Origin of the sequence: Sessilibacter corallicola, from assembly GCF_021290925.1 — a bacterium.
In the GTDB taxonomy this organism is placed as follows: domain Bacteria; phylum Pseudomonadota; class Gammaproteobacteria; order Pseudomonadales; family Cellvibrionaceae; genus Sessilibacter; species Sessilibacter corallicola.
Genome location: NZ_JAJSLX010000005.1, coordinates 1 through 57671, shown reverse-complemented (window position 1 = coordinate 57671; position 57671 = coordinate 1). Strand labels below are relative to the sequence as shown.

Annotated in this window: 39 protein-coding genes (1 of these 39 running past the window's edge); 12 read left to right on the top strand and 27 right to left on the bottom strand. The window is 43.1% G+C overall.

Translation table 11 applies throughout. From position 1 onward, the window contains the following. On the top strand, positions 1-242 hold the 3' end of the coding sequence (locus LU361_RS18845) for a hypothetical protein (protein WP_233090714.1). 553 nt of this gene lie to the left of the window's left edge; only the last 242 of its 795 coding nucleotides appear in the window; the start codon falls outside the window, past its left edge; its stop codon occupies positions 240-242. Between the two features lie 277 nt (positions 243-519). On the opposite strand, the gene LU361_RS18840 is transcribed toward LU361_RS18845, so the two are convergent. The 6 genes from LU361_RS18840 to LU361_RS18815 form a co-directional block, all read right to left on the bottom strand. After that, positions 520-897 carry a glutathione S-transferase N-terminal domain-containing protein gene (locus LU361_RS18840; protein ID WP_233090713.1) on the bottom strand — a complete coding sequence of 126 codons (378 nt, stop codon included), beginning with the start codon at positions 895-897 and terminating at the stop codon, positions 520-522. 336 nt (positions 898-1233) lie between these two features. Beyond that, the gene (gene fadA / locus LU361_RS18835) at positions 1234-2412 is read right to left on the bottom strand and encodes an acetyl-CoA C-acyltransferase FadA (protein ID WP_233090712.1); all 1179 of its coding nucleotides are present in this window, start codon (positions 2410-2412) and stop codon (positions 1234-1236) included. Positions 2413-2426: 14 nt separating this feature from the next. Further along, positions 2427-4574, bottom strand: coding sequence for a fatty acid oxidation complex subunit alpha FadB (gene fadB, locus LU361_RS18830; protein ID WP_233090711.1), 2148 nt, complete (start codon positions 4572-4574; stop codon positions 2427-2429). A gap of 131 nt (positions 4575-4705) precedes the next feature. Next, the gene (locus tag LU361_RS18825; RefSeq protein WP_233090710.1) at positions 4706-5635 is read right to left on the bottom strand and encodes an electron transfer flavoprotein subunit alpha/FixB family protein; all 930 of its coding nucleotides are present in this window, start codon (positions 5633-5635) and stop codon (positions 4706-4708) included. 12 nt (positions 5636-5647) lie between these two features. Next, complete coding sequence (locus tag LU361_RS18820) at positions 5648-6397, bottom strand: electron transfer flavoprotein subunit beta/FixA family protein (protein ID WP_233090709.1); 750 nt, start codon at positions 6395-6397, stop codon at positions 5648-5650. A 252-nt stretch (positions 6398-6649) separates the two neighbouring features. Next, complete coding sequence (locus LU361_RS18815; RefSeq protein ID WP_233090708.1) at positions 6650-7720, bottom strand: tRNA-uridine aminocarboxypropyltransferase; 1071 nt, start codon at positions 7718-7720, stop codon at positions 6650-6652. A 521-nt stretch (positions 7721-8241) separates the two neighbouring features. On the opposite strand from LU361_RS18815, the gene LU361_RS18810 reads away from it, so the two are divergent. Beyond that, positions 8242-8478 carry a hypothetical protein gene (locus LU361_RS18810; RefSeq protein ID WP_233090707.1) on the top strand — a complete coding sequence of 79 codons (237 nt, stop codon included), beginning with the start codon at positions 8242-8244 and terminating at the stop codon, positions 8476-8478. A gap of 212 nt (positions 8479-8690) precedes the next feature. Here LU361_RS18810 and LU361_RS18805 read toward each other — a convergent pair whose 3' ends face one another. The 10 genes from LU361_RS18805 to LU361_RS18760 form a co-directional block, all read right to left on the bottom strand. Then, a complete protein-coding gene (locus LU361_RS18805) occupies positions 8691-9440 on the bottom strand; it encodes an enoyl-CoA hydratase/isomerase family protein (RefSeq protein ID WP_233090706.1) in 750 nt (249 codons plus the stop codon). Beyond that, the gene (locus LU361_RS18800; RefSeq protein WP_233090705.1) at positions 9437-10006 is read right to left on the bottom strand and encodes a DUF2889 domain-containing protein; all 570 of its coding nucleotides are present in this window, start codon (positions 10004-10006) and stop codon (positions 9437-9439) included. Before LU361_RS18800 ends, LU361_RS18805 begins: the two co-directional genes overlap by 4 nt. 116 nt (positions 10007-10122) lie before the next feature. After that, positions 10123-11790 carry an AMP-binding protein gene (locus tag LU361_RS18795; RefSeq protein ID WP_233090704.1) on the bottom strand — a complete coding sequence of 556 codons (1668 nt, stop codon included), beginning with the start codon at positions 11788-11790 and terminating at the stop codon, positions 10123-10125. Between the two features lie 143 nt (positions 11791-11933). Next, positions 11934-12251 (bottom strand): SCP2 sterol-binding domain-containing protein, encoded by a 318-nt coding sequence (locus tag LU361_RS18790; protein ID WP_233090703.1) that lies wholly within the window; start codon positions 12249-12251, stop codon positions 11934-11936. A 33-nt stretch (positions 12252-12284) separates the two neighbouring features. Then, positions 12285-14069 (bottom strand): acyl-CoA dehydrogenase C-terminal domain-containing protein, encoded by a 1785-nt coding sequence (locus tag LU361_RS18785; RefSeq protein WP_233090702.1) that lies wholly within the window; start codon positions 14067-14069, stop codon positions 12285-12287. A gap of 407 nt (positions 14070-14476) precedes the next feature. Next, on the bottom strand, positions 14477-16651 hold the full coding sequence (locus tag LU361_RS18780; protein ID WP_233090701.1) for a S8 family peptidase: 2175 nt from the start codon (positions 16649-16651) through the stop codon (positions 14477-14479). 482 nt (positions 16652-17133) lie between these two features. After that, positions 17134-19320, bottom strand: a complete 2187-nt coding sequence (locus LU361_RS18775; protein ID WP_233090700.1) for a S8/S53 family peptidase — start codon at positions 19318-19320, stop codon at positions 17134-17136. Between the two features lie 383 nt (positions 19321-19703). Further along, the gene (locus LU361_RS18770) at positions 19704-20255 is read right to left on the bottom strand and encodes a S8/S53 family peptidase (protein WP_233090699.1); all 552 of its coding nucleotides are present in this window, start codon (positions 20253-20255) and stop codon (positions 19704-19706) included. After that, positions 20231-21835 (bottom strand): S8/S53 family peptidase, encoded by a 1605-nt coding sequence (locus LU361_RS18765; RefSeq protein WP_233090698.1) that lies wholly within the window; start codon positions 21833-21835, stop codon positions 20231-20233. Before LU361_RS18765 ends, LU361_RS18770 begins: the two co-directional genes overlap by 25 nt. A gap of 490 nt (positions 21836-22325) precedes the next feature. Next, positions 22326-23342 (bottom strand): heme-binding protein, encoded by a 1017-nt coding sequence (locus LU361_RS18760; protein ID WP_233090697.1) that lies wholly within the window; start codon positions 23340-23342, stop codon positions 22326-22328. 544 nt (positions 23343-23886) lie between these two features. Here LU361_RS18760 and LU361_RS18755 point away from each other — a divergent pair. Next, positions 23887-24963 (top strand): acyltransferase family protein, encoded by a 1077-nt coding sequence (locus LU361_RS18755; RefSeq protein WP_233090696.1) that lies wholly within the window; start codon positions 23887-23889, stop codon positions 24961-24963. A 61-nt stretch (positions 24964-25024) separates the two neighbouring features. Here LU361_RS18755 and LU361_RS18750 read toward each other — a convergent pair whose 3' ends face one another. Both LU361_RS18750 and LU361_RS18745 read right to left on the bottom strand, forming a co-directional pair. Beyond that, entirely contained in the window at positions 25025-25507 is a 483-nt protein-coding gene (locus LU361_RS18750) for an Hsp20 family protein (protein ID WP_233090695.1), read from the bottom strand. A 528-nt stretch (positions 25508-26035) separates the two neighbouring features. Continuing rightward, positions 26036-26521 (bottom strand): MOSC domain-containing protein, encoded by a 486-nt coding sequence (locus LU361_RS18745; RefSeq protein WP_233090694.1) that lies wholly within the window; start codon positions 26519-26521, stop codon positions 26036-26038. A 955-nt stretch (positions 26522-27476) separates the two neighbouring features. On the opposite strand from LU361_RS18745, the gene LU361_RS18740 reads away from it, so the two are divergent. Genes LU361_RS18740 through LU361_RS18715 form a run of 6 tightly spaced genes read left to right on the top strand, consistent with a single transcriptional unit; the run spans position 27477 to position 32476 of the window. After that, positions 27477-28142 (top strand): iron-containing redox enzyme family protein, encoded by a 666-nt coding sequence (locus LU361_RS18740; RefSeq protein ID WP_233090693.1) that lies wholly within the window; start codon positions 27477-27479, stop codon positions 28140-28142. A gap of 15 nt (positions 28143-28157) precedes the next feature. Further along, a complete protein-coding gene (locus LU361_RS18735) occupies positions 28158-28835 on the top strand; it encodes an N-acyl amino acid synthase FeeM domain-containing protein (protein WP_233090692.1) in 678 nt (225 codons plus the stop codon). Between the two features lie 31 nt (positions 28836-28866). Next, on the top strand, positions 28867-29550 hold the full coding sequence (locus LU361_RS18730) for a hypothetical protein (RefSeq protein WP_233090691.1): 684 nt from the start codon (positions 28867-28869) through the stop codon (positions 29548-29550). Further along, complete coding sequence (locus LU361_RS18725; RefSeq protein ID WP_286206530.1) at positions 29544-30611, top strand: DUF2817 domain-containing protein; 1068 nt, start codon at positions 29544-29546, stop codon at positions 30609-30611. Before LU361_RS18730 ends, LU361_RS18725 begins: the two co-directional genes overlap by 7 nt. A 7-nt stretch (positions 30612-30618) precedes the next feature. Continuing rightward, a complete protein-coding gene (locus tag LU361_RS18720; protein ID WP_233090689.1) occupies positions 30619-31575 on the top strand; it encodes a serine/threonine dehydratase in 957 nt (318 codons plus the stop codon). After that, positions 31565-32476 carry a DMT family transporter gene (locus LU361_RS18715; protein ID WP_233090688.1) on the top strand — a complete coding sequence of 304 codons (912 nt, stop codon included), beginning with the start codon at positions 31565-31567 and terminating at the stop codon, positions 32474-32476. Before LU361_RS18720 ends, LU361_RS18715 begins: the two co-directional genes overlap by 11 nt. Positions 32477-32562: 86 nt before the next feature. Here the strand turns inward: LU361_RS18715 and LU361_RS18710 are convergent, their stop codons facing one another. Then, complete coding sequence (locus tag LU361_RS18710; RefSeq protein WP_233090687.1) at positions 32563-33369, bottom strand: SIMPL domain-containing protein; 807 nt, start codon at positions 33367-33369, stop codon at positions 32563-32565. 212 nt (positions 33370-33581) lie between these two features. On the opposite strand from LU361_RS18710, the gene imuA reads away from it, so the two are divergent. The 3 genes from imuA to LU361_RS18695 are packed head-to-tail and all read left to right on the top strand — an operon-like array spanning position 33582 to position 39315. Continuing rightward, positions 33582-34382, top strand: coding sequence for a translesion DNA synthesis-associated protein ImuA (gene imuA / locus LU361_RS18705; RefSeq protein ID WP_233090686.1), 801 nt, complete (start codon positions 33582-33584; stop codon positions 34380-34382). Then, entirely contained in the window at positions 34382-36196 is a 1815-nt protein-coding gene (locus LU361_RS18700) for a Y-family DNA polymerase (protein ID WP_233090685.1), read from the top strand. The genes imuA and LU361_RS18700 overlap by 1 nt, the downstream gene beginning before the upstream one ends. Continuing rightward, positions 36196-39315, top strand: a complete 3120-nt coding sequence (locus LU361_RS18695; protein ID WP_350338029.1) for an error-prone DNA polymerase — start codon at positions 36196-36198, stop codon at positions 39313-39315. Before LU361_RS18700 ends, LU361_RS18695 begins: the two co-directional genes overlap by 1 nt. 291 nt (positions 39316-39606) lie before the next feature. Here the strand turns inward: LU361_RS18695 and LU361_RS18690 are convergent, their stop codons facing one another. From LU361_RS18690 to LU361_RS18655, 8 genes are all read right to left on the bottom strand, one after another. Further along, positions 39607-40071 carry a hypothetical protein gene (locus LU361_RS18690; RefSeq protein WP_233090683.1) on the bottom strand — a complete coding sequence of 155 codons (465 nt, stop codon included), beginning with the start codon at positions 40069-40071 and terminating at the stop codon, positions 39607-39609. A 17-nt stretch (positions 40072-40088) separates the two neighbouring features. Then, positions 40089-42089: a PKD domain-containing protein gene (locus LU361_RS18685; RefSeq protein ID WP_233090682.1), complete on the bottom strand. Its 2001-nt coding sequence runs from the start codon at positions 42087-42089 to the stop codon at positions 40089-40091. Between the two features lie 989 nt (positions 42090-43078). Continuing rightward, the gene (locus LU361_RS18680) at positions 43079-45121 is read right to left on the bottom strand and encodes a TonB-dependent receptor (protein WP_233090681.1); all 2043 of its coding nucleotides are present in this window, start codon (positions 45119-45121) and stop codon (positions 43079-43081) included. A 160-nt stretch (positions 45122-45281) separates the two neighbouring features. Beyond that, positions 45282-47285, bottom strand: a complete 2004-nt coding sequence (locus tag LU361_RS18675) for a PKD domain-containing protein (protein ID WP_233090680.1) — start codon at positions 47283-47285, stop codon at positions 45282-45284. Positions 47286-47602: 317 nt separating this feature from the next. After that, positions 47603-48637, bottom strand: coding sequence for a hypothetical protein (locus tag LU361_RS18670; protein ID WP_233090679.1), 1035 nt, complete (start codon positions 48635-48637; stop codon positions 47603-47605). An 873-nt stretch (positions 48638-49510) separates the two neighbouring features. Next, entirely contained in the window at positions 49511-50968 is a 1458-nt protein-coding gene (locus LU361_RS18665) for a DUF3360 family protein (protein WP_233090678.1), read from the bottom strand. Positions 50969-51670: 702 nt separating this feature from the next. After that, on the bottom strand, positions 51671-54160 hold the full coding sequence (locus tag LU361_RS18660) for a cadherin repeat domain-containing protein (RefSeq protein WP_233090677.1): 2490 nt from the start codon (positions 54158-54160) through the stop codon (positions 51671-51673). Positions 54161-54399: 239 nt separating this feature from the next. Continuing rightward, complete coding sequence (locus tag LU361_RS18655) at positions 54400-56892, bottom strand: cadherin repeat domain-containing protein (protein WP_233090676.1); 2493 nt, start codon at positions 56890-56892, stop codon at positions 54400-54402. Positions 56893-57671: the final 779 nt, after the last annotated feature.

Genomic DNA, 57671 nt, shown 5'->3' with positions numbered 1-57671 from the left:
TACTTAATCATGTAGACATAGTAACTCAAGAAAGAAACATATCAATTAGCATCATTGAGGATAAAAAATTATCTAACAAACCCATGTCAACGAGAAAAAAATTTATGGACAAAAGGATAGAAAACTTAGCTACCGATTTAAAAAGGTGTAAACCTAAATTTAATAAATTACATGAAACCGAAGAAATAAAATTTGATGATATTAATACAATATCTGGAGAATGGGTCTACCTATTAGAATAGCTCTTGGCAAAAAAATTAAATAACTGACCCCAAAAAGCAACTAAATACATTTCTAGAAAATCGTCAAATTACAGTAGAATTTAAGGCTCTATAAGTCCTTTTTCTCTAGAGCAGTCTATTTCGAAAGATCATTTAAATAGCTCTCTACTTTTCAAAGTCATGTTATTTACAATGACAACACAAATGAAAGAATATGAAAAATAATGGAATTAAACCCTTGCCTACTCGCTAAAAACAACGAACTCAAACAAGGGCTTTAAATATTTTTTGGGAGGGATTATTTAATATCAGCAAACTGGCTATTTAAATATTGGATAATACTTTTTGATTCGTACATCCATTCTTCTTTGCCGTCGTCGTGCTGAATGTGCAAACAAGGTACTTTTACTTTGCCGCCGCCATTGAGCAGGGATTCTCGATGTGGCGATCCTTGAGAAGCGCTGCGAGTTTCTATGGGTAGGTTGAGCTTGTACATCGCTCGGCGTGTTTTTACGCAGAATGGGCATCCCAAAAAGTGGTAGAGTTTCATGCTCTTGGTGGAATCGGCCACTTTGGCTTGACCTTGGGCTGAACGCTTAACTCGGCTCCAACGTGTGAGTAGATCAGCAGCAACCACCACTGCGCCTGTCACATTACGTAGTATTTTTACGATCATCTTGTGCTCTCTGACTAAATCGGTAAACGGGGCTATTTTAACGTCACTTTGCGCCAAAAGGCAGGGCCTATTTCGCTTTGAATGTATGATTTTCATACGGTCATTATGATTAATTGGCTCACAGGTACGGTTATATCAATCAACGAGAACGGCTATAACTATGCGTGAACGCTGTCAGGGGTATTGAATAGAAGAGATAAAAAAAAGCCCCAGCGGAAAAGGGGCAAAAATGCAAAGTAGATAGCTAGGTTGGACTAAATGTGTAATACAAGCAGGTTGGTAACCCCAGTTAAAATAGAGGTGATTTAACTGGGGTCTTTTGATTTACTACAAAAATTAATTAACGCGCTCAATAACGGTGGCAATACCTTGGCCCATGCCGATACACATGGTGGCAAGACCGAGTGTTGCGTCTTTCTGTTCGAGTACATTTAACAAGGTGGTGGTAATCCGAGTACCAGAGCAACCTAATGGGTGACCTAACGCGATGGCGCCACCTTTTAAGTTGACCTTATCGTCCATCTTATCCAACAGTTTCAGACCTTTTAGAACCGACAAACCCTGCGCAGCGAAGGCTTCGTTAAGCTCAACGTAGTCGATATCGTCTACGGTTAAGCCGGCACGTTTTAGTGCTTTTTGACTGGCTGGAACAGGCCCGTAACCCATAATGGATGGATCACAGCCGGCGACTGCCATGCTGACCACTTTCGCACGTGGCTTTAAACCCAGCTCTTCGGCTTTCGCCGCAGAGGTGATTAACATAGCGGAAGCGCCATCGGAAAACGCCGACGATGTTCCTGCTGTTACGGTACCAACTTTAGGTACGAATACCGGTTTTAAATTACCAAGAATGTCTTTGGTGGTTTCTGGACGGACAACTTCATCGTGTTCGAGCAATGATTTAAAGCCGTTTTCATCGTGGCCTTCTACAGGAATAATTTCGTTATCCCACAGGCCATCCAGGTGCGCTTGATGCGCTAAACGGTGTGAGCGGGCACCGAATTCATCTTGCATGTCACGAGAAATACCGTTCATCTTACCGAGCATTTCGGCGGTGACACCCATCATCATTGCTGCTTTAGCAACGTGCTTTGACATTTCTGGATTAATATCAACACCGTGCATGATGGAGATGTGGCCCATGTGCTCAACACCACCGGCGACAAACAAATCGCCGTTGCCGGTCATAATGGCTTGGCTACACGCGTGCAAGGCTGCCATTGACGAACCGCACAAGCGGTTGATGGTTTGCGCAGCAACGGTGTGAGGCAGACCCGCCAATAAGGCGGCGTTACGACCGATGTTAAAACCTTGCTCTAAAGTTTGGTTAACACAGCCCCACATCACATCTTCAACAGCCGCTGCTGGGACTTGTGGGTTGCGCTCTAACAGCGCTTTGATGGTCGCTGCCGACAGTGCTTCTGCACGCACGTTTCGGAAAGAACCGTTTTTAGATTTCCCCATCGGGGTGCGAACGCCGTCTACGATTACGACGTCATTTGGATTTAATGTCATTGTTCATCCGCTCCTTAACCGAAGTATTTTCGGCTAGACGCCGCCATGTTTTTCATTTCTTCTGTCGGCTGATACAGAGGTCCAAGCGCTTCGTATTTTTCAGCCATTGCACAGAAATTATCGAGCCCGATTTGATCGAGGTAATGACACGCTCCGCCTCTGAACGGTGGGAAACCAATGCCGTAAATCAACGCCATATCCGCTTCTGCTGGGCTTGCAACAATGTTCTCTTCCAAGCAGCGCGCAATCTCAATGCACAACGGCGTCATCATGCGTTCGATAATTTCTTCATCGGTAAATTCGCGTGTTGAGGTAGCAAGACCTTCCAACAACGCTGGAACTTCTTCGTCGACAATTTTCTTCGGCTTACCTTTACGATCAAGCTCGTAGCGGTAGAAACCTTTGCCGTTTTTCTGTCCTAGGCGACCTAAGTTAAACATGCGCTCTAGTACGGTTTCTTCATCGTGACCCATACGATCTGGGAAGCCTTCGGCCATCACAGAATCGGCGTGGTGTGCGGTGTCCATTCCTACAACGTCAAGAAGATACGCCGGACCCATTGGCCAACCGAATGCTTCCATCACTTTATCCACTTGTAGGAAATTAGCGCCGTCTGAAATTAATTTACTGAAGCCTGCAAAGTACGGGAATAAAACGCGGTTCACTAAGAATCCAGGACAATCGTTAACAACGATTGGTGTTTTGCCCATAGCCTTGGCGTAAGCAACGGTGCGCGCAACGGCTTCTTCCGATGTTTTTTCGCCACGGATAACTTCAACTAGCGGCATTTGATGCACAGGGTTGAAGAAGTGCATACCACAGAAGTTTTCAGGCTTTTTAAGCGCCGTTGCTAAATCGGTAATAGAAATAGTTGAAGTATTAGACGCTAAAATTGCGCCTTCTTTTAGTTCGCCTTCAACTTCCGCTAACACCGCTTTTTTGATCTTCGGATTTTCTACGACGGCTTCAACGGCAACGTCTACGTTACCAAAATCGCCGTAATTTAACGTCGGTGTAATTGAATTTAATACACCGGCCATTTTGCGAGAATCCATGCGACCGCGAGAGACTTTTTTATCAAGCAGCTTGGTTGCTTCGCTTAAACCTAATGCCAACGCATCTTGGTTAATGTCTTTCATAATAATCGGCGTGCCTTTACTCGCCGATTGATAAGCAATACCACCACCCATAATACCTGCGCCTAAAACAGCAGCTTGGTTTACAGGCTCAGCTTTGCTTTCGTAACCTTTGCCGACTTTTTTCACGGCCTGGTCTTTCATAAACAAACCAACAAGTGCCGCACAAACGTCGGTTTTAGCAAGCTTGGCAAAACCTTTGGCTTCTACTTCGATGGCTTTTTCGCGCGTTAGGTTGGCGTGCTTTTGAATGGTTTTTAACGCCGCTATTGGTGCAGGATAATGCGGACCCGCTTTTGAACCAATGACACCTTTCGCCGATTCAAACGCCATCATTTGTTCGATTTGATTGAGTTTAATCGGGCTTTGTTTTTCAACACGGCGCGCTTTGTAATCGAATTTTCCAGCATTGGCTTTTTGGATAATATCAATTGCAGCGGCTTTTACCTGGCTGGTTTCAACGACAGCATCAACGGCGCCTTCTTTTAACGCATCGTCAGGACGTTTTTCACTGCCGCCACAAATCCACTCGTTAGCGTTATCAACACCAATGAGTCGCGGTAAGCGAACAGTGCCGCCCCAACCCGGATAAATGCCGAGCTTAACTTCAGGCAATCCAACTTTGGCTTTATCGCCCATGATTCGGAAATCACACGCAAGAGATAATTCGAAACCACCGCCAAAACACAAACCATTAATGGCAACTGCGGTTGGGCAAGGCAAATCTTCTATGGCATTAAAGATCGCGTGCATTTCGTGAAGATTTTTGATGATATCTTCTTCAGAGACGGTAAACATTTGGGTAAATTCGGTGATATCAGCACCAACGATAAACACGTCTTTAACACTGGAAAAAATAACGCCTTTAATATCGGCGGTATCATTCAGAACTTTCACCGCTTCGCTTAATTCTGCCAGCGTTGCTTGGTCCAGCTTATTGACTGAATCATTTTTGTGGTCGATTACCACGTCATAGATCCCGTCATCGAGCGGATGCACTTGGATCGTTTTGCCTTTAAAAAGCATTTACTCTGCCCCTTTTTATTTTTTGGCTTCGAATTTAAACGAAGCCAGTTAGGATTGGTTTGACCACCGTTAGAAAATCCGGCTAATTCGGTGTTGCAGAATTAGCCTACGGATGTGTTCATCCAAGTGTTTTAAAGTTTGCCTTCAAGCTCTGGTACAGCCTCGAATAAATCGGCGACTAAACCGTAATCAGCTACTTGGAAGATAGGTGCTTCTTCGTCTTTGTTGATAGCAACAATAATTTTTGACTCTTTCATGCCAGCCAAATGCTGAATGGCACCGGATAAGCCCACGGCAATGTACAAATCTGGCGCAACCATTTTTCCGGTTTGGCCAACTTGCATATCGTTAGGAACAAAACCCGCATCGACTGCCGCACGAGACGCACCCACTGCCGCGCCAAGCTTGTCAGCGAGCTTGTAAAGAATGTCGAAGTTTTCGCCGTTGCCGAGACCACGGCCGCCGGAAATCACCACCGATGCAGAGGTCAACTCAGGACGCTCACTGACCGTAAGTTCTTCTTTCACGAAACTCGAAACACCGGCATCACATGCCTCAGATAAAGCAACAACCTCGGCGCTTCCGCCTTCAGCGGCGACGGCGTCGAAAGCGGTACCGCGAACCGTCATAACTTTTACGGCATCGTCGGATTTAACCGTCGCAATCGCGTTACCCGCGTAAATAGGACGCTTAAAGGTATCCGGCGCTTCTACTGCGATAACTTCTGAAATCTGATTCACATCCAAACGAGCGGCTACACGCGGCATAAAGTTTTTGCCGGTAGTGGTGGCAGACGCGAGAATGTGGCTAAAATCACTGGCGATAGCAACCACTAAATCGCCGATGTTTTCTGCCAATTGGTGTTCATAGGCATCGTTGTCGGCCAAAAGAACTTTCGCAACACCCGCTGCTTGAGCTGCACTCTGGGCAACGGCTTCACAATCTTTACCAGCAACCAACACATGAACATCACCGCCAATGGCTGTCGCCGCAGCTAAGGTTGATAAGGTGGCGGGTTTGAGTTCTTTATTGTCGTGCTCTGCAATTACTAAAATTGTCATGTTGATGCCCCCTTAAATCACTTTAGCTTCGTTGCGAAGTTTGTCGATCAACTCATCGACAGAACCAACCTTAATGCCCGCTTGGCGCTCTGACGGCAATTCCACTTTCACCAGTGATAATTTGCTGCCCACACTCACGCCCAGTTCATCTGGAGTTTGCACCGCCAATGGCTTGCGCTTGGCTTTCATGATGTCGGGAAGTTTGGCGTAACGAGGTTCGTTCAATCGAAGATCGGTCGTCACTACCGCAGGTAGGTTTAAGGAGACAGTTTGAAGGCCACCGTCAATTTCGCGGGTAACCGCAACGGTATCGCCATCAACTTTTACTTCTGAGGCAAACGTGCCTTGGCCACAACCGACAAGTGCCGCAAGCATTTGTCCGGTTTGGTTATTGTCTGAATCAATCGCTTGCTTACCAAGAATGATTAGACCGGGTTGTTCTTGTTCAACGACTTTCGCCAGCAGCTTTGCCACCGACAGTGAATCTGGGCCGTCTTCGGTATCGATTCGAATGCCGCGATCAGCGCCGAGCGCAAGAGCAGCTCGAACTTGTTCTTCACAGGCTTTTGAACCTATGGAAACCACGACAACTTCACTCGCTGTTCCTGCTTCCTTGAGGCGAACTGCCTCTTCAACAGCGATTTCACAAAATGGGTTCATGGCCATTTTAACGTTGGCCAAATCTACATCACTGTTATCCGCTTTAACGCGCACTTTCACGTTGTAATCAATGACGCGCTTAATTGCCACCAAAACTTTCATGACTGTTTCATCTCTTTGTTATTGTTGGTACAGCGCCCTTTCATTAAGGACGTGATGGTACTCTATTTATACTAGTGCGCAGGCAAAATTCAACAATGACAAAAACCAGCTCAGTGACTGACAAAATCCACCAATAGGCGTATACCCCTTGAAATACGGGCGTTTCGTAACGCTTTATAACCGACAAATTTCATCATTGAGGAATTTTTCAGCATCTTGATCAAACGTTATTTCGCACCCCAAAGCGCGTTATTAGCTATCAACATAATTAAGGTGGTTTTTATAATTCCTCTGATAGACATCTTCTCCCATCAGCTGAATGTGTTTATCCATAAACGGCTTTAATGCCCCGGCCAAAACACGATCATTCGCCGCGGCGGCAAACGCCTCCACACTCGATAGGTTTTCGTCAGAACTCACTTTTCGCAGCAGATAATCAGACAGGTGTTGCGGCGACAAGCTGACTTTGGGCAGCGCTTGCAGCCACGGATTGAGGTGCAGCATTCGCTTGGCTTTGCGCCAAGTAGCATCGATTAAAATCAGTGTTTGATCTGAATTACCCTCGCCTTGTTCGTTTAGGATGTCATCAGAGGGGAACAACAACGCGAGATTTGGCATACGCAGCGGCGTAAATTGTTCGCCTTCGAGAACCAGGACATTGGGATAGCGTTGCTTGATCAACGACACTGTCGACAGGGTACGCTTGCGCTCTTTTGGGTGACGTAAAATTACGATGGCAGGTGTTTTAAGGGATGACTCAATGGCGGAACAGTTGCACACTCGAGATGGCAACCCACAACCCCAACAAAACCGACTGTTCACAAGCGGGTGATGATAAATAGCGGTGCGCTTAACTTTTGCGTCTGATTTATCGCCCGACAAATGCAGGCGAACACCGATAATTTTTTCTGAATCGTCGGTATGCAATTCTATGATTCGACGAGACAAACCGTTGGCTTTTTTCGTTGCATCAACCACCGACACCTGAAAACGATGCTTGGCCACTTCAATAGGCACATCATCGATAACCAATACGTGCCCGGTATCGCCGGATTTTGGCAATTGATTTTTTCGCCACGCTAACAAGTTTCCGGGCAATAATTTATCGATTCGGTCACTGCCGATTTCTTGTAACAGGGCAAAGTAATGCACGGCTTTTGGCCGGTCCAAACCGTAGGGCTTTTTGAGTTGTAATTCATCAAATAACAGAGCAATCAAGCCTGAACAATCACAATGAATCTGATCGTGATCCACCACCGAATCACGATGAAAAGACTTGTTAGGAATACGCAGCCAGCTATCTAAAATGGTTTGGAAGTTCAATGGTTAAACTCATCGTAAAAGTGTGAGTTTAGCATTTTTGAGTGTTAGCGTTATAAATAAAATATGGAATCCTACTAACATCTGAAATACAGAAATCTTGAAATCAATCGAACCTACCAGAGTTTATTTTCAAAGCTTTAACATCCAATAGGAAATATCAACTCAAACAAATCCTCACGAACTTACAGATTGTTTATTCGCATTATAAATGCGCCTTAAAATTATTTTACAAACGTCCTCATTATCAATTTCACAATTCGCATCTCAATTAACATCACTCAAAAACAAGCAAAAAACCATGTCAAAAAATTGTTTTTTTGACATAAAAATCGACAACACCAATAAATAAAATAAATTAATACGCTTATTTTTGATCACAAAAGCTTTTACGAAATCAATCACAATTCCACTTATTATTTCTGTAACATTTTCAAACAGCAGTCGACAGAGGAACATCCTTAACAATGTTTCTCTGATCAGAAATAACCACAACCAAAATTAATATTTTCAGGAGAATCACGATGAATAAATTCACAGGCGCATGGACCGACGGTCACGGTACCAACATCGATATTACTGGCGAATGGAATGTACTTGAAGTAAGAATCAGTAATGGGCGAGGTCCATTCCAAGGATATTCAGTGGACTTATCAAACCCAACAATATCGGTAAACTTTTCTGATGACGGAGCTTACACTGGCGTGCTCGGTGGTAACACGATTTATTGGTCCAATGGAACAACTTGGTCTAAGCGATAGCTCTATTCCTTAATTTTATATTTGGCAGCTTTTAACCTTATGCACTTAAAGCTGCCAATTAAAAACTACCAACCGATATACCCAATAGCTTTTAATTTACTGAGAAAAAACCTTCAAAGAAATTTCAATTATCAGAACACACCATCGGAACAATCAAACATCCTAAAAAATTCTTGCAATGCAGAAAAAATCATTTTCGATCGAAAATGAAATCAGGCTTTCTGCAAAAAACTCATAAAGGCTTGACGAGCTTCGTCTGAAGAAAGGCGTTCGTAAAACATCATCCCTTCTTCATCCATAATTCCATGAAGTTCTTCTAGGTAATTTTTCTTGATTAATGCTTTTGAGGTTACGGTCGCTTCAGCCGGTAAAGCTGCGATTGCTTCGGCGCGTTTTCGCGTTTCGGAAACCAACCATTCGTTTTCTACAACCGCATTAACAAGGCCGACATTTAATGCCTTGTCAGCGTTGAAGCGTTTACCTTCTATAAGTAATTCAAAAGCCTGTCGATGGCCCATCATTTGCGGCATCAGCAATGACGATCCGCCTTCTGGTACTAACCCTAATTTTACGAAGGGGGTATAACAGCTCAAATCTCTACCGGCGATAACGCAATCGCAATGCAACATCATTGTGGTGCCAATCCCGACTGCATCACCGTGAACCGCTGCGACCACGGGCTTTTTAAAGTTGGCGATTGTGTGAAGAAACCCGACAATGCATTTTAACGCTTCGGGATTACTAACGGCAGCAACAAAGTCGTTAATATCGTTACCGGCACAGAATGCATCGCCTTCGCCACGCAAAACAACAACATTAATGTTATCGTTTTTATCGGCATCGACTAGTTGTTGCGATAATTCTGTGTACATCGCCAACGTTAGTGCATTTTTTTTGTTTGGGCGATTTAATACTAATTCGAGCACGGCTCCGTGTTCAATGACTTGTATTTGCTCAATCACTTCCCTTGCTCCTTAGCAATGATGTTGTTTTCTCGGTAATACTGGGGTAAGTATTTTTCGACGACTTCACTATTTTGCGCCCAGGTGTGGCAGGTGTTTAACATAATTCCTGCGCCACCTTCTAAGACATCGCCTTCGCGACTGGGCCAAATAGCTTGTATCGCCGTTGTAGCAACAACCGGTAATAACTCGTTAATGTGTGTGCAACCAGAGACACCGCCCACTAATTTTCTGGATTGTTGGTGCCAGCCGGGACCAATACGGGTTCCTTCCAATTTTTTAAACGCGTTGGTAATTCGGTTACACATTTTAAAGGGCGACGCATCAATACTGGCTTCGACGTGTTTTATTAGAAAATTAATGTCGATAGTGACGCGAATGCTGATATCGTGAAAAGCCTCTCCTGCAGGAATGTAGCCGCCACGCTCTTCGTTGTCGACGTTGTGCGCCTTAACATCGATCATTCGTGCTTCGATGTCCCACAAGTTGTCTTCTCGTAAAAAAGCGTCGCAATTAATGGTGCGCTTGTGGTGGCTGTGACGTTTAACAGGTTTTGATAGCGGCATTATACACTCCCAATCATTGACTGGAATTACGGTTAATTCATCCCTAAATTAACCTATACAGACATTTTTTATTTTAATTTTTATAAAAACTTGCTTGATCTTACTAACAGGTTTTTCTAAGCCGCGTTGGTATTTTCTTGGTTATCGCGAAGCTTACGACGCAATACTTTACCAACGTTGGATTTTGGCAGCTCAGGCACAAATTCAACCAATTTCGGCACTTTGTAGCGCGTTAACTTATCGGAGCACCATTGCTGAATATCTTCACTGGTAAGATTCTCATTTTTGGTAACAACGAATGCTTTTACCATCTCGCCATTCTTTTTACTGGTTAAGCCAATGACCGCACTCTCAATGACTTCTGGATGGGTAGAAATGACGTCTTCAACTTCGTTGGGGAAAACATTAAAGCCAGAAACAACAATCATATCTTTCGCGCGATCGACAATACGCAAATAACCATCCGGATCTTGTTTAACAATATCGCCAGTAAGGAAATAACCGTCTTCGGTGAATGATTTTTTTGTTTCCGCTTCACGTTGCCAGTAGCCACGCATAACTTGCGGACCTTTAACACACAACTCCCCCGATAAACCTTCACCCACATCTTTGCCTTCGGAATCGATAATTCGAATATCGGTGTGCGTGAGCTTCGCACCAATGGTTCCCAGACGAGTTTTATTGGGGAAATTAAAGCTTATCGCCGGAGAGGTTTCCGTTAAGCCGTATCCCTCAACAATTTCGCAACCGGTAACTTGCTTCCAGACGGTTGCTGTTGACGGGAATAATGCCATGCCGCCTGATGCCGTGAACCGTAAGTTGCTAAAATCCAATTCCTTGAATTTTTCATCGTTACACAAGGCAACAAACAAGGTGTTCAGGCCGACAAAGGTTGTCATTTTCCAGCGGCTCATTTCTTTTACGAACCCTGGAATGTCTCTTGGGTTTGGAATCAATACACTGTGGCCGCCCAACATTGATACCAACTGAGAAACCGTAAATGCGTAAATATGATAAAGCGGTAAAGGAGAAATCACCGTTTCCGCCCAATTGATATTGGGAAGATCCAATCGCTCTTTACACTGCAAAATATTAGCGACTATATTTGCATGAGTAAGCACAGCACCTTTAGAGACGCCGGTTGTGCCGCCAGTGTATTGCAAAACCGCAACATCGCCAGGAACTACCTCGACTTTATTGGCCGCTTTGCCAGCGTATTTGCCAAGTGCAGAACGCAGCGAAACAGAACCGGGCAGATTGTATCCGGGCTCCATTTTTTTAACGTATTTAACGACCGAATTAATAACGGTTCGTTTAACGATATTGTGCAAGTCGCCAACCTGAGTCACCACCACCGATTTAATGTCGGTTTTCTTTATAATCTCTTCGGCTTTATGCGCCATGCTTTTATGAATAATTAATGCTTTTGCACCAGAGTCTTTAAACTGGTGAAGCATTTCGCTTGGCGTATACAGAGGGTTGGTATTTACCGCCACCATACCCGCTCGCAATATTCCGTAAAGAACAACCGGGTACTGAACGATATTCGGCAGTTGTACCGCTACACGATCACCGGGTGATAAACCGGTTTCGTTTTGTAGATAAGCGGCGAAAGCAGCTGATAATTTATCAAGTTCTGTGAAGTCGATGGTTCGACCTAGGCTGGTATAGGCTGGCCTAGAGGGGAATCTGTCGACACAGTATTTAAGAACATCGGGAAGGGTTTTTAACCCGTCTTTATTGATATCCGTTGGAATTACGTCGGCGTTTGGTAAATGAACCACAGCGTGGAACTCCCCGTATAGTTATTTTTATCGAGAATATTTTGAATTAATTCTTTATTGTATTGGTGCCATCCCATTAAAGAAATTAGGAGAATTCTTTGATGGGATGGTAGGTATTTCTGTGCCCAGAACGGTTTAAGTCATTATGGAACTGGGAAAAGTACCGCTAATTTGGTTGCCAGCATGACATCACCTTCGGCTTTAATTCGGCCAGTCATAAATGCTTGCATGCCGTCGGTTTCACCAGACATAACTTCTTCCAGTGTTTGCGCGTCCATAATTAAGGTGACTGTCGGCTCTTCCGCTTTACCTTCTACAACAGAACATTCGCTATCTTTAACGGTCACTGACCATTGTCCAGCTTCACTGATATCGTATTGAAAAACGGCGTCGGTTCCTGCCGCTGCACTTGCGTCGAAGCGTTCACTCATTTGACTAAATAAAGCACTTAAATCTGCCACTGATTATTCCTCGTTTTTATGTTGTATCAGTAATTAAAAGACAAAATGGTCTTCTTCTAACGACATCAAACTGTCGGAACCGGATTTCATAGTTTCAACTAAGGATCGGGTTCGAGGCAGAATTCTATTAAAATAAAAATCAGCCGTCTTTAATTTTGCTTGATAAAAATCATCACTTGCGCCTGAATCTATTTTCTCTTGCGCTGTTTTTGCCATTAATGCCCACATATAACCCAGTACGACATAACCGGAATACATCAAGTAGTCGACACTGGCCGCCCCCACTTCGTCGCGATTTTGCATGGCTTTCATGCCAATCTGCATAGTAATTTCGCCCCATTCTTTATTGAGCTCTACCAGCGGTTTGACGTATTTAGCCAAAGCTTCGTTATCGATTTCTGCTTGGCAGAATTTGTGAAGAATTTTGGTAAATCCTTTAAGGGCTTCACCTTGAGTCATTAAGACTTTACGACCTAATAAATCAATGGCTTGAATTTGTGTGGTGCCTTCGTACAACATAGAAATTCGGCTGTCGCGAACGTTTTGCTCCATGCCCCACTCGGCAATAAAACCGTGACCGCCGTAGATCTGTAAACCGTGGTTGGCTGATTCGAAACCCACTTCGGTTAAAAACGCTTTGGCAATTGGTGTTAAAAATGCCAGTAATGCATCGGCCTTTTCTTTTTCTTCGCCTTCGTGCGCTTTCGCTTTATCCACTAATTGAGCACAGTAATAAATTAATGCACGACCACCTTCAGCAAACGCTTTTTGGGTGAGCAACATTTTGCGCACTTCAGGATGAACAATGATCGGATCGGCAGGCTTGTCGGGATGCGCAGGACCATTTAAGGCGCGCATTTGCAAACGATCTTTGGCGTAAGTCAGTGAATTTTGGAAACCCCACTCAGCGTGAGCAAGACCTTGCAACGCCGTTCCTAAACGAGCGGTGTTCATAAAGGTAAACATACAATTCAAACCTTTATTTGGCGGTCCAATTAGGTAACCAGTCGCTTCGTCGAAGTTCATGACACAGGTTGAGTTACCGTGAATTCCCATTTTGTGTTCGAGGGATCCACAGCTAACACCGTTTGATTCGGTCAGTGATTCTGGCAAATGCTTAGGAACAATAAATAGGGAAATACCTTTGGTTCCAGCAGGCGCATCGGGAAGGCGGGCAAGCACAATATGGACAATGTTTTCTGCCATGTCGTGTTCACCGGCAGAAATAAAGATTTTAGTACCTGACACCTTATAAGAACCGTCAGCTTGCGGCTCAGCTTTGGTTCTCAACATCCCCAAATCTGTACCACAGTGAGGCTCGGTCAAACACATGGTGCCGGTCCAATTACCACTGATTAATTGGGTTAAATAGGTTTGCTTTTGCTCTTCGGTGCCATGGGCGTCTAGTGTGTTCATGGCACCGTGGCTTAAACCTGGGTACATGCTCCACGACCAGTTGGCGGTACCCACCAATTCATTGAGCACCAACCCTAAGGATTCTGGTAAACCTTGGCCGCCGTATTGTTCTTCATGAGCAAGTGATGGCCAGCCGCTTTCAACGTATTGCTGATACGCTTCTTTAAAGCCTTCTGGTGTTGTGACTTGGCCGTCGTTCCACTGGCAACCTTGCTGATCACCTATTTGGTTCAAAGGTGACAACACGCGCTCGGCAAACTTGGCTCCTTCTTCGATGATTGCAGACACCATATCAGGCGTCGCTTCTTCGCAATCAGGCAAATCTTGATAGTGTTTTTCGGCGTTCAATACGTCGTTTAAAACGAAGTCGATATCGCGCAAAGGAGCTTTATATTCTGGCATGACAACCTTCCTCTCTCTCTTTTTGTTATAGCTATCAGCAGTTGAAGGGAGACCTGATAGCGAGACTGACTCGAATAATGCCAGCCACGGTTAAATCGAATGCCTAAAGCTTGGTCGAAAGACCTGTTTTCGCCAATGACAAAAGTCACCAGATTTAATGACAATAGTTTTCAGCGCCCGGTTTATAGGGCTTTGCGACTAACAACCTGGTTTTTTATTTGACTCTATTTACTAACAAAATCAACCAGTGCTGTTACATTTTTAATCAATGGCGCCGTTTTGATTCCGTTTTGATTTAACCGATTAGATCCAGGTAATTTGGCGGCTGCCAAAGTGAAACTGGAGGCATAAAAAAACCGGCGAGATAACTCGCCGGTTTTCGGTGTAGAACGACTACGACTTATAACTTAGTAGAACTTCTTAAAGTAAGGGAAGTAGTAGAAACGTTGCTTTTTCTTGATTGCTTCCACTGCCGCAGGCGCATTCACATAACCAAAGCCTGAGTCAAAGTCGAATCCGTAAGGACCTATTTCATCGAAGGTTTGAATTGTTGATCCATCAGCAAGTGATGCACGAACAGTCATATCGGTCGCTGTGGTACGCATTACGTGGTAGATAGATTGCGGATCTGGACGGCTACACGCACCTAACAAGTGACCACTTGCAATACGATCTTCAACTAAGTTTTCAGGAGTCCAACGAGTTCGACCCAATAAACGGCCGCCGAAGATACCAGGCTGACACATAACATAAATAGTATTGCCGCTGCTTACGGTACGCAGGATTGGAGACGTTGTTGCTTCTAACATTTGCACAGCAATGGTTGAAGCATTTGGTGCCGCCGCTGAGGTACCGAAGAAGTTCGGGAACTCACCTTCTTCACCAGTTACGAATTCGCCATCACTGTCATCGTCATCACGGCTAGTATCTGAGAAGAAGAACGAGGTGTTAGTGCCATCTGGTGCGGTTAGGCCTGGCTTGAAGCGAACTTCAGGCGCGGGCAGTCGGTTACCGGCAACATCAAAGAAGATCGGTGTACCACCAGCTGATGAGAAGTCATTCAAACACGCTGGACGACACTCTTCTTCGCCCGCTTCAGCGCGTAACGTATTGGAGTTAGCATCACCAATAAACGGCTCGGTTAGGAAGAATGCAGAAGCCGCAACGCCTTCAGCACCGGCTGCGTTGTTGTGACCGAAGCCAGAAGGCGCATCAATTGCGTATTCTGAATCGGTAATGTTGCCGCCGAAGATAACGTATTTAACAAATCCAGGAGCGTCGCCAGTTTCGGTTAGGAAACCCAACTGAACGGTAGCACCACCAGTGAAATCAACCAATGAAACCAATTCGATAGCGTCGCCGCCGTCACCGCCTTCAGCACCAGCGAAGGTGAATTGACATAAAGGAGGGAAGAAGCCGTTTTCATCTTGGAAGACAAAACAATCAGGAACGCGAACGCCGTTTTCGTCAAACATAACAACGTCTAGATCGTTCGGAGAACCAAGACCACCGGTTGAGAAGCTTGGGCTGTCCCATTGGAAAGTCAGGTTAACCTGGGTAGAACCATCGAGAGTAACGGTTTTCAGTAGATCAACGCCTTCACCTGGATCAAAGTCGTGCCAGGTACCTTCGGTAGTATCGATGGTCGCTTCTACGGCACGGTAATCAGTCTCGAACGCATCGCGTGCACGGTTACCGTTGGATGAATAATAAGGCACACCCAAACGCGCTACTTCATCAGCGGCTTGTGCAATGATTCCGTCTTGGAACATTGGCTCGGTAAAGTAGATAACGTCATCAACGATAACATCAGCACCGGCAAGTGCTAGCTCGACAATACCCTCAGCGAAACTTGCTTGGCCGTTAAACGCCGTGTGGAAAATAATGTTTACACCCGGCACAGCATCAACAATAAGTTGCGCCATGCCTCGACCTTCGTCGATACAACCGTCTGGATCACCGATAGCTTCTAGGTTAATGAATGTAGCTGGAATATCGCCGTTAGCGACGTCTTCGGCAGGCGTGGTGTATGGACCACCGGCGAGTGAACCTGGGTCACATTCGAAACTGTCTGATAGTACACCAACGGTAAAACCAGTACCGTCAAGACCAAGAGCTTCACGGTTGATGTCGGTTCCCATGGCGCGGTCACCCTGCTGGGTAACAATACCAACGTTAGATTCCATAAACGCAGGATTCGCAAATGCCATTGCGTCGCTTAATGCCATGTCGGTTAATTTGTTGGCGGGAACACGTGCTGAAACCACACGGCCATAACTGGCAATATTTTTAGCGCCAATCGACTCAAGCATGGCAACGAGTTCTGCGGTACCTTCCGATGCTACGGCATCAATAAGAACGTAACCTTTACTGTCTACTTCGGCCAATTTGATGGTGTTATTTGCTGTACCCATAGTACCAACAGAAGCACCACTGGCAGTTTGCGCGTTAACAGAAACTTGCGTTAGTGCACTGCCGAGTTTTTTCATCTGGCTAGGCACTGCGGATACATCAGCCATTGCACCTTGAGCTGTAAGCATCAACGCAGCAACACTGGCTGTTGCGGTCAATAGTTTTTTCATGAACCTAAATCCCCTTAAGCATCAATTTATTTGATCGTGGAATGAATAGACATTCTACCCCAAGACGATTTAGTTCCTAGATTTCACAAACGTATAAAAACGTTTTTTTATTTTCTTTTGGGAGTTTTCTCAAAAATTCCGTTTTTATTTTTAAAATAAGTTTATAGACGTCTTTGTTTATCGAGCCATTTAAAATAGATTAATGAACTGTTTATTTCGGTATTTTTTATCTGGATTTATTGATTAAATTTATTTCTAAAATAGTTCAAATTAACTGATAGCAAGATAACCGCAAGCCTGCGGCAAAAAAATATCGAAAAATTCAGATGTTATTCTGTTATTAAAACCCGCTAAAAGCTGACCATCCAGCATAAACTCTCATGAACTTTCATGTATTTGATTAGATGCCTCTAAACGCAAAAAACCGACGAAAGATTCGCCGGTTTTTATCAATCTAAAATTCGCTTTCTAGTAATTCAACGTTAATCGAATTTTCTAAAATAGGGAAAATAGTAATAATGCTGTTTTTTCTTAATGGCTTTTACCGCCGCTGGACCATCGACAAATCCAAAGCCCGAATCAAAATCAAATCCTAGTGGACCGATTTCTTCAAACGTGCTGGATGTTACACCGCTACCAAAAGAAGCGATGTTCATGTCTTTTGCGGTTACACGCATTGCGTGATAAATCGCTTGAGTCTCTGGACGATTACACGCGCCGTATAAGAAACCGCGAGCCAAACGAGCGTCGACTCTGTCTTCGCGAACACGAACGGTACGACCAAATTTACGACCGCCGAAGTAATTTGGACGACACATAGTGTAGGTTGTTTCGCCACGCTGGTTGGTTCCTAAAACTGGCGAAGCCGTTGCTTGTATCATTTGCAATGCCACAGACGCCGCGTTCGGAGCCGCCGCAGAGGTACCGAAGAAATTCGGGAATTCCTCTTCTTCATTGGTTGCGAAAACACCGTCGCTGTCGTCGTCATCGAAGAAAGTATCGAAAAAGAAGAACGACGTGTTGCCACCATCCGATGCTGTTACACCCGGCTTTAAACGAACTTCAGGTGCCGGTAAGCGATTGCCTTCTAAGTCAAACAGAATGGGCGTACCGCCGGCCGATGAAAAGCTGTTTAAACAAGCAGGGACACATTCTTCTTCACCAGCTTCTGCGCGCGCCGATTCAGTATTCGCATCACCGATAAATGCTTCGTTAAAGAAAAATGCCGAAGCACCAACACCTTCAGAACCGGCAGCGTTGTTGTGGCCATAAGCGGTTGAAGCATTAATAGGGTATTCGGAGTCAGAAACACCGCCTTCGTAAATCACATACTTTACGAACCCAGGCGCTTCACCGGTTTCGGTTAAGAAACCCAATTGCACGGTAGAGCCGCCCACGGAATCCACTAACGACACAACTTCAATCGCATCGCCACCATTACCACCGTCAACAAAACCGCCGCCATCATCCAATAAGAATTGACACAATGGTGGAAATTCGCCGTTATTTTCTGCTTGGAATTCCAAACAATTTGGCACACGAACTCCGTTTTCATCAAACATGATCACGTCAACGTCGTTGGTTGCACCAGCGCCACCGGCAGAAAAATTAGGGCTGTCCCACTGAAAACTTAAACTGGTTTGGTTAGCACCGTTTAATGTGATGGTTTTTAATAAGTCGACGCCTTCGCCTTCATCGAAATCGTGCCAAATACCTTCGACAGAATCGATGGTCGCTTCTACTGCACGATAGTTGCTCTCAAACGAATCGCGTCCATAGTTGCTGCTGGAAGAATAATAAGGAATACCGAGACGAGAAACTTCATCGGCGGCCTGTGCGATGATGCCGTCTTGGAACATAGGTTCGGCAAAATAAATAACATCATCGACAATAACGTCAGCACCGGCACGTGCTAACTCAACGATGCCTTCGGCAAAACTCGCTTGGCCATTAAAGGCAGAGTGGAAAAGAATATTTACGCCGGGAACATTATCGACAATCAACTGAGCCATAGCTCGACCTTCGTCGGTACATCCGGTCGGATCGGCAATGGGTTCTAAATTTTCATAGGTGGCAGGAATATCGCCATTGGCAACATCCTCTTCCGGCGTTGCGTAACGATCACCGGCAAGTGTGCCCGGATCACAATCAAAACTGTCGGATAAAACACCGACGGTAAAACCACTGCCGTCCAAACCCAATACGGTATTATTGATATCAGCACCAATCGCACGCGTACCTTGTTGCGTGACAACACCGGCATTGGTTGCCATCGTTACCGGTCTTGCGAAAGCCATTGTTTCGCTCAACGCCATATCCGTTAATTTTGCCGCAGGCACGCTGGCTGAAACCATACGCCCGTAGCTGGAAATATTTTTTGCACCGAGAGACTCAAGCATTGCAACTAATTTATCAGCACCATCGGCTGCGACGGCATCAATCAAGACATAACCGTCGCTCGATACATTCGCCAATTTAATAGGATTAGCATCTGATCCCATCATGCCAATTTCAGCACCGCTTTTTTCCGATGCGTTTTTCGATACTTGCATTAACGCGCTGCCGATTTTTTTAACCTGCAACGCTTGTGTTAATTCATCCGCAACAGCACCGTTTGTGGCCAACACTAACGCAGCAGCGCTAACTGTCATTGCCAATAATTTTCTCATGAATCCAATTCCTCGATCATAAAGTGAACCAATATTTTAAGTATTCACTGTTAAGTTCCAACCGAGAAAAATACGAAAATAATTTTTTTAATCGTTTTTGCGGCAACCATCAAAGAATTTCTATTTTTTATTTATAGACAATAATAAAAATTGTTTAATTAAGATAAATTGTACGTTTTTATAAAAATAAAAATTAATACTTTAGTTACCACAAAACACATAAAAGCATTAAAACGAAATTCACTCCAAATTTTTATTTATTAAAACCGCCTTCACTCAAACATTATCAGCATAGGTTATTTCAAACGGTAATTTTACTGTCATATTAATCAAAACAAAAAAGCCGATGAATCTCTTCACCGGCTTTTTATCATTTTTACTATTTATTGATCTAATCGATTTCGCAACACTCTTACTGCAGCACGAGCATTGACGAAGCCAAATCCAGAATCAAAATCGAATCCAGAAGGTCCTACTTCATCAAAGATCTGAACTGTTGCCCCGTTACTCACTGATGCTCGAACAGTCATATCGCGAGCGGTATCACGCATAACGTCATAAATCATTTCCGGGCTCGGTCTATCACAGCTACCCAAAGTAAATCCGCGATTTAATCTGCGCACAATTCGGCCCTGCCCTCTTCTGATATTCACACTTCTACCGTCGGGACGACACATGCGAAAACGCAATCGATTTTCTCGATCTCGGAATCGAATTGGATTAGAAACCGACTGTAACATTTGCACTGCGACTGCGGCTGCGTTCGGTGCGGCGGCTGAGGTACCAAAGAAATTGGGGAACTCTCCTCGTTCACGTCGTCGGAACGCACCGTCTCCGTCATCGTCATCGCGGGCTAAGTCAAATGAGAAGAAACTGGTATTAACGCCGTCGGCAGCGGTAACCCCAGGTTTCAAACGCACCTCGGCGGATGGCAAACGGTTACCGTTGACATCAAATAAAATTGGCGTGCCACCAGCGAAGAAAAATCGTTTAAACACGCTGGAACACATTCTTGTTCACCGGCGTTTGCACGCACCTGTTGAACCCTTGAATTACCTATGAACGAACGATTAAAGAAAAATGCCGACGCGGCAACACTTTCGCCTCCGGCTGCATTGCTGTGACCATAACTGGTGGATGCATTCAGTGGATATTCTGACGCCGCAATATTTCCCGCCACGACAACGTATTTAACAAACTCTGGCGCATCCCCTGTTTCTGTTAAAAATGCTAACTGAACGGTAGCGCCACCGGTAGTATCTAATATCGACAGCACTTCAATGGCATCACCGCCATTGCCACCATCCGTTTGTCTAACAACACAGATTTCTGGACCAGAGCCTCCCGGTCCAGCGCTTGGACAATTTGGTATTACTTCGGATGCATCGGCGTTAAACACCATAATATCCACATCGTTTTGGGCCCCCAGACCACCGGCAGATAAGTTAGGGCTGTCCCACTGGAAAGAGAATGTGGTCTGCTCAATTCCACCGCCAACATCAACGCCGTCGACAATAAGTCCCTGAACAAGATCGACACCGGTACCTGGATCAAAGTCGGCCAGCGTGCCGATACCTGTGTTTACTGGGTGGTATTCAGTTTCATAGGAAGCTCGCCCCATATTTCCGGCCGCCGAATAGTAAGGCACACCGATACTTGCAACTTGATCTACCGCTTGCGCAATAATACCGTCTTGAAACATAGGCTCAGCAAAATACAACACATCATCGACAATGACATCAGCGCCTTGTCGAGCCAACTCAACAATACCGTTGGCGAAATCAGACTGACCATTAAAAGCGGTATGGAATATAAAATTAACACCAGGTACGGCGTCATAAATAATTTGGGCCATTGCCCGTCCTTCATCCGTACAAATCGCTCGATCATCGAGATCGTCACGGATAATAGTGCCACTGGGAAGGTCGTTATTTTCAACGTCTTGTGCGGGCGTTGTATAACGATCGCGATTCGACGTTCGCCCTGGATCGCAAGCGTAGCTGTCGGATAAGATGCCTACGGTAAACCCTTCTCCGTCTAAGCCGCGCTGACGCCGATTAAATTGGGTTCGAATAGAGCGATCGCCTCTTTGTCTAACCAAACCCGCATTCGTAGTCATCAACGCAGGTTTGGCAAACGCCATTGTGTCACTCAGTGCCATATCCGTTAATTTATTTGCGGGCACTTGGGCAGACACCGTTTTACCATAGCTGGAAATCTGCTTCGCTCCTACTGACTCCAGCATGGCAATCAATTCTTTTGCTTCTCCCGAAGCGACAGCATCAACGAGAACATAACCATCATTGGTTACTTCGGCGAGCTTAATAGAATGATTCATCATCCCAACGTCTTTGGTCATAGCGCCTGTTGTTTTTCGAGCATTTTCCGAAACGTGCATTAAGGCGCCGCCTAATTTTTTCATATGCTCTTGAGTAACTGATGCATCTGCCATGACGCCATGAGTAGGCAACATTAACGCGGCAACACTGACCGTTGCAGCCAATATTTTTTTCATTAACTGTATTCCTTAGGGTTTGGTAAAAATATTTTTTGGATAAATACTGACTAAACCAGAACTAAAGACGGATCATTAACGCATAAAAATTATTATTGATTTATTGGGGAATGACTTACCTGATAAAAACACTTGGTAAAAACAAGCCATTTTTTGATATTTGTTAAATTCAAGAATTTATGAGAGTTCGTAAACTCGCAAATCCAAAAAACCATATATAGGATTCTGCGATCGATACAAATTAACCACGCTCTGAATTTAACGCATCAATTAAAAAGAAATCACCAAAACTACAGCAACAAAATAATATTAACTATTGTAATTAATATTATTTAATAAACGAAATTTTCATAGCTTTTGTTTTTCTTATTTTTTATCTTTAAATCCGCACATCAATATAAACGCTTATCAAAATATAAAATTATTTTAACCCCACAAAAACGAGAAAAGCGCCATTGGCGCTTTTCGTTGGTGGCATTTACAGAAAACACTAAAAGACTTTTTCCAGCGTATTAATACTGACATGTGGCCAGCGAATCAAACCTGGAGTGCCGTCGAAACGTGGGAAAAAATCCAGGAAAATAGTCTGCGTATATTGCAAACGTAATTTGGGATTACCGCGTCTGTCTTTTTCTTTTAACTCTTGAATCCAGAAAATCGATTCCATAGCGCTGGCATCTGCCTGTCGCTCAATAAATGGAATATTATTGATGCCACCAGGTTGCACTTCGGTATCGACGTGCAATTCCGTTGTACGTTCAATTTCCACACCTTGGTTGGCCAACGCTAATAAATCGTTGGGCGACACCGGATTAAAACCTGGGAACCCCGGCACATCTACCGTTCCAACAAAAGGATTGTCGGCAAAATGTTTATAAGGCGACAAATAAGGATGGTTAATGTCTTGTACAGCACCGATTGGCAAGCCGTTAACTTCGGGAATATTCGGGCCACCAGCTACAGGATCAGAACCAACACCCATCGCTAATACCGAGTTACCGTGAGGAATGTTGGCAAGGCGCGCGACGTTGAGTCGGCTAGTCACTTCATTTTCCATATGCAACCAAAGCCCAGGTTCGTGGTGAATCGCTAAACCTGGGTCACCTGCTAAGCCGTCGCTGGGCGGATTATCTATGGCAGAAACTTGTTGAATGGTTTGCTGATAATCAAGCGCGACAAGGGTTTGGTCGGATTCAGCCGCTCCCGTATTTGTGAAACTGATACCACGATTAGGCACGGCGTCATCGACAAATGAAAAATCCAATTCTTCATCGTATTGATTCAGCAACAATCGGTAATTAATGGCACGCCCACCCGGCCCTGGTGTGGTTGGAAAAGGCAATGCAATCATATTCCACCCTTGACCCACGCCTTTCCATCTGCCCGGTAACAGTTGCAGTGGACCGAGATCCAGCTCTTTGGCTCGCTCTAGATCTTCAATTTTTTCTTTGATGTCTTTAATAAATTTTCTGAATTTCTTTTTTCGGTTAGGTTGATTTGAACTCATGATTTTCTCCTTATTTTTAGGGCCGGTTATTGACCATCACATCCATGCTTGTGAAAACGACAAGTTGCTTTTAAATTTTTAATTTAAATCAAATGACTTTTTATCGACATATAATTGTCACACGACATTAATAAAAACACTGAGACATTGCCAAACGGAAACACTGTTAAATACCTCTTAGGCAATATTTTATCGGTGATTTTTAATTTAATAATGATGAGCCTGGATTGATACATCCTGTGGTGATCAAGAGAAATGCTATAACAGAGTCAAGAATTCACATAATACTGTTTATCTATAGTTTTTAAGTTTTTTTATGAGCATAAAAAGAATATCAATAAACATTTATTTCTTTAAATATCTGTCACCGCGTTAAATCGTCATTTATCTGAATAAAAGGTGCACAGCCACACTTTTGAACTATTCTCTTTCTTATTCTCATTCACCAATAACTTTGAACAATTCTGATTACCAATGTTAATATCAAACACCCATGGCTATGCCAGGGATATAGGGACGCATAACTGACACAGATGAGAACGCTATGGAATCTAAGCCGTTAGACAGCACCACCTCGCTGCAAATTAAGTACTGCCGCATACTGTGTATCTTCTTTATGTGTATGGTTCATGTACCGCCGGGTCTGGACCTTATCGACAATCCGCCGCTGTACCTTGATGCCATTGAAACCGTGATTGGCGATGTGTTTGGTAGAGCCAGTGTCGCGGCGCTGAGTTTTATCAGTGGTTTTTTGATTGTCTATAACTTTATCGCCAACGATTGGCTAACAACCATTCGCAAGCGTTTTGTCGCACTGGTAGTACCTATGGCCTTTTGGAATCTTGCGATCATTGTGGTCGGCTTGATGATTCTTAAGGTTACCGGTGCTAGCACATCGGTGGTGGAAAAACTGGAAGGACTTAAACTGTATGAGATTGTGCTGTTTCGAATCTTTACAATCGATTATGGTGGCGCTACCGAGAGCTTGAATTTCTTGCGCGACATATTTATGTGCGTTGTGCTTTCGCCTGTGATTATCTGGCTAGCGAAACGTCTGTCTTGGTTGTTAATTCCAGCTTTATTGATCGTTGATTCTTTTATCAGTTTTCAACCGTTGGTAATGCGAGGAATGATTCTCGTGTTTTTCAGTTTTGGCGTTGTTTATAGCTTAAAATTCGATTCGCTGTCTCAAGTCAACAAACTGAAAATCCCAGCTTTAATCGGTTCACTGATTGTGATTGCTTTAGAGTTCGCCTTCAAATACACCGAGCTATCCTCGTCTCAGTTGTATTTCTATGAAATATTCAAACGCGTGAGCATTGGCACCTTGGCAATCTTATGCGCTTACTTTTTAGCAAATACGGTTAAATCAGGTTTTATTCACTCCGTTGATCGCAGCACCTACTTTTTATTTTTAGCTCACAATGTGTTCTTTTTAGTGTGCTGGGGAGCATGGCAATTGCTGTTTTCCCAATCCATAGAATTTCCTTATGTGTTCTTCTATTTATCACTGACTGTAGCTTGGTTTGTGATCGGGTTTTATCTTCGCACTATTCTCAATTTCTTCCCAAGGCCGATTCAGCAATTAGTGACTGGCAAGGCTTATCGGAATCGCTCATAAAATTCCAATAAAAAACCCGGCAATAACGCCGGGTTTTTTCTATGCATTTAAACCATTAAATTTATGCAACTTGGTTAACACCTTGATTGGCACTTTCTTGCTGATTCACATTCAACGCAGGCTTTCCTGTATTGATGGCAATGGTTTTAGGCTTTAACGCCTCTGGAATTTCTCGCACCAAACTGATACTGAGCAAGCCGTTATCCAGTCCCGCATCAACAACCTCTATGTATTCCGCAAGATTAAATTTACGTTCAAAAGAACGGTTGGCGATACCGCGATGTAAATATTGACGTTCCTGCGCCGATACTTTTTTACCGCGTACGGTTAATACTCCTTTTTCAACGTTAATGTCTAGCTCGTTTTGGCTAAAGCCAGCCACGGATAAAGTAATGGCGTATTTGTTTTCACCCAACACCTCAATATTGTAAGGTGGATAGCTGGCATTGGCAGATTCTGTTCTTAATGAACTATTAAGCAATGATGACAAATGATCGAAACCAATGCTGTTGCGATAAAGTGGGGTTAAGTCGATAGATTTCATAACATATTCTCCTTGAGAAGCAATACGATTTAAAAATGGAAAACTCTCTTTGAGACATTTTCCGCTTGAGGAAATTTAGATTAAGATTTTTCTTACACTTATTAATATTGGGCGAGCAAATTTAATTTCAAGATTATTTTTTAAATTATTTTAAAATTTCTTTTTTTAGAAATCTTTGTAGATAAAGATCAAAAATTAAGAACGCAGAAATCCAGCCCTCAAAAAACCAAGAGGGAAACAGTTAAAATCAGATAAATAAAAATCCTGAAAAACAACAAACCATTTAATGAAAAGCATTAAACACAGTTGCTGTTAAATAGACACACCAATCCATACCGAAATAACCAAAACGCATTAATCAATCGGTATTTTTATCAATGTTTAAAAATAAAAAACCGCAGCCATGGTGGCTACGGTTTTAGAGATGGGGTCGTAGCTTTTCTATTTCAAGCGCTACTCTAAAATTTTTTCGTTAACTCTAGTTTCTGCTAGGAACTACAAATAGAAACTATAACTAGAAACCAAGACTTAACCAACAACCTTAACTTCAACACTGTCGCCAATTTTGATGCTGCCATCGGTTAGCACGGTGCAGCACACGCCGCCACGCCAATCGGGCTTCAGAGCCTCTTGCAAGCCGTCGCACTGCTCGTCCATTCGAAAGCACGGATCGGTTTCTTTGTTGATCTTTAATACCAAATCACCAATATGGATTTCTTTGCCCACATCGGCTTCGCTGAAATCAAAGCCCTCGATCAACAAGTTGGCGCGTCTTACCGTCCAGGGCAAAGGCTCATCACTGACCTCAGCGCAGGCGAGATGCCAGTCGTGCTGACTCAATACCGATACCTGACGAGAACTCGGCTTGCCTCGGGAATCGTTTTCAACGCCCGATTCGGTGGTCACAAGAGCAGTACCTAAGGTTTCCATCGGTGCACGGCGTTGTTCACGGCGAGCAATTCCTAACAAGGTTCCCGCCTTGACGGATTCACCGGTATTTTGCTGATCTGACATGTTGGCCTCCACTGACACTGCTAAATAGTTCAGAATGTTGAAGAGTAATTATGCCACCTTTATTACAAAACAATCTATTCATTATGCAATAAAATACACTCCAGATTAGCATCGAGCGGCAACGGTGGTAGAGAGCATTCCCTCCTCAACGGTTTGGGCTCGAATTGCTCAATCACGTTATTTAATCAATTTACTTAATCAATATTAATAGAATCTAACAGCAAGATAATTTTAATAAATACATTGATCGCATTGCATGTAATTCCTACAAAAATGATTAAATATTAATTGTATCACTAACGACAATGGATTTTATTTAATATTAATTTTATAAAAGTTACCGACAAAATTTATTCATTAAATTCATAACTTGATTATCCATTTGACAAAAACACTGTTTTTAAGAAAACACCACAACAATAAACCGGGCATTAATTTTCAGTTTAAAAACACAAACCTTTACCAACAAATGATCTGTTATGGGGCTTTATTCACTGACTAAAATTAAGCGCGCCCCACAATTAAACCCAACCAACACCAAATTGGTGCACCAATAAATACAACCAAGCCACCCACAATATAAAAAGTAAAGTTCACTTACCAAAAACCAAATTAACTTACCTGTTAATTTTGGTAGTTAAATAAAATAATTTTCTACCTATTATTTATTGAAATTTTTATCACCTCAACAATTACTCAGAGCAACACCAACCAAATTAAAATCTAGAATCAAATATTAAGAAAATGAAATTTTATAAAAATCAATTTTAACCAGTGACTACTTTAACCAGTGGCCGTAATCGGCTGTTAAGAATCGTATTTACGACACTCACATGTCTGTTAACGACAACTCTAATTGATAAAAATATCATTTCAAAAAATATCAGAGTTCGCACTGAGTTATTTTGACGTTATTTTTTTTGCTTTTTTAAATGTACTCTTGAAAGGAACAATAATGGAGAATGATACAAAACTGTACACCATCGACGATGTTAAAATAGCGGTCGACAAAAGTATTGATGAATTCACAAAAAATAAAGTTTTCTCAGCATTAGAAGCAGGAACCTGGGGCGTAAAAGATTACCAATCGTTATTGTTAACTCTATTCTATCAAGTTTATCAAGGAACCATGTCTTTTGCTGCGGCAGCATCTAATTGCCCTTCACGATTTGTATTGTTAAGAGAATATTTAGTGCATCACGCCGCCGAAGAGATGGACCATTACCATTGGATAATAGACGATTTAAAATCGACAGGATATGAAGGCCCAGAGCCCAAAGACTTACTCCCATCGACCGAGGCATTAGCGTACGTTTCTTTTAACGTAAACAACGCCTTGCATAATCCTCACGCCAGAATAGCAAGCTCTCTTATTCTTGAAGGTCTTGGGCAAAAATACGGCGGTTGGTTTGGCAATATGGTTATCGAAAAAACCGAACTGACAAAAGATAATTTATCGTTCTTTTTATCTCATGGCGAGACCGACAAAGAGCATATTGTCGAACTGTGGGAGGTAGTCTCTAAATGTGAAATGACCAGCGATGAATGGAAATGGATGGCGCACTCAGCCAAAGTTGCCGGTACCTTTTATAAAGGAATGTGGGATAGCTCCGTAAGTTAAAAAGAGGTTCGTCTTATGACAGCTTCACTTAAAGAAAAAGTCGATGAACAAGAATATGAAGCAACTCATTTTTCAGTTCAGCTTATTGATCGCAATGATTACGATCGCCTAAATCGGGTCGGCCAGTTATGGCAGCAAGTCTACGATCATGAACGGGGATTAATTGAATGCCAGGGTAATAAAGACGATTTAATCGATGAATTTCATGCTTCATCTGATTATATTTGTGCTTCTGATGTTAATTATCCCAATGAAATTGTAGCGACTGTACGGGTTGTAAAAGACTCCTGCAATGGCTTACCCATAGAAAAGTTTTTTCCGTTAACAGCTATAAAAAGTGACGCCAATCTGATCGAGCCTCACCGCTTAATTGTATTACCAGAATACAGAAAAATCCGATACCCCGGCGCACCTTATGGCTTGTTTGGCTTGCTGTTTAAGTTTGTTGTACAGCATTACATGATATTCGACGGAAAATCTTTGATTATCGATGCGTTCACAGACACGAAAGAGAGTCCGGTGAGCGCTTTCAGAGGAATGGGCGCTTCTGAATTTGGTATTCCGTTTATGGATACAGAACTGCAAAGCGCCACCAAAAGTATTGCTATGTATTGTTCTATTCGAGATGTATTAAAAGCGTCTTTAAATCATCGCGGAAACAAATTCGCACAATACCTACTTAATAAACAATAACTTAGAAATCCGATTAAAATTTGAGGTTGTTATGGAATTATACGAAAAAATTGTTGAAGAAAATGGGCAAGAATTATTGGATATGATTCTTACCGTGTATGTAAACTTTTATTTCTCTGAGTTAGAAATCATTGATTTATGCGCAAAATGGATACCGAAAAGAACCAACTTAACTGAAAAGTTTTATCTTGTTCATCACGCAAGCGACGAAGTTTCTCATTCAAAAATGTTTAAAGATGGTGTTAAGCATTTAGGAATGAAATGGGATGACTCCCTCATCGAAAAATATCGACTCAAAGACATCGATAACCGTTTTGATAAATTATTAACGTCCGACGACGAACTCGAAGTATTAATTGGTTTGAATGTCTACGCTGAAGGCGTTTTAGCAATGGAAGAACTCGCTGAAATGGCCGAAACCAAGCCGGAGTACTTCCCGTCTTTTGCCAGAATTGCCTCGGAAGAAAAGGCCCACTTAGCATTCGGGAAAAAAGTACTGCAACGTATGATCGACGAAGATGAAACCGTAAGAGAAAAAGCGCAAGTTCACGTTGACTGGTACAAAGAACACATCAAACCGTATTTGTGGACCGAAATTTCCGATGTTATTGATGACGGCATTAAACATGGTGTGTTGTACCCCGATTTTCGTGAACGCGCTGTGCAACGTTTTGAAGATGAAATGTCGTCATTGGGGCTAGCAGTCAATTGGTAAATCAACAAACTCTTCGCATTACACCACCACAGTCTTATGAGTCCGCCCGAGCGGACTTTATAAAAATGTGTGACTCACCCCAATACCACCATACATTTTATGAGCACCCACTTGTTGGAATGAGTGGTGAAACACTTGGCATTGATGTCGCTATAACATCGAATAAAAATGCGCAAAATTTGGTAATTATTATATCGGGCACACATGGGGTAGAAGGTTATTTAGGCTCAATGGTTCAAACTCAGTTACTTGAGCGTTACCGTCAATGTGATTTGAGTAACACCAACATTATGTGCGTTCACGCATTAAATCCTTATGGATTTTCCTTTGGTATGAGAGTCAATGAAGACAATGTTGATGTTAATCGCAACTTCACAGATTTTAATGGTGATCTACCCATAAACCGAAACTACCAACGCGTGCATGATATTTTGTATCACGCAGATGACGAACATATTGATATCGACCGTAATCTCAAGCATTTTTTCACCTCACCTCAATTGGCTGAAAATATTCATGCGCTAACTCTAGGTCAACACACTTGTGATGATGGATTATTTTTTGGCGGAAAAGCATCGTCTTGGAGTAGGTCGGTATTAGAAAAAATCATTACGTCACATACCGCCTCGGTTGATAAAACCGTCGTTGTTGATATTCATACGGGCTTGGGAAAATACGGCTATGGTCAACCTATGTCTTTCTCACCGGCAAACTCCATTGATTTACTGCGGACCAAAACAATATTTGGGCCTTCTTTAGGCGCACCAAAAGAATCCCAACAGATTTCTTCCGATATTGATGGCAATCTCTACGATGGTATAGCACGTTGCTACCAAGGCACAGAACTCACCTCTATTGCCTTGGAATTTGGAACCTACACAGAAAGCGTAATATTAAAGGAACTCTTAACAGAGAGCGTGCTGAGGAATAAATCAGGCTCTCCTACGGATTATTCGCCGCTACGCGATTGTTTTTTTATTCAACGCGATGATTGGTTGGAAATGGCACTTTTTAGAAGTCAACAGGTGATCTCTCAAGCGATTACTTATTTAGAAGGTTAAACACTTGATGAATCTGATCGATAGCAATTCCGTTCACAACGACATTACGGCCTGTTTTAATTCCATCAGTCCATTGATAAGAAAAACACCTCTGTTCAAATTACCCCGTAACGAATTTAATTTAGATTGCGAGCTTTATTTGAAACTGGAGAACTTTCAACACACGGGTTCTTATAAACCCAGAGGTATTTTCAACAAATTTCTGACCGAACAATTACCAACAGGTACAAAAATCGTTGCCGCCTCTGGAGGCAATCATGGTATTGCTGTGTCTTATGCGGCCCGAGCACTTGACTTGACCGCTGAAATTTTTGTTCCTGAAGTTACGTCTAACAAGAAGATAACACTGCTGGAGCAATACGGCGCTAATGTTAATATTATCGGAAAGGTCTATGGCGACGCCTTAGAGGCAAGTTATCAGTATTCACAAGAAAATAACTTACTCAATTTGCATGCATTTGATGACCCTATGTTAATTTTGGGGCAAGGCACTATTGGCTTAGAAATTGATGCAGATTTACAATCAGAACCCGACGCAGTATTAGCGGCATCAGGCGGTGGCAGCTTATTATCGGGGTTAGCTGCCTGGTACCAAAACAGCAACACACGGGTTTACGGTGCAGAGCCATTTACTGCCAATGCGGTTTCTGAGGCGTTAAAATTCGGCGAGCCGGTCGATGTATCGGTTTCGGGTGTTGCCGCCGACGCTCTTGGCGCACGACAAATGGGCAAGTGCAATTTCCCAATCATTCAAAAATACGTTGAAAATGTTTTCTTAGTGTCCGACGATGATATTATTAGTACACAAAAACTGTTGTGGGAAAAATTAAGGTTGGTGGTAGAACCGGCTGCTGCGGTAGCACTTACCGCCATTTTGACGAAGAAATACCAATATCGTAAAGACGAAAAAATAGTGATTGTCATTTGTGGTGCAAATACGGATTTAAATTTTTATGAGCAGTAAGCATTTGTCTTTATTATTGATCTTGGCTGCTTTTTGGGGCGGGTCATTTTCTTTTATCCGAATTGCCGCACCTGAATTTGGTCCTATCCCATTGATGACGGTTAGGGTTGTGATTGCATTGGCCGTGCTGTGTATTATATTGCAGTGGCGAGAGGGGTTTTCAGAATTATTTTCGGATTATAAAACATTATCGTTGGTGCTTTTTTCCGGCGTTATTAATCAAGCGATTCCATTTACCTTATTTGCTTACGCAGGATTAGAATTGTCTGCCAGCATAGTTTCTGTGGTAAATTCCGCCACCCCCATTTGGACAGCGATTATCGCCTGGATTTGGTTTAAATCGGCGCTGTCTTGGATGCAACAATTGGGTTTGCTGATCAGCTTTTTCGGAGTTGTAATTATTGGTTCAGAAGGCTTTCTTTCAGGTGAAAGCACCGGCAGCCATATTCTCTCCATTGCTGCTGTATTGGTAGCAACATTATTTTATGGCATCTCGGCAAATTTTATTAAAAAGACCATTTCAAACGTTAGTGCTTTGGGCATTGCCACGGGCAGTATGATTGGTGCCAGTATTTGTTTGATACCTTTATCATTTTATTATTGGCCCAGTGATTCTATTTCCAGCAACGCTTGGTACTCCGCTGTTGTACTGGGAATATTTTGTACGGCACTCGCATACATTATCTTTTTCTCTCTGCTGAAATCGGTTGGTCCGACTAATACGGTGTCGGTGACTTACTTAGTACCGATATTTGGGATCTTCTGGGGCGTTGTCTTCTTAGGTGAGACACTGTCTATTTTTGCAATTGCAGGGTCGATTGCGGTGCTTTTTGGCGTACTGCTGGTGACAAATATTATTTCTCTTAAGAAATTCACCAAAGTAGAAAGTATAAGTGAGTGAGAAAAAGGGAATATTAAAATCAAAACCTGTTCACACGAAAGGTGAACAGGTAACAATCGCCTTTGGGAATTTTCAACTAATCAGAATTATTTAGGCACAACCTTAAATTCAACCGTGATATTGGCGGTGTATTTTACTTCATCAAAAGTCCTTCCTGATGTGAACGAAGATTTCGAACGAGCGCTATCAACGAATGATTCTCTGGAACGTTGAGCTGTCACAACAACCTCTTCTATTTGTGAAGCACCTTGAGTGGCTCTAAACCCTACATTTTGATCGTAAAACGCTACCGGCGTTAACTGAACATTGAGCTGACCTTCATAAAGCTTTTGTTGGTCTTTAATTTTCGCCAATGCTTTCTCTTTCACCTGCTTCATAAAAGCATCTTTACCCGAATGCTTAAATTCCGTCCCCGAAAGACTGACTTCTTCGTATTGATCGGTGATTTGTGCAATGGCCTTCAATTGCGCTTCGGTGGATATCTCAATTGCCATACGATTCACCACCTCAAAACTTGCTGGCTTTTTACCTAACCAACCGTATTGCGGCGAACTTGAGAACTTGGAGTTGTTAATCTTTTCCTCAGATACGCCAGCAGCGAGCATGGTTTTACGAATGCTGTCACGCAATGTGCCATTGGCCTCGATGGATTGTGCTAACTCTTTCTCTTTGGTGGAAACGACCAAACTGACAATGGCGATATCCGAGTAGGCGGTTTCTTCTGCTTGGGCAGAAAGGCTGACTCGGTTTTCTCGCGGATGAAGAAACTCTCGCAATGCCTCTGGCGAGCCTTTGAGCTCGGTTTGCCCGGGTACGATAGATGTCGCCAGGGCGGAACCGTGAATACCCACAGCCAACACCGCCGCTGCTACCACATTAAGCTTATTGATCATCTTCAATGCCTGTCCTTTTTGAATGTATTTCTTTAAAAACAATGACTTATTTCGCCATTGTTTGTTCTTATTAATAAGTTAGACGCAGAATTTTGAAAATCCTTGGCGTATTTACAAATCTTCACACCAGTCGAGGGTATCGAAATCAACACACCACAATTAGATGGCAGTAAACGCTTGACCAAACCCAGAATACTGTATATAAATACAGTATGGATAAGCTACTTGAAACTCTGCCAAGCACCAAAACCCCCAATCCCGTGCTCGCTGATGTACTGAGCCGCAAGGATGTATGGCGTGGGCAACGACTAGATACCGCTGCCCGTGTTATCTCCAGCGGCTACCCGGTGCTTGACCAGATGTTACAAGGCCAAGGATGGCCCATAGCTGAACTGATCGACGTTACTCAACCGGCCAATGGCCACGGCGAGTGGCACTTACTCTCACCCACCCTGGCAAACTTGAGCCAAAAATCCGGTTACATTTTATTGTTCAATCCACCAGCCATGCCTTATGGACCCGGCCTTGAACAACAAGGTATTGATCCCCGTAAAATCCGCGTGATAAAGAGCACTCAACAAGACGTTGCTTTGTCAGCGTTAGTGGATATGCTGCAAGCCCAGTGCTCGCTGGCGGTATTGGCTTGGGAGAACAACTTTCACTGGCGTTATGCGCAATTGCGCAAGCTGCAAATCGCCGCAACTCACGGTGATGCCTTAAGCATTTGTTTTCGCAAAAACACAACTGCGCGCGTGCAATCGCCAGCGCCTTTGCGTTTGCACACACAACTCAAGGCTAAGGGTTTAGAAATCGAACTCCTGAAACAGCGCGGCCAAACCCATCAGCAACAATGCACTCTGGCCCTTCCCAGATTATCCGCACCGGTGCACGTCGAACTCGGCAATAATCTGGATTCAAACACGCAGGTCGTGGGCTCGAATGGTCTCGGTAAAGTTCTGCCGTTTCAGCGTGCAAGTACTCAGTCAGAAAGTACTCGGCAAGGCGGGATCTAATGTTATGGTTGGCCCTACGGTTTCCTCGGTTTGCGCTCGATGTTTTTCATCGCGAATGCAGCTTTGAGGAAAATCACACGCTTGAATTTTCTGCAGAACAATTAAATCAGCAAGCCACGGTTGTGGCTCATAAAGAATTAAACCGAACAAAGGTACTTTACGCCAACGATGTTGCCCTGGCGCACAAAGTGTATCCCGGCATAAATTTAGTAACAGCCCAAGCGTTATTGGAAGCGGAAAAAACCGAACACGAAGATAACAACGCAAACAACAGCGGCCCAATTATTTTGGAACGCGATATTCGATTAGAATGGAAACACCTGCAATGGATTGCCGATTTCTGTTACGACTACACCCCTTACGTAAAGCTGCATAACACACCGCTATTCAATGGCCGAGAACTCAATGAGCATTCTCTTGAACAAACCCAGCAAACACAGTCCGATCAAAAACAGATTCATCAAAACATCATACCGCCACATTCCAGCTGCTCAGAACAAAGTCATTTACAACCCGGTGTTATTTTAGAAATATCCGGTAGCCTTAAATTATTCTCTGGCCTTAAAAATGTTCAAGAGAAGATTATTGCTGAGTTACGTAAAAACCACATCAACGTAAATGCAGGCATCGGCCACACACAAGAAGCTGCCTGGGTGTTATCCAATTATCATTCTACATTAACCGAATCCCACACCGTTGCCGATTACATTCATTCCATGAGCAGCATTAGCACTCAAGCGCTTGATTGCCATCAAGAGATTTTCAAACGGCTGAATAAAATGGGGGTATCAACGTTAGGTGAATTATTTTCAATTCCTACAGCGGAACTCGGTAAACGGTTCGGGAAATATTTTTTGCATTATCTACAGTGCTTAAAAGGCAATACTCGCCAAGCGTTAGTTCGCCCGAAAGAAATTCATCAGTTTAAGAAAAAGATTGATTTGGATTTTCCAGTACAGAACACGCAATTGCTGGAGCACGCCGTAAGTTTGTTGATTTATCAGTTACTCATCTTTTTAAAAAAAGAGCAATTGCAATGTGAAGGCGTGGAATGGACACTGGGCTCGGTTAACGAACATAAAAAGGTGGTCATTCTTTGCCAACCCATTCACTTTGATGGCGAACTTTTAAAAGAACTTACCAAGCTGCATTTTGATCATTTATCGTTATCCTTTGAAGTGAATCATCTGGAATTAAAATTAATTCACTTTTCTAGCCTGAATCACATTAATGACGAAATTTTCTCTCTCGATCAATCTGGTTTAAATCCAGTACTGGTTGCTCGACAATGGCAATTATTACTCACTAAACTGCACAATCGCCTGGGAAAACAAAGTACTCAAGAATTATCACTTCAGCCAGAACATTTGCCTGAGTTGTTAAACACTTGGCAAGTTTCTGATATTCGGCCCAATAAAAAGCAAAGTAATCTGTCATCCGGTAAAAAAAACACTAAGACTTCGAACACTTCCCATTCATTGGCTTTCCAATCATTAGATCTGTTTTCTGGCGATAATCATTCAACCGCTATCAACCAAGATACAATAAATTCGTGTGAAAATGTTACCGCGCCAAAACCCGCTTGGTTATTGCACCCTCCGGTTTCCTTAAAAGCCAATAACGACCAAGAATTATTTTGGCAAGGCAAATTAACCATTTTACTCGGCCCAGAACGTATTCAAGGCCATTGGTGGGATCAGTCTCGGCATCATAATCGCGACTATTTTATTGCCGAACAAGACGACTGTCGCAAAGTTTGGATTTATCATGATCGCGGCCAAGATCAGTGGTTTCTACACGGAGTTTTCAGCTAGTGGCCGCCCTACTCTTTTGCCAGAGTAATTTTTCTTTTTTAACCGGCGCTTCCCATCCTGAAGAATTAGTCACTAGCGCTTTTGAGGCTGGTTATTCTGCACTGGCGATTACCGATGAATGCTCACTGGCTGGCGTAGTAAAAGCGTACGCTCAAACAAAAACCGATGCGATTCAATTATTAATAGGCTCGTTATTTGTTCTGGATACCGGCGTTAGGCTTTTAGCCTACGCACCGAACCGTACCGCCTATGCAGAATTGTCTGGGTTAATTACTCTCGCTCGCCGCCGAAGCGAAAAAGGCGAATACCACATTGAACTGAATGATCTGCAATTTCGCCTGAAAACGTGTTTAATCGTTTGGTTGCCCGACGTTTCCACTATGGATAACTTTTGGCTCGGCAAAAAACTTAAACGTATTTTTAAACATCGACTCTGGCTTGGTATTAACCACAATTACTTGCCCGGCGAACAATTCGCGTTTGACGATTTCCAGCACGTTGGTCTCGATTGTGATATTCCACTTATTGCTTGTGATCATATTTTGATGCACGAGCACGAACAAAAAATTCTGCAAGACACGCTCACAGCCATTCGCTTAAACACTCGCGTGCAAGACATTGGCAACCGGCAATGCATTAATGGCGAAAATTACATAAAAAGCCTCGACGACTTTTATCAGCGTTACAATGCAAATTTAGTTCAAGAAACCGAATACTTTATTTCTCTGTTTCATTTTTCTCTGGATGAACTGAAATACGAATATCCCAAAGAATTGGTACCCGAAGGTTTCACCCCCATTCAGTATCTTCGACAACTGGTCAACATTGGCGAGCAACGCCGCTGGCCCAATGGCACACCAGAACCTGTTCAACCCTTAATTGAACACGAATTAACACTGATTGAAGAATTGCATTATGAGTATTATTTTCTCACCGTTAACGACGTGGTGGTTTTTGCCAAAAGCCAACATATTCTTTGCCAGGGCCGAGGATCAGCGGCTAATTCTGTGGTGTGTTATGTGTTGGGAATTACCGAGGTGTCACCCACTCAAATTAATGTGTTATTTGAGCGATTTATTTCGAAAGAACGCGACGAACCACCGGATATCGATGTAGATTTTGAACATCAACGCCGAGAAGAAGTCATTCAATATGTTTACAACAAATACGGGCGCGAACGCGCTGCACTCACCGCTACCGTAGTTACCTATCGCGCTCGCAGTGCCGTGCGTGATGTGGGTAAAGCGCTTGGTTTTGATGATTCTCTGTTAGATCACCTCAGTAAAAATATCGCTTGGTGGGACCGAACCGAAGATTTAAAAATTCGCTTCTCTGAATACGGCGTGGATGCAAGCGATCATCTCTTACAATATTTTTATCAACTGGTGCACCGTATTATTGGCTTTCCTCGCCACCTTTCTCAACACGTGGGCGGCTTTGTGATTAGCGAAGGCAAAATCAGTGAAATGGTGCCTATCGAAAACGCCAGCATGGAAGGCCGCACTGTTATTCAGTGGGATAAAACCGATATCGAAACCCTCGGTTTATTAAAAGTTGATGTGTTGTCACTCGGCATGCTCACCGCCCTGCACCGCTGTTTAAAGTTGGTGAACAGCTATGACGCTCGTATTAAAGAACTGCAAGACATTCCCAAAGAATGCTCACACACCTACGCCATGTTAAGTCGTGCCGACAGCATTGGTGTTTTTCAGGTGGAATCCCGAGCGCAAATGGCAATGCTGCCTCGCCTTAAGCCAAAATGCTTTTATGATTTAGTGATTGAAATTGCCATTGTTCGCCCAGGCCCCATTCAAGGCGATATGGTTCACCCGTATTTGCGACGGCGCAACGGCGAAGAGCCGGTTTCATATCCGAGTGAGGCCATTCGAAGCGTGTTGGAACCCACCCTTGGTGTACCGATTTTTCAGGAACAAGCCATTCGCATCGCCATGGTTGCCGCAGGTTTCAGTGGTGGCGAGGCCGATCAACTTAGGCGCGCTATGGCTGCCTGGGGAAGAAACGGCAATTTATTGAAATTCAAAGATAAACTCATTAACGGCATGCTGGAGCGTAACTACGACCCAGATTTTGCCGAGCGCATGTTCGAGCAGTTAAAAGGTTTTGGTGGCTATGGATTTCCAGAATCACACTCGGCAAGCTTTGCCAATTTGTGTTATTTCAGTTCTTGGTTTAAATGCCATCATCCAGCAGTGTTTTATATTGCTTTACTCAACAGCCAACCCATGGGGTTTTATTCACCATCACAATTAATTCAAGATGCCAGACGGCATAAGGTTATTGTTTTACCCGTAGACCTATTAAAAAGCGACTGGGAAACCACACTAGAAATAACACCCAAAGACAATAATCACGGCGCAATTCGCTTGGGATTTTCGCGCATTAAAGGTTTTAATGAAGAAAGCGCGGTTAACATTATTGCTGCACGAAAACATTCCTCAAATTTAAAAACCATTGCCCACACAGCCAAACTCGAAAAAACAGAACTGGAATTATTAAGCTCCGCCGATGCCTTAGCCAACATCAGCGGCAACCGCTACCAAGCTCATTGGTACACCAGCGGCATTGAAGACTACAAACCGCTCATCGAAACTGAAAGCAATAATCAGAGCGAAAACAACAATCCATCAGCAAATTCATTCGACAACGATTTTCTGCAACACATTAATCATCAAGGCCCCAGCGAATACGAAAACATCGAACAAGACTACGCCACCACCGGTTTAAGCTTACGCCGCCACCCAATGGCGATACTGCGTGATCAATACCCGTTTAACCGCTGCAAAACCAGCGCCGATTTACACCAAATACACCACGGCGGATTTATTCGTATTGCCGGACTCGTCACCGGCCGCCAACGGCCCGGCTCCGCCAAAGGCGTTTTATTTTTAACGTTAGAAGATGAATTCGGCAATACCAATGTCGTGGTATGGAAAAGCGTACAGGCGCGATACAGAAATTTATTATTGGCGAGCAAACTGTTACTAGTGAATGGCACCGTAGAAACCGACAACAACGTGATTCATGTGATTGCTGGGAAACTGGTGGATTTAAGTGAGAGTTTGATTGGGTTTAATGTGAAGTCGAGGGATTTTCATTAGTGAAAACTGAATAATCTAGTCTGCCTGAGGTAACATATAGGAGCCTCTGATTAACCTCAAGATCACTCAGGTCAAGGAGTTTTTTTCTGATTAAGGCGTGCTTTTGAAGGTCTAACGGGTTAAATCGAAAAAGCACAACGCGGAGCAGGAAAAAACTGGCAGGCCCCGTAGGGCGCGGTCTCAAGCGCACATTTGCGGCGTTGCCGTTTTTATTAAGGACTACGGCCATTAATTGCAAACGGCGCCTTGCAACTGCACGCTTGAGATCACGCTGAGTGATGTTGAGGTTAGTCAGAGGCTCCTATAGAATTCAATAGCATTTAGCCGCCCTTCTCTTTCGTTAAAATCTACCGAATTCCAATAACTTTCCCAATCCGCCCAACTTGATTCCGGGTTTTTATTATTTTCTAAAAATCGTTTAATAGCGGGAATATCATCTTTACAAATCAATTGATGATTCAATATTTCTAGTTGAGAAAGCGCTTCCATAACAACGGATTCGGGTTTGTTTTTACCGAAGTCTTTCCAACCGTATTTTTCCAATAAGTTCTCGGCGATACACAGCATGGTATTTTCATCTATCTTGCCTTCCGCCCAATTTTCTAAACCGAGCAACAATTCCTCTTTCAATTTTAATATTTTTTTATCCATAAAATAATATTTTATTCCGATACTTTTTTGCTGAGATATTTTGGATGCTGAATTATTTTTGAGTATAAACAATAAAGGGGCAACATGTGCCCCTTTACCATTCAAATCATAAAGACTTGATATTAACGAAGTACGGTAACAACAACGGTATCGGTTGAGGTTGCGCCGTCGTCATCTGTAACGGTTAAAGTAACGGTGACTGGGGTGTCGCGTCGGACGTTACGAGTGGTGAAGCTCGGCGTTGGCGATGTTGGGTTGCTGATGTTTACGGTACGGCTGCTGCTTACCCAAGAGTAAGAAACAATGGTGCCGTCTGAATCAACTGAGCCTGTGCCGTCTAAAGTACCGCTTGAGCGACGTGGAACCGTCAAATCTGCGCCAGCATCCGCTACAGGAGCAACGTTTGCAGGTGGTGGCGGTGGTGGCTCTTCACCAGTACACGACGCAAAGCGGAAGCTACAAACACGCGTGCTCCACTGGAAGGTACCGGTAAGCTCAACGTATTCTTGGAAGGTCCAGAAAGTACATTGATCGACTGGGTCAACCGCAGTTGTTGAGTAATCACCCCAACGGCTTACACCGGTTTGCACACCAGTTCCGTCTACACACACGCCTTCGGTTTGAAGTGTACCTGCTGGATCGGTGGTTTCACGGCCGGTGAAACGTACCGATGGGAACAAAGATTCGCTCGCAGCGGTGTAACCAATACCGATGTTACCGACTTGGTCGAAGGTCGCCGCCCCCATCCAACGATGGATGCCGTCGTTTTGACCGAGAGTACCCGTGTCATCAAGAGTGATGGCATCTGGGTTATCAAGATCAAAGGTTGCCCAACGCATACCTGCGGTGGTGTTACCCGCTTCAACTGTGTGCGCCATTACACCTTTCATACCCTGTCCTGGGAAGAAACGCGTAGAGAAGCGGTACATGGTGAAGTTATCCAAATCATCCAACGCATCACCCGGTGCCGGTTGTGGTACCTGACCCGAAGACGCCCAGTTTGGAACACCATCCGTTAACAACGGCTTAGCATCGAAGGTTGAGTTCGCAGGATTGTTCCAATCGGTACAGAATTCCCAGAACAGGTAACCGTCGTTGTTGTTGTTATTCAGCGCAGCACCGTAAAGACCACAGCTACCTGCAGGAGCGGTTGGACCGCCGTCGATGTGCGCAGGCTGAATACCGTCTGGCACGGCATTGGTATTGATACGAACAACCACGAATTGCGCGTTTGGATCACCGGCAAGCATAGCGTCACGATCGAATGCTACTGCATCGATACCAGCGAAGGTTTGACCATTGGCGAACTGACGGAAAGTTGCGTGGTAAGCACTTTGACCAGCGCCATCAGACCACAAGCCAATTTTTGGATAATCGTTGAAGTCGCCAGGAACGATTTCATAGGCGTAACGAGTATAAGGACCAGCAGGATCGTTGGTGTCAGAAATCGCGAAACACTGAAGGAACGGCGCTTCAGATACCGCGAACTGGCTCACTACCCAGCGATCAGCCAGGTGATCGTAGATGGTGATTGGGTCACCGCTGTTGTCGGTTTCACAGCGACCGCCGAATCCAGACCAGAAGCTATTACCTGGGAAAGGACCGCCAACGAGATTACCTTGCTTGTCGTAGTAGCTCCACACCAAGTTGGCGTATGCCACAACGAATTCACGACCGACATCACCGGAGATATCTGGCGGAGCGATACGACCACCAACAACAGCGGCGTTGTCGTCACTGCTTGGGCCTGCAACGCTGACACCGCCAATCGGGGTAAACAACGTTGGCTCGCTCAACATTGGATCAACAAAATCCGACGCTAACGGTGCTTGTGGCGCTAAAGGCACACCGGTGGTGAATTTGTTAGGAATTTCACGGCTAGCCGCAGGTGTCGCATTGGCTGCACGCTTTGGCATTTTCGCGATTAACGCGTCCATTCTCTCGCCAGTGCGATCGAATTGAACGGGTTTGCGAACCATCATCTGGAAAGCACCAGCTTGCTGCCACTCGGTGTCGCCAGCAGCCGTTGACTCTTGAGCGACGGCTTGCCCTACGGCCGAAGCCAGTAGAGCAACGCCTGCGCCAAAGGCCGCAAACTTGCTTCGATAGTTAGATTTTTGCATTAAATAGCTCCACTAAAAATCAAGTAATGGGTAAAACCGCAAACTGAAAGCCTGCCACCGATTTGTTTGCACACGACATTACCGAAAATATCAATTGACCAGATCAATACCTTGTTAATGGCTCACGGATTACAGGCACTCGGATTTGCAGCTGAATATAAATAGTGAGGTACTGCTTATTTCACTGACGTAGGTTTTATTTAAGGCCAATAAAACCCGCACCGGATTTTTAAAAAACCGGCTGCTTGATCCATCAAGCAAAACACTTGATGAAAAAAGTTTTACGGATGAATCACCCAGAAAGAAAATTCACTGATTAATAAATGGCAGCCGTTTACTCAGCGTTACTAATAACAATTTATCAGATATTTTCATCTTAAATTAGATGAGCAACGTACATACATGAGCTGATCTAACTTATACCAAACGGTTAATTTTCTAGGCTCCAATAATACGTTTAATAATTTACATTTCGCACTCAACTATAGAGACTAATGAATATTGTTGGAATTAGATAATTTAACAAGTTAGAAATTTATTTCTCCTCACTGTTATATCTGTCAGTTTTTGACTGAAAATGACTGCTTTTTTCGAATAAAATATGACAAATCTTATTTAATTTTTTTCCAGACAGACAACATTGAGAGCTGTTTTTTAATACCGAAACTCTGACCAAACCAACAATTAAAAAAATTAAACTTTACTAAGAATCAATTGCATTTAATCACTCACCAATAACAGTTTAAAAACACAACCTTTCTCTTTAACCATGACAATAACTTAATCTCAGCAAGAGAAATGCACGCTTGCGAAAAACTGTTTTCGAAACCCAATAGAGATTAATTTTAAAAGAAGAAAAATTGGAGAGACTGAAAATGCTAAATTTTAAAATAAGACAAGCTGGAGGGCTGGCACTTAAAAAAGGGAGTGCGAACGAGCTTCAATAAAAACATTAAAACTCGTTCATTTATTATTGATGCAAGTCAAAATTAATATTGAAACCGAGCCCCAACCCGATAACTCATTCCTGCTGCGGGCAAACCTGACTGCGGCAAATAAAATTCATCGGTGATATTTTCTGCTCGCAAATACAGAGACATTTGATTATTTCCGGTTAGGCTTTCTAAATTCCAATCTAACCCTAAGTTAATCAGCGTTGCGTCATCGAGCTCTTGAAAATCACCGCTAGGGTCGGGCGAGAAACTTTTGCCTCGGTGTTGTGCTTCTAAGTAAAGACTTTTATCGGATTGAAATTGATAATCGAGTTGCAAGCGCGCGAAGTTTTCTGGACGCTCGGAAAGCACATCAGGCTCTTCAGAAGAAGACACTTTACGGCGCGCGTCGGTAATGGTTGCCTGGGCGATAAGCGATAAAGAATCAGAAATTCCCCAGTGACTGTTAAACTCAATACCCGTCACTTGGGAGCCTTTTAAATTAATGCGCTGACGCAATCCATCGACTCGACGTTGATCAATGGTGTCATCAAGGTTTTGATCAAACAACGTTACGGAAATATTGTTCTGATAAAAATGCCAGTCGAAACCGACTTCGGTAGAAACAATGGTTTCGGGTTTTAAATCGGGATTAATTAAAAATCGATTTAACGCCGCACCAAATAATTCACGCAACGTTGGCAAGCGAGACTTTTCTCCAACGGCGCCGCGCAGTGTGAATGAATCATTGACTTGCCAAGCGATGCCTGCACGCAAAACCGGTTCGCTGAAATTATCGATCCCTGGCAGTTCTCCGGTATCAATGTAGTGTACGCTGTCGATCCCAGCACCCAATTCCAGCGATACGCCTTCCACAAGTTGGGCTTCAAAATCTAAACCCGTACTGATTAAATCTTGGCTGTACTTAAGAGTCGGCGCGTCAGGATTGAGTGCGAACCCGGCTGGATCAAAATCGGTTTCTTTTTGGTCGTGCTCGCTGTGCAGATAATTTCCAGAAAAGTTAAGGCTGGCCAGATCAAAATCGTAGGTATAAATAAATCGCAAACCTTGCGTTTGATCGTCGTCTTCTTGCACCGCATCGATAATCGAATAACTGGAATCGGTGTAGCTGTTGATGGTTTGTTGATAATCCTGCACCCAAGCGGTTGCGGTAATTTCACTGTTGGCATTAATCACCGCCGAGCCACTGACGATGGCCATAAAGGTGTCAGCTTTGGGGTAACGCCAAAAACGCACATCATCTGCCGGACGATCACTTTCAGGAGCGATGCCGCGCTCTATGTCGGCATAAATAACAGAAGCAGAAATGTCCCAGGTGCTCTGTTCATAACCGTAATGAAAAAATAAATTCTGGCGATCGTAATCGGTGTTGGTTCTTACATCGTTGTCGGTTTGGTGGAATTCTAAATTTGCATCATTAGACAGCGAAACACCATCGCGCTCATAAGAGCCTAAGCCAAGAATAAAATCGTGCTCGTGTCTTTTGATCGATCCGACAACATCAACGCCGCGCTGTTGTTGAGATCCGAATTGCGCGTCGATTTGAAAGTTATCAGAGTTTTGTAATTCGGTTTTCGGTTGCAGTGATACAGCGCTTAATGCATTCACGCCGTATTGAGGAGAGAGCGTTCCGGTTGCGGTTGCAACGCTGCTGATGGCATTGGCTGGTAACAATTCGAGATCGTAGCGATTATCCCAAGGCACATTCACTAAGGCGCCGTTAAAAAATACCGCCAGTTGGCGCTCACCGGCGCCGCGAATATTAACGAGGGTTTCACCACGAGAATTGGTGGTGATATTGGCCGAAGGCAATTTAGCGATTAAATCTTCGCTGGAAATACCACGAATAAGATCGGTCTCTTCGGCACTTAAAAAATACTGGGTTTCGGAGGCGACTTTTTTTGCTTGCGATTGGTTACCTGTGACTAACACAGTTTCTAAAAGGCGCTCTTGACGCGCAGGCTCAGTGTGAGTGCCCTCCGATTCCGATGCAAACACCTGCGTATTGACCGCAGCGATAGCGACGGATAACACCGCCAGTTGAGGTAAAACGTTAAATGCATCGCGTGGATTAGTCATGAATCTACCAACGTTGTTTTTCATACGGTTGAGCGTTTTGTACAAACAGACTTACTTTGACGAACAGGGGGAGAAGTAAATGATCAGTTTTTTGAGTTTTTTCCGGCTTTAGACAATAAAGGGGTGACAAGCACCCCTTTATCGATCAAGTAATGATCGCTTACTTGTTTTCAGGAAGAATCGTCACGATAACGATATCCTGAGAAGTGGCACCCTGATCATCAGTAACGGTTAGAGTTACGGTGACTGGGGTTTCACGTCTTACATTGCGCGCACGAATGCGCGGGCTTGCAGAATCAGGATTACGGATGCGTAATCGGTTGCTGCTTGAAACCCAGTTGTAAGAAACGATAGTACCGTCGGCGTCGCTTGAAGCGCGTCCGTTTAGGTTACCTCTGGTTTGACGTAGGATGAAGAAATCCTGGCCAGCGTTAGCAACAGGCGCTTCGTTCTCTGGTGGTGTTGGATCGTCTCCAGTACAAGAATCGAAGCTGAAGCTACACACGCGGGTGCTCCATTGGAAGGTACCGGTAAGCTCAACGTATTCTTGGAAGGTCCAGAAAGTACATTGGTCCACTGGGTCAACTGCGGTCGTTGAGTAATCACCCCAACGGCTGACGCCAGTTTGGACACCGGTTCCGTCAACACACACACCTTCAGCTTGAAGCGTGCCTGCAGGGTCAGTGGTTTCACGGCCAGTGAAGCGTACCGATGGGAACAAGGATTCGCTTGATGCGGTGTAACCAATACCAATGTTACCCATTTGGTCGAAGGTGGCCGCACCCATCCAGCGATGGATACCGTCGTTTTGACCTAAAGTACCGGTATCATCAACGGAAATCGCATTGGTATCAGCCAAGTCGAAGGTCGCCCAACGCATGCCAGCGGTGGTGTTACCAGTTTCAACCGTGTGCGCCATCACCCCTTTCATGCCTTCGCCAGGGAAGAAACGCGTAGAGAAACGGTACATGGTGAAGAAGTCGAGGTCATCCAACGCATCGCCTGGTGCCGGTTGCGGTACTTGACCCGAAGACGCCCAAGGTGGAACACCCTCAGTCAACAACGGCTTAGCGTCGAAGGTAGAGTTTGTTGGGTTTTCAAAGTCCGCACAGAACTCCCAGAAAAGATAACCGTCGTTATCGCCATTGTTTAGCGCCGCGCCGTAAAGACCACAGCTGCCTTCCGGTGCAGTTTCGCCACCATCGATGTGCGCAGGCTGAATGCCGTCTGGCACTGCGTTAGTGTTGATACGAACAACCAATGCTGTTGGGTTTGGATCGCCGGCAAGCATAGCGTCACGATCAAACGCTACCGCATCGATACCAGCAAAGCTTTGACCATTGGTGAACTGGCGGAAAGTCGCATGATAAGCACTTTGCTCAGCACCGTCAGACCACAAGCCAATTTTCGGGTAATCGTTGAAATCGTTAGGAACGATCTCGTAAGCGTAACGAGTGTACGGACCGGCAGGATCATTGGTGTCAGAAATCGCGAAACACTGTAGGAATGGCGCTTGTGATACCGCAAACTGGCTTACTACCCAGCGATCAGCCAAGTGATCGTAGATGGTGATTGGGTCACCGCTGTTGTCGGTTTCACAACGACCGCCAAAGCCTGCCCAGAAGCTGTTACCTGGGAAAGGACCACCGACGAGATTACCTTGCTTGTCGTAGTAGCTCCACACCAAGTTGGCGTATGCCACGACGAATTCACGACCCACGTCACCGGAAATATCTGGCGGAGCAATACGGCCGCCGATAACAGCGGCGTTATCGTCACTGCTTGGGCCTGCAACGCTGATACCAGCGGTCGGCGTTAACGGTGTTGGCTCGCTCATCATCGGATCAACAAAGTCCGATGCTAAAGGCGGCTGAGGCGCTAGAGGCACACCAGTATTAAATTTGTTGGGAATCACTCGGCTTGCAGCAGGTGTTGCGTTGGCTGCACGCTGTGGCATTTTCGCGATTAACGCGTCCATTCTCTCACCAGTGTGATCAAACTGAACGGGCTTGCGAACCATCATCTCGAAAGCACCCGCTTTTTGCCACACTGGGGCACCAACAGCAGTTGCCTCTTCAGCGACAGCTTGCCCTACGGCCGAAGCCAATAGAGCAACGCCTGCGCCAAAGGCCGCAAACTTGCTCCGATAGTTAGATTTTTGCATTAATTAGCTCCACTAAAATCCTTTAATGAGTAAATCTGCAAAATGTAGGGGTGTAACCGTTTTAGAAATAAGCCAATAACTGCAGTACCAATTGACCAGATCAATACCTTGTTAATGACTTACGGAATACAGGCATACAAATTTGCAGCGAAATATGAATAGCGACGTGCTGTTCACGTTACTGAACTGAGATTTATTCAAGAACTGATAAATCTCCAACCGGAGCTACTGGAACTCCGGTCTTGATCCATTAAGCCGTGACGACTTAATGGAAAAAGATCGGTTGACTGGGACATCCGAAAAGAATTGTTGATAACCTATTGTTTTAGATACGCGGCAATAGCTTGCTTAGAATCACGATGAGCTTCGTCTGACAACTCCATGTTTTCTAAGATTTCTCTCGCTTTATTGGGGTTAATGGCATCCATTGAGCGGATGGCTTGTTTAACGATTGCCGGAGAATTGCTATCGACAAACTTAGCGATGGTTTTAATGCTTTTCTTACTGCTGGATTGGGTTGACGCCTTTAATGCCGTAACCACTATCGTTGCTTCAAAGCTTGCTAAGTTTACGTGTGGATTCGATTGATCCAGTTTCTTCAACGCTAATTTCGATAATTTTTTATCGTTGGTAGATTCAATTTTTAACATCGCATCGAAGAATAAACTGTCTATCTCATTGCCGCGTTCAGATTGCGCCAATGCTTTCAACAATTGTGCTGATTGCTTTTTGCTAAAAACCGAGTACAGATCTTCACGCAATAAAATCTCGGGAATTAACAGACGTTGAGTTCGCGCATCACCAGCTTTTGCTACCTGACTGACAAGCAGGTTAGAGTTCTTTACAAGAAATGCCTCTTTCTTAAAATCGGAATCAAGTTCGTGAACTTTCTTTTGTAACTCGAATAAGGTTTTCAAGTCATCTGAATAATCAAAAGCCGCCAAAGTAGTAACGCCTCTTATATCCAAAATTCTTGGTCCTTTAGGATCATCAATGTATTCGTCGCGCAAAGTAGGGTGTTTTCTCAAGTAAGAAAACGTAACCAATTTGCGTTCACCTTTTGTGAAACCTTTGAAGCTATCGTTTTTGATTCTTAAATTAATAATTTCTGCAGGCGCAGTTTGACCGAGAACAGTTTCGATCACTTTTATTTTCACCCAGCCATCATCAATACCCGCCGACTCTTCGATCTCAACCACGGCCGTGGTATTAACCGCTTTAGCTAAGTGTGTGAGGGTTGGCCCCCAGGGTTTCGCCGCCATAGAAAATTGAGCAATGACCAGCATTACGGTTGCAAGACTAATTTTTAAAAGTGATTTTACTGTGATCAATCGGACAAATAATTTGCTCATTGCTCTATAAATTCTCTGGTTTAGTGATAAGGTTCATGGAATCAGCAATTGAAATTAGTTGTTCCCCAAGAAATTCCAACTGATTTCTTGTACAAGAAGATAAGTGAACAACGTACAGTTAGTAACTAGCCTCAAATTTATACTGAGTGTTTACTTTTGATTTTTCATCGAAGACAAATAGGCAACTGCATTTCGACCTTCAACTATAGTGACCAAAAGATATTGTTGAAAACGAATAATTTAACAACTTAAGAAATTATTTTCCCTCACTGTCATTTCTATCAGTATTAGCTATAAAAAATTATTTCAATTCGTTGAGAAACATTAACTTCCTAACAATTTATTTTTGAAATAGTCAGCTTTATGTTTTCTTGTAACGGATTAACAATACGGTCAACAAACAATTTTTAACGGATACCTATAAAGCACCGATCACCGAGCCACCTATTTTCTTCGCAATAAATACGTTTAGAAAATTACAAAAACAATCAAGAAACCCACGGAGAAATAAATCATTTCTGAAATTAGCGCATCAAAATTTTATAACATTTGTAGTTAATTTTTTTGATCGCACATACAAACAAAATTCAAAATACGTTTTATTTCTATTGCTATAAACAAGTCACATGAATGAAAAGCGGGTAGATTTATTTAATCTAGGAAAAATCAATTTTTATAAATCATAAATCTAAGTGACAAACAATCAGACTTATAGCTACAACGAAAATTCTAATTTTATGAATTAGTTGATCAAACTGACTGAATTTTTAAGGCATGAAAATAGAGAAGAAAGCTGGGCGCTGAGAAAAACTGAATGGCAACGAAGGCTATCGAGCACTTTAACGTGCCCGATAGTTTTGTATCTTTTTATTTTTAGAAGAAGGCTGGGATTCCTGGAATCTGACCAATGCCCGCAAGAATGCCTGTTAGCAACACAAAGACAATGCCTGGAATAATCCAACGGTGCATGTGGCTTAAATCTTTCTTCTCTTCCTTATCGCCAATTAACCCTAAGTTATCAAGCAACATGGTCAGTGACCAACCAAATGCCGGGTTAACCATTGCCGAAGAGAAAATAACAACCGCTGCGGATTGAGAAGTTTTACCTTCACGAGTCATTTGCATGCCAGCTTCAAGTAACGGTACAAACACACCAACAAGCAATGCAACACGCAATACTGGCGGCCAAACAGCAAGGTCCATTGGGTAACCCCACAAAGCTGCAACTACACAAAGTACGCCAGTTAAAATCGCACCCGCTGGAATTGGGCGTTTAGCAATCGCCGCGGGCACCATGTAGGTTCCCCAAGATGAGGTTAAGTTACCACCACCTAACGCGGTACCAACAACCTGACGAGCACCAGCAACCATCATAGTGTCATCAATTTTCATCAAGACTCGATCTGAGCCTTTGGGGTAGTTCAACTCTTGGAAGACTTTATGGCCCAAGAAATCTGGAGACCACATTGCTACCGCTAAAATTGCAAAAGGTGCCACCGCTAAAAAGTGTGAAACGTCAGGAAGACCTAATTTCCAACCGGTGTCTTCGCCCCACCAGTACGCTGGGTTTAAGTTTGGAATACCTGGCTCGGTTACAAACTCAAACGGTGCACCAAGGGCAAAAGCGATAACCGCAGCCAAACAAGAACCCACAGGAATGGCTAACCATCGCAAGCGTACATGCTCAAGGTAGGCGTACATGATGATGGTAGCGAAAATAATAACAAACGCGACATAGCCTGCACCGAAACCATCAGCCCATGCATAAAGCGCTTTAATTTGGCTTGTGATACCAATAAAACCGAGGTAGAGCAGCAATCCTCCGCACACCCCTTTACTGGTGAGTTTAGCGAGTAAACTCCCCCCTTTCGACACCCCTAAAATAAATCCGAGCACACCGACCATAATCCCGAAGGCCATTGGGTGGCCACCGGCGGCAACGATCAATGGAATCAATGGAATCAACGGACCATGAGTGCCAGGTAAGTTGGCGGTTGGATTAAAGAAGCCATTAATCAGCAGTACAAATAAGACTGCTGCAATTAGCATCTCAAAGCGCGCATTTTCAATAACAAAGGAACTATCGAGACCAAGAGGCACTGCAAAAGCACCTGCAACAGCCGCCACCATCACAATTTTACCAATGGTTGCGGCTAATCCTGGCACGAGATCTTCGAATTCAAATCGATAATCTCGGAAAGGTAAATTAGGACGCCAGCGTTTTGGCGACATAATTTTAAGTTCGTTTTCTAGGTATTCTTCTCGTGAATTAAATTCCGATTGTGGTCTGTGAAGATCTTTGTAGCTACTACTGGGATTTCCGCCGTCCATAATTAACTGCCTCCAGAATCAGATTCACTCAAATTGACTTAGCTCAGAACGAGCAACATTCGATCGTTAGAAAATCTGTTCTCTAATTATTTTTGGGTTTAGGGGACAATTCCCGGTACAAAAATGCAGGAAGTGATCAAGAAAGCACTCAAGAAATCAAGCGCTTTGGGAGAGTCACAGAAATTTCAATCCTAATCATTGAAAACAGCATCTGTATCGAGGAAAAATTTTCGAGCTGAGTGAATTGTTAACCATTCATTTCTCGCTCAATTCAGATGAATTCCAATAACTGGTGTTGTTTAACATTATTGAAAAGTTACTGAAAACATCTAGGGCCTAAAAGCTTTTAATTATTAAATCAACTCTCAGCTCATCCTGAGCAGCCCATATCGCGTCACTGTGACACAATATTCATACTGAAGTATTCTCAGCACATGGTCTTTATAATTAATTGTCCTGATCTAATCTACCGCTACTTTAGTCGATACGATTAAATATCATACAAAGCAAATACAAACCTGGTCAGTATTAGTACAACAGCTCTGATTGGATGCTAGACAGACTTGGAATAAGAAGGTAGAAACTGGCTTTTACTGACATCACAGTTAATTAAGTAAATAAGCGAGTATTCTGATTCCAGGCGTGATTGTTTAGGTAGGAACGCCCAGCATAAGGCCGGGCGTTTAATAAACAAAACTGGAATTATTCAGATAAAATCGTCTTTTGGCCACTGGCTAGATGAATAGATATAGTCGCCCCAATAGATAATTCATAAATAAATAAACGCTCGCCATCTGGACTTAACTCAACGGCTCCAGGAGATCTGTATGAGGGACCAGATTCATCTGGTGCAACCAAAACAACTCGATCCCCCGTTGTTAAATCAACAGCATGAATAGTGTTATCAGACACAATCAAGATCCGATTATTATCAAAGTCGGTAGTCATAGATGCTTGATTGGTGAACACTCCTACAGGTCCGTCACCCAACATATCACTCGAGATCAACGTCAGTTCTTCTGTTGTTAAATCAAATCTATAAAGAGCATCTCTTTCCCCATTGGATACCAACAAGACATCACCAGATTGATCGAATGCATATAAAATATCATTACCGAAAAGAGGGTTAGACTCGGTATTCAATGCCTCAAATAAGGGAGTTCTTTCTCCAGTATCAGTGTCAATCGAGAAGTAGCGGATCGTTGTTCGAATATTAATTACAGGCGCAATAACTCGATTCCTATTTACATCGTTTAGGAGCGCAGCTCTATTGCGACGTCCAATTGTGACAGGACTATTACCAACTGTATCTGTCTCACTTAACGAAATTTCAGAAAGAACTGTAATAGTATTTGAAGCCACATCAAATACGGAAAACCGATCTGCGATATCATCTCCAGAAAGGAAGTCAGAGCTAGAACCAAAAAAGCGATTATTATCCTGATCAAATACCACCGTATTTGTCCTATTAGAAAAATCCGTTGTTACTACTGAGCGATTTCCATTTTGGATATCGATTGTAAAAACACCTGTCGAGGTGATCGCAAATAAATTATCGTTTTCATCAGGAAAAAATAAATCAGCCGAAAAAATACTATCACCGGAACCAGACCTAGGTAGAAATGGCGTTATAACACCATCATTTTCTAATAAAGGATCACTAATTTCTTGATCTATTCCTATTTGCGCAAACCTTCCATCACTTGTTGCGGCAACAGAGGTGTTGGTCGAAGCACCATAGGCGAAAGTGCCACGTTGTAAAAAAAGATTATTAACTCCAATTGTTTCTAATCGCTCTATTTCCCCTGTTAACCTATCGATCAAAGCTAGATCAAAAAAGTTATCAAGCACCAATCGATTTCTGGCCTCATCAACAAACAAATTGCCACGACCATTGGATCTAAATCTATTTTCAGAGAACCTCTGTAAGGTATTTGTTTCTATATCGAGGACATTCAAATTCGAAAGAGAACCTGGAGAAGTGAGAAAATACAGGCGATCACTCTCTACATCTAAACCAATATCATCTACATCAGATAAAACTTGGTTGGTATCTGGGTCGAGTACCTCGCTCAGAACATTTAAATTGAAATCAATGGAATACAATTCCTGTCGAGAAAATGCCCCTTTTGTTATGTATCCCAGATTCTCTAATACATCGTATACAAAACTATTTATGCTAAAGTCTGTAGTGTCATCATTTGGAATATCAGTAAATAACGTACGATTACCTGTTAGTAAATCGACCTCAACAAATCTGATAGTATTAGGAAATACCGAATCATCCTGATAAATTAATCTCTGATTGACTGAATCCAATATTAAATTAGATGCATCATTAATCGAAAAGTCAGAGTTTTGCTCCGTCTCAGATATCATCTCGTAAGTTGCTGTCGCGATATCAAATCTCCATAAAGAATTGATAAAACCTACATCAGGGCTAATGTCATCGCTGCTAGCAATAAAATAAATCTGTTGAGAAACTTCGTCATATGCAGTTTCGAGAACAACACCGAACGCCGGAATATTAATAACTGCCTGAGAAGCCTCTGTAATATTTCCATTAGCATCCGTCAAACTAATATCTAATGATCTGAGAGTTTGATCCGCCGGGATTGATGCCGCCCAAGCACCTGGATTTTGAGGATCAAGTTCAACCTCAACACCGTTAACAGTTAAGGATTCAACGGCACCCATTGGGATAATATTATTTTCTGATTCTGAATCAGAAATAAGGCCAGTAACGACAACCTCGTTAACCCCACCATAATTTGCGTTTACACTGGGAAATGTTTGTGTGATACCTAGATTAAATTCATTAGTAACATTTACAGTAAGATCTAACGTTGAAGTGTTGCCCTCTGCATCTGTAGCTTGAAGTGTTAATAAGTATGAATTATTACCATTGCCGTCATTTGGAGCTTCAAAGTTCTGAGGTGTAATAAATGTAAGAACACCTGTAGTTCCATCAACAGAAAATGAATCTGCGTCTTCCCCGCCTACAATACTGAAGGTAACACCACCCTCATCAGAACCAACAGCCGTTGCCACATAGCCCGTTGCTGTCCGATTTTCCAATACCGTGACACTTGCACTCGAGGTAAATTCAGGCACATCACTACCACCTCCGCCGCCTCCACCACAAGCAACTAAAGTTGTTGTTAAGGCCGTTAGGTATATCAACTTCCGCATCTCTATCCCCCACAAATGAAACTAAAGTGTTATAAAAACTTAGAATATTTAGACTGGTATAAAATTACTTATTAACTGTGCAATGCTAATGATTTAAATCCCAGAACGTCCTGATAAAAATTCTAATTTTTAATACAGCAAGACAAAATAGATACAAATGTAGACAGAGAAAATTAAGCTAGATAGAAGAAAGGAACGCCCAGCATAAGGCCGAGCGTTTGAAAGGAGATGGATCGTAATCAATCAGATAAAATTGTCTTTTGACCACTGGCTAAATGAATAGAAAGAATTAGCCCTCTAGTCCTACTACTTACATAAAGACGCTCGCTATCTTCACTTAATTCAATAGCACCTGGATTTAAAAACACTGGTCCAGACTCATCAGATGCAATCAATACACTTCGATTCCCTGTCGTTAGATCAACAGCATGAATAGTATTATCAGATGCAATCAAGACCCGATTATTGTCAAAGTCAGTAGTTATCGCAGATTGATTGGTAAATACGCCAGCAGGCCCATCACCCAATGTATCACTTGAAACCAATGCCAACTCTTGTGTCGTTAAATTAAATCGATAAAGAGAATCTCTCTCACCATTCGATACTAAGATAACATCACTGGATTGATCAAATACTCGTAAAATATTATCGCCAAAAAGTGGACTAGCTTCAGGATCAAAGTCATTGAAGAGCGGGGTTCTTTCACCTGTGTCAGTATCAACCGAGAAATAGCGAATAGTGGTGTCAAACCGAGTTACCGCCGTGATAATTCGATTTCTATCCACATCATGTAAAAGTGATCCTCGATTACTGTTCCCAATAGTAATTGGACTATTACCGGATACATCCTCTGCTTCACTCAAAGGGACTTCGGAAAGAACTGTAGTAGTATCCGAATCTAGCTCATACACAGAGAATCTACCAGCAAAATCACCAAAAGGAAGACCGACAGTAAAGCCAAAAACACGGTTGTCATTCTGATCAAATACAACAGAATCAATAGCAGAAGCATTGGAAATATCAGGAAAATCCGCCGTCACCTCTGAACGATCACCATTTTGCAAATTAACTGCAAAGATTCCCAAAGTGTTTACTCGAAGTAATTCGTTATTTTCGCTTAGAAAAAAAGTACCAGTACTACCAAGGAGTCGACCATCACCAGATCTCGGTAAAAATGGTGTAATAACCCCTTCATTCTCTAAAGATGAGTCAGTAACTTCCTGATCTATTGCTATTTGCGCGAATCTCCCATCACGTGTTGCGGCGACAGATGTATTAGATATAGGTCCATAACCCAAAGTACCAGACTGTATAAAGCCGTTACCAACCCTGCTTGTTAATAACGATTCAACTTCGCCCGTTAATTTATCTATTAATGCATAATCACCGAAAGGATCTAATATCAATCGATTCCTATCTTCATCAATAAATAATCTACCTCTACCTGCACTTCTTGACCTGACAGTGCTTTCTGAAAAAGTTTGTAATGTATTTTCGCTCAAATCTAGAATATTTAAGTTATAAAAGTCTCCGGGAGATGAAAGAAAATAGATGCGATCAACGTTAGAATTCAAGGTAAACTGATCGATATTAGATATTATTTCATTCGTGTCTGGATTGATAACCCCAGCTAACGAATTTAAATTAAAGTCAATTGAATATAGCTCCAACTGACCAGAAATTCCTTTCGTTAAAAATCCTCGATTATTTATTTCATCATAGACAAAGTTATTTACACGAGTGTCCGTGTCATCATCATTTACAACATCAGCAAATAACGTACGATTACCTGTTAACAAATCAACTTCAACAAATCGAATAATATCCGGGAATACTGAGTTATCTCGATATATGAGCCTTTGGTTCATTGAGTCAAATATTAAATTAGCTGCGTTTTCAATGGCAAAATCAGAGCCTTCGTCAAGTTCCGATAAAATTTCGTAAGTAGCTGCCGCTATATCAAATCTCCCCAAGGCAAACACGAAGCCCTGATCGCTATCGACATCATCAACAGTAGCAATAAAATAGATCTGCTGAGAATCTTCGTCGTATACAGTTTGAGTTACTTGACGGAATACCGGAATATTAATAACTGCCTGAGAAGCCTCTGTAATATTTCCATTGGCATCCGTCAAACTAATATCTAATGATCTGAGAGTTTGATCCGCCGGGATTGATGCCGTCCAAGCACCTGGATTTTGAGGATCAAGTTCAATCTCAACACCGTTAACAGTTAAGGATTCAACGGCATCCATTGGGATAATATTATTTTCTGATTCTGAATCAGAAATAAGGCCAGTGACAACAACCTCGTTAACCCCACCATAATTTGCGTTTACACTGGGGAATGTTTGTGTGATACCTAGATTGAATTCATTAATAACATTTACAGTAAGATCTAACGTTGATGTGTTGCCCTCTGCATCCGTAGCTTGAAGTGTTAACAAGTATGTATTATTACCATTGCCGTCATTTGGAGCTTCAAAGTTCTGCGGCGTAATAAACGCAAGCTCACCGGTGGCTCCATCAACAGAAAATGAATTCGCGTCTTCACCACCCACAATACTGAAGGTAACACCACCTTCATCAGAACTGACAGCTGTTGCCACATAGCCCGTTGCTGTTCGATTTTCCAATACCGTGACACTTGCATCCGAGGTAAATTCAGGCGGATTACTACCACCACCTCCGCCGCCTCCTCCACAAGCAACTAAAGTTGTTGTTAAGGCCATTAGGTATATCAACTTCCGCATCTCTATCCCCCACAAATGAAACTAAAGTGTTATAAAAACTTAGAATATTTAGACTGGTATAAAATTACTTATTAACTGTGCAATGCTAATGATTTAAATCCCAGAATATCATTAACAAAATCACAATTAATTTGATAAAGACACTAATTTGAATACAAGCAAGAAACAGATGTCAAAAGTATATGAGAAAAGGGTCTAACTATTTTTTAGTTAAAACTAATTTGCTAATCGACGACCGAATTTAAAATAACTATTTTTTTGCAAACATTACTTATTGCGCCAAAGTAAAAGATGACGAGCAAATTAAATAGAAAAGCTTTGTTTCAATCTTAAAAAACTCATAAATTTAAATGGATACATTTCTTTGATTAACAAAGCATTTAGATCAATCAGTCTGCTTCTTGAACGTCACCTGAAGGTAAAATTCTTTGCCCCATATAGGTGATGATTTAGCAATGTATGTAGTTTTGAGGCAAGAACGCCTAACAATTTCTAGCTTGCGGCAAGCGTTAGAACAAGGCACCCGCTGGCAAGAAGGTTAGCGTGCCGGGATAGAAGTTGGGACAGAAGAACGAGAGGAATCGGAATCAAGCAATGAGTAACCCATCACTGCATAACCCCTGAACCATAAACATGAATCATAAAAAAAGGGCCATCCGCTTAGGATGGCCCTTTTAGATTTAAGAGCTTGACGATGACCTACTCTCACATGGGGAATCCCCACACTACCATCGGCGATGTATCGTTTCACTACTGAG

Excerpts from the sequence above, each read along its gene's own strand:
- imuA (WP_233090686.1), top strand. The coding sequence starts at position 33,582 with ATGGATAAGCTACTTGAAACTCTGCCAAGCACCAAAACCCCCAATCCC.
- LU361_RS18755 (WP_233090696.1), top strand. The coding sequence starts at position 23,887 with ATGGAATCTAAGCCGTTAGACAGCACCACCTCGCTGCAAATTAAGTAC.
- LU361_RS18730 (WP_233090691.1), top strand. The coding sequence starts at position 28,867 with ATGGAATTATACGAAAAAATTGTTGAAGAAAATGGGCAAGAATTATTG.
- LU361_RS18670 (WP_233090679.1), bottom strand. The coding sequence starts at position 48,637 with ATGAGCAAATTATTTGTCCGATTGATCACAGTAAAATCACTTTTAAAA.
- LU361_RS18665 (WP_233090678.1), bottom strand. The coding sequence starts at position 50,968 with ATGGACGGCGGAAATCCCAGTAGTAGCTACAAAGATCTTCACAGACCA.
- LU361_RS18760 (WP_233090697.1), bottom strand. The coding sequence starts at position 23,342 with ATGAGTTCAAATCAACCTAACCGAAAAAAGAAATTCAGAAAATTTATT.
- LU361_RS18820 (WP_233090709.1), bottom strand. The coding sequence starts at position 6,397 with ATGAAAGTTTTGGTGGCAATTAAGCGCGTCATTGATTACAACGTGAAA.
- LU361_RS18765 (WP_233090698.1), bottom strand. The coding sequence starts at position 21,835 with ATGAAAAAAATATTGGCTGCAACGGTCAGTGTTGCCGCGTTAATGTTG.
- LU361_RS18735 (WP_233090692.1), top strand. The coding sequence starts at position 28,158 with ATGACAGCTTCACTTAAAGAAAAAGTCGATGAACAAGAATATGAAGCA.
- LU361_RS18800 (WP_233090705.1), bottom strand. The coding sequence starts at position 10,006 with ATGCCGCTATCAAAACCTGTTAAACGTCACAGCCACCACAAGCGCACC.
- LU361_RS18685 (WP_233090682.1), bottom strand. The coding sequence starts at position 42,089 with ATGCAAAAATCTAACTATCGAAGCAAGTTTGCGGCCTTTGGCGCAGGC.
- LU361_RS18720 (WP_233090689.1), top strand. The coding sequence starts at position 30,619 with ATGAATCTGATCGATAGCAATTCCGTTCACAACGACATTACGGCCTGT.
- LU361_RS18710 (WP_233090687.1), bottom strand. The coding sequence starts at position 33,369 with ATGATCAATAAGCTTAATGTGGTAGCAGCGGCGGTGTTGGCTGTGGGT.
- LU361_RS18775 (WP_233090700.1), bottom strand. The coding sequence starts at position 19,320 with ATGAGAAAATTATTGGCAATGACAGTTAGCGCTGCTGCGTTAGTGTTG.
- LU361_RS18660 (WP_233090677.1), bottom strand. The coding sequence starts at position 54,160 with ATGCGGAAGTTGATATACCTAACGGCCTTAACAACAACTTTAGTTGCT.
- LU361_RS18680 (WP_233090681.1), bottom strand. The coding sequence starts at position 45,121 with ATGACTAATCCACGCGATGCATTTAACGTTTTACCTCAACTGGCGGTG.
- LU361_RS18740 (WP_233090693.1), top strand. The coding sequence starts at position 27,477 with ATGGAGAATGATACAAAACTGTACACCATCGACGATGTTAAAATAGCG.
- LU361_RS18785 (WP_233090702.1), bottom strand. The coding sequence starts at position 14,069 with ATGCCAGAATATAAAGCTCCTTTGCGCGATATCGACTTCGTTTTAAAC.
- LU361_RS18700 (WP_233090685.1), top strand. The coding sequence starts at position 34,382 with ATGTTATGGTTGGCCCTACGGTTTCCTCGGTTTGCGCTCGATGTTTTT.
- LU361_RS18745 (WP_233090694.1), bottom strand. The coding sequence starts at position 26,521 with ATGTCAGATCAGCAAAATACCGGTGAATCCGTCAAGGCGGGAACCTTG.
- LU361_RS18655 (WP_233090676.1), bottom strand. The coding sequence starts at position 56,892 with ATGGCCTTAACAACAACTTTAGTTGCTTGTGGAGGAGGCGGCGGAGGT.
- LU361_RS18825 (WP_233090710.1), bottom strand. The coding sequence starts at position 5,635 with ATGACAATTTTAGTAATTGCAGAGCACGACAATAAAGAACTCAAACCC.
- fadB (WP_233090711.1), bottom strand. The coding sequence starts at position 4,574 with ATGCTTTTTAAAGGCAAAACGATCCAAGTGCATCCGCTCGATGACGGG.
- LU361_RS18750 (WP_233090695.1), bottom strand. The coding sequence starts at position 25,507 with ATGAAATCTATCGACTTAACCCCACTTTATCGCAACAGCATTGGTTTC.
- fadA (WP_233090712.1), bottom strand. The coding sequence starts at position 2,412 with ATGACATTAAATCCAAATGACGTCGTAATCGTAGACGGCGTTCGCACC.
- LU361_RS18840 (WP_233090713.1), bottom strand. The coding sequence starts at position 897 with ATGATCGTAAAAATACTACGTAATGTGACAGGCGCAGTGGTGGTTGCT.
- LU361_RS18780 (WP_233090701.1), bottom strand. The coding sequence starts at position 16,651 with ATGAAAAAACTATTGACCGCAACAGCCAGTGTTGCTGCGTTGATGCTT.
- LU361_RS18675 (WP_233090680.1), bottom strand. The coding sequence starts at position 47,285 with ATGCAAAAATCTAACTATCGGAGCAAGTTTGCGGCCTTTGGCGCAGGC.
- LU361_RS18715 (WP_233090688.1), top strand. The coding sequence starts at position 31,565 with ATGAGCAGTAAGCATTTGTCTTTATTATTGATCTTGGCTGCTTTTTGG.
- LU361_RS18810 (WP_233090707.1), top strand. The coding sequence starts at position 8,242 with ATGAATAAATTCACAGGCGCATGGACCGACGGTCACGGTACCAACATC.